The 57671-nt window shown below is 64.8% G+C and carries 46 protein-coding genes and 1 tRNA gene (1 of these 47 running past the window's edge); 23 read left to right on the forward strand and 24 right to left on the reverse strand.

What is annotated here, in order from left to right; genetic code table 11:
- Positions 1-162: 162 nt before the first annotated feature.
- The 8 genes from N5A92_RS20975 to cpdR form a co-directional block, all read right to left on the reverse strand.
- The gene (locus N5A92_RS20975) at positions 163-651 is read right to left on the reverse strand and encodes a MaoC family dehydratase (protein ID WP_260906056.1); all 489 of its coding nucleotides are present in this window, start codon (positions 649-651) and stop codon (positions 163-165) included.
- Positions 652-684: 33 nt separating this feature from the next.
- Positions 685-1500, reverse strand: a complete 816-nt coding sequence (locus tag N5A92_RS20980) for an SDR family oxidoreductase (RefSeq protein ID WP_260906057.1) — start codon at positions 1498-1500, stop codon at positions 685-687.
- Positions 1501-1573: 73 nt separating this feature from the next.
- Positions 1574-4711, reverse strand: a complete 3138-nt coding sequence (locus tag N5A92_RS20985; RefSeq protein WP_260906058.1) for an efflux RND transporter permease subunit — start codon at positions 4709-4711, stop codon at positions 1574-1576.
- A gap of 19 nt (positions 4712-4730) precedes the next feature.
- A complete protein-coding gene (locus N5A92_RS20990) occupies positions 4731-5873 on the reverse strand; it encodes an efflux RND transporter periplasmic adaptor subunit (RefSeq protein ID WP_260906059.1) in 1143 nt (380 codons plus the stop codon).
- Positions 5874-6031: 158 nt separating this feature from the next.
- Complete coding sequence (locus tag N5A92_RS20995) at positions 6032-6334, reverse strand: hypothetical protein (RefSeq protein WP_260906060.1); 303 nt, start codon at positions 6332-6334, stop codon at positions 6032-6034.
- Positions 6331-7473, reverse strand: coding sequence for a mechanosensitive ion channel family protein (locus N5A92_RS21000; protein ID WP_260906061.1), 1143 nt, complete (start codon positions 7471-7473; stop codon positions 6331-6333). Before N5A92_RS21000 ends, N5A92_RS20995 begins: the two co-directional genes overlap by 4 nt.
- 251 nt (positions 7474-7724) lie before the next feature.
- Positions 7725-7799 (reverse strand) — tRNA-Val (locus tag N5A92_RS21005).
- Positions 7800-7851: 52 nt separating this feature from the next.
- Positions 7852-8214, reverse strand: a complete 363-nt coding sequence (gene cpdR, locus N5A92_RS21010; protein ID WP_159588443.1) for a cell cycle two-component system response regulator CpdR — start codon at positions 8212-8214, stop codon at positions 7852-7854.
- A 202-nt stretch (positions 8215-8416) separates the two neighbouring features.
- On the opposite strand from cpdR, the gene N5A92_RS21015 reads away from it, so the two are divergent.
- Positions 8417-9307, forward strand: a complete 891-nt coding sequence (locus tag N5A92_RS21015; protein ID WP_260906063.1) for an N-formylglutamate amidohydrolase — start codon at positions 8417-8419, stop codon at positions 9305-9307.
- 219 nt (positions 9308-9526) lie between these two features.
- Positions 9527-10309, forward strand: a complete 783-nt coding sequence (hisN, locus tag N5A92_RS21020) for a histidinol-phosphatase (protein WP_260906066.1) — start codon at positions 9527-9529, stop codon at positions 10307-10309.
- 4 nt (positions 10310-10313) lie between these two features.
- Here hisN and N5A92_RS21025 read toward each other — a convergent pair whose 3' ends face one another.
- Complete coding sequence (locus N5A92_RS21025) at positions 10314-11294, reverse strand: alpha/beta fold hydrolase (RefSeq protein ID WP_260906067.1); 981 nt, start codon at positions 11292-11294, stop codon at positions 10314-10316.
- A 424-nt stretch (positions 11295-11718) separates the two neighbouring features.
- Here N5A92_RS21025 and N5A92_RS21030 point away from each other — a divergent pair, with 424 nt between their 5' ends.
- A complete protein-coding gene (locus N5A92_RS21030) occupies positions 11719-12186 on the forward strand; it encodes an Hsp20 family protein (RefSeq protein ID WP_260906068.1) in 468 nt (155 codons plus the stop codon).
- Between the two features lie 52 nt (positions 12187-12238).
- Here the strand turns inward: N5A92_RS21030 and N5A92_RS21035 are convergent, their stop codons facing one another.
- The 5 genes from N5A92_RS21035 to N5A92_RS21055 all read right to left on the reverse strand — a co-directional run bounded on the left by N5A92_RS21035 (position 12239) and on the right by N5A92_RS21055 (position 15996).
- The gene (locus N5A92_RS21035) at positions 12239-12736 is read right to left on the reverse strand and encodes a DoxX family protein (protein ID WP_260906069.1); all 498 of its coding nucleotides are present in this window, start codon (positions 12734-12736) and stop codon (positions 12239-12241) included.
- A gap of 5 nt (positions 12737-12741) precedes the next feature.
- Positions 12742-13548, reverse strand: a complete 807-nt coding sequence (locus N5A92_RS21040; protein WP_260906070.1) for an HvfC/BufC N-terminal domain-containing protein — start codon at positions 13546-13548, stop codon at positions 12742-12744.
- Positions 13541-14452 carry an MNIO family bufferin maturase gene (gene bufB / locus N5A92_RS21045; protein WP_260906071.1) on the reverse strand — a complete coding sequence of 304 codons (912 nt, stop codon included), beginning with the start codon at positions 14450-14452 and terminating at the stop codon, positions 13541-13543. Before bufB ends, N5A92_RS21040 begins: the two co-directional genes overlap by 8 nt.
- A 28-nt stretch (positions 14453-14480) precedes the next feature.
- Positions 14481-14804: a BufA1 family periplasmic bufferin-type metallophore gene (locus tag N5A92_RS21050; protein ID WP_260906072.1), complete on the reverse strand. Its 324-nt coding sequence runs from the start codon at positions 14802-14804 to the stop codon at positions 14481-14483.
- Between the two features lie 148 nt (positions 14805-14952).
- Positions 14953-15996 (reverse strand): threonine aldolase family protein, encoded by a 1044-nt coding sequence (locus N5A92_RS21055; RefSeq protein ID WP_260906331.1) that lies wholly within the window; start codon positions 15994-15996, stop codon positions 14953-14955.
- Positions 15997-16483: 487 nt separating this feature from the next.
- Between N5A92_RS21055 and gltB the strand changes: the two genes are divergently transcribed.
- On the forward strand, positions 16484-21211 hold the full coding sequence (gene gltB, locus N5A92_RS21060) for a glutamate synthase large subunit (RefSeq protein ID WP_260906073.1): 4728 nt from the start codon (positions 16484-16486) through the stop codon (positions 21209-21211).
- Positions 21212-21272: 61 nt separating this feature from the next.
- Positions 21273-22727 carry a glutamate synthase subunit beta gene (locus N5A92_RS21065; RefSeq protein ID WP_260906333.1) on the forward strand — a complete coding sequence of 485 codons (1455 nt, stop codon included), beginning with the start codon at positions 21273-21275 and terminating at the stop codon, positions 22725-22727.
- Positions 22728-22740: 13 nt separating this feature from the next.
- Here the strand turns inward: N5A92_RS21065 and N5A92_RS21070 are convergent, their stop codons facing one another.
- Positions 22741-23964 carry an SGNH/GDSL hydrolase family protein gene (locus tag N5A92_RS21070; RefSeq protein ID WP_260906075.1) on the reverse strand — a complete coding sequence of 408 codons (1224 nt, stop codon included), beginning with the start codon at positions 23962-23964 and terminating at the stop codon, positions 22741-22743.
- A gap of 11 nt (positions 23965-23975) precedes the next feature.
- Positions 23976-25199, reverse strand: coding sequence for a lytic murein transglycosylase (locus tag N5A92_RS21075; RefSeq protein WP_425248623.1), 1224 nt, complete (start codon positions 25197-25199; stop codon positions 23976-23978).
- A gap of 186 nt (positions 25200-25385) precedes the next feature.
- Between N5A92_RS21075 and galU the strand changes: the two genes are divergently transcribed.
- Positions 25386-26261, forward strand: a complete 876-nt coding sequence (gene galU, locus N5A92_RS21080; protein ID WP_260906076.1) for a UTP--glucose-1-phosphate uridylyltransferase GalU — start codon at positions 25386-25388, stop codon at positions 26259-26261.
- A 163-nt stretch (positions 26262-26424) separates the two neighbouring features.
- On the opposite strand, the gene N5A92_RS21085 is transcribed toward galU, so the two are convergent.
- Positions 26425-28083 (reverse strand): outer membrane beta-barrel protein, encoded by a 1659-nt coding sequence (locus tag N5A92_RS21085; RefSeq protein WP_260906077.1) that lies wholly within the window; start codon positions 28081-28083, stop codon positions 26425-26427.
- 149 nt (positions 28084-28232) lie between these two features.
- Here N5A92_RS21085 and N5A92_RS21090 point away from each other — a divergent pair, with 149 nt between their 5' ends.
- Positions 28233-29228 (forward strand): KpsF/GutQ family sugar-phosphate isomerase, encoded by a 996-nt coding sequence (locus N5A92_RS21090; RefSeq protein ID WP_260906078.1) that lies wholly within the window; start codon positions 28233-28235, stop codon positions 29226-29228.
- A gap of 99 nt (positions 29229-29327) precedes the next feature.
- On the opposite strand, the gene N5A92_RS21095 is transcribed toward N5A92_RS21090, so the two are convergent.
- The 4 genes from N5A92_RS21095 to N5A92_RS21110 form a co-directional block, all read right to left on the reverse strand.
- Positions 29328-29795, reverse strand: coding sequence for an NfeD family protein (locus N5A92_RS21095; RefSeq protein ID WP_260906079.1), 468 nt, complete (start codon positions 29793-29795; stop codon positions 29328-29330).
- A gap of 13 nt (positions 29796-29808) precedes the next feature.
- A complete protein-coding gene (locus N5A92_RS21100) occupies positions 29809-30759 on the reverse strand; it encodes an SPFH domain-containing protein (protein ID WP_260906080.1) in 951 nt (316 codons plus the stop codon).
- Between the two features lie 263 nt (positions 30760-31022).
- Positions 31023-32087, reverse strand: coding sequence for a ferrochelatase (gene hemH, locus N5A92_RS21105; RefSeq protein WP_260906081.1), 1065 nt, complete (start codon positions 32085-32087; stop codon positions 31023-31025).
- Positions 32088-32212: 125 nt separating this feature from the next.
- Entirely contained in the window at positions 32213-34216 is a 2004-nt protein-coding gene (locus N5A92_RS21110) for a 5'-nucleotidase C-terminal domain-containing protein (protein WP_260906082.1), read from the reverse strand.
- Between the two features lie 420 nt (positions 34217-34636).
- Between N5A92_RS21110 and N5A92_RS21115 the strand changes: the two genes are divergently transcribed.
- Both N5A92_RS21115 and N5A92_RS21120 read left to right on the forward strand, forming a co-directional pair.
- The gene (locus N5A92_RS21115; RefSeq protein WP_260906083.1) at positions 34637-35518 is read left to right on the forward strand and encodes an N-acetylmuramidase domain-containing protein; all 882 of its coding nucleotides are present in this window, start codon (positions 34637-34639) and stop codon (positions 35516-35518) included.
- Between the two features lie 71 nt (positions 35519-35589).
- On the forward strand, positions 35590-36234 hold the full coding sequence (locus tag N5A92_RS21120; protein WP_260906085.1) for a 2-dehydro-3-deoxy-phosphogluconate aldolase: 645 nt from the start codon (positions 35590-35592) through the stop codon (positions 36232-36234).
- Positions 36235-36272: 38 nt separating this feature from the next.
- Here N5A92_RS21120 and N5A92_RS21125 read toward each other — a convergent pair whose 3' ends face one another.
- Both N5A92_RS21125 and N5A92_RS21130 read right to left on the reverse strand, forming a co-directional pair.
- A complete protein-coding gene (locus N5A92_RS21125) occupies positions 36273-37997 on the reverse strand; it encodes a peptidoglycan L,D-endopeptidase MepK (protein WP_260906337.1) in 1725 nt (574 codons plus the stop codon).
- 269 nt (positions 37998-38266) lie between these two features.
- Positions 38267-39760 carry a sigma-54-dependent transcriptional regulator gene (locus N5A92_RS21130; RefSeq protein WP_260906086.1) on the reverse strand — a complete coding sequence of 498 codons (1494 nt, stop codon included), beginning with the start codon at positions 39758-39760 and terminating at the stop codon, positions 38267-38269.
- A gap of 197 nt (positions 39761-39957) precedes the next feature.
- On the opposite strand from N5A92_RS21130, the gene N5A92_RS21135 reads away from it, so the two are divergent.
- From N5A92_RS21135 to N5A92_RS21195, 13 genes are all read left to right on the forward strand, one after another.
- Positions 39958-41820, forward strand: a complete 1863-nt coding sequence (locus N5A92_RS21135) for a M3 family oligoendopeptidase (protein WP_425248624.1) — start codon at positions 39958-39960, stop codon at positions 41818-41820.
- Between the two features lie 12 nt (positions 41821-41832).
- Positions 41833-42984 (forward strand): aminodeoxychorismate synthase component I, encoded by a 1152-nt coding sequence (locus N5A92_RS21140; RefSeq protein WP_260906087.1) that lies wholly within the window; start codon positions 41833-41835, stop codon positions 42982-42984.
- Between the two features lie 90 nt (positions 42985-43074).
- Complete coding sequence (locus tag N5A92_RS21145) at positions 43075-44520, forward strand: homospermidine synthase (protein WP_260906088.1); 1446 nt, start codon at positions 43075-43077, stop codon at positions 44518-44520.
- Between the two features lie 149 nt (positions 44521-44669).
- On the forward strand, positions 44670-44987 hold the full coding sequence (locus tag N5A92_RS21150) for an Omp10 family outer membrane lipoprotein (RefSeq protein ID WP_482155904.1): 318 nt from the start codon (positions 44670-44672) through the stop codon (positions 44985-44987).
- 36 nt (positions 44988-45023) lie between these two features.
- A complete protein-coding gene (locus N5A92_RS21155; RefSeq protein ID WP_260906090.1) occupies positions 45024-45701 on the forward strand; it encodes a zinc metallopeptidase in 678 nt (225 codons plus the stop codon).
- A gap of 21 nt (positions 45702-45722) precedes the next feature.
- Positions 45723-46976 carry a phenylacetate--CoA ligase family protein gene (locus tag N5A92_RS21160; protein WP_260906091.1) on the forward strand — a complete coding sequence of 418 codons (1254 nt, stop codon included), beginning with the start codon at positions 45723-45725 and terminating at the stop codon, positions 46974-46976.
- A gap of 1025 nt (positions 46977-48001) precedes the next feature.
- Positions 48002-48778 (forward strand): molybdate ABC transporter substrate-binding protein, encoded by a 777-nt coding sequence (modA, locus tag N5A92_RS21165; protein ID WP_260906092.1) that lies wholly within the window; start codon positions 48002-48004, stop codon positions 48776-48778.
- Complete coding sequence (gene modB, locus N5A92_RS21170) at positions 48775-49464, forward strand: molybdate ABC transporter permease subunit (protein WP_260906094.1); 690 nt, start codon at positions 48775-48777, stop codon at positions 49462-49464. The genes modA and modB overlap by 4 nt, the downstream gene beginning before the upstream one ends.
- Positions 49451-50536 carry a molybdenum ABC transporter ATP-binding protein gene (gene modC, locus N5A92_RS21175; protein WP_260906096.1) on the forward strand — a complete coding sequence of 362 codons (1086 nt, stop codon included), beginning with the start codon at positions 49451-49453 and terminating at the stop codon, positions 50534-50536. The genes modB and modC overlap by 14 nt, the downstream gene beginning before the upstream one ends.
- Positions 50537-50687: 151 nt before the next feature.
- Positions 50688-51683 (forward strand): DctP family TRAP transporter solute-binding subunit, encoded by a 996-nt coding sequence (locus tag N5A92_RS21180; RefSeq protein ID WP_260906098.1) that lies wholly within the window; start codon positions 50688-50690, stop codon positions 51681-51683.
- Between the two features lie 110 nt (positions 51684-51793).
- On the forward strand, positions 51794-52489 hold the full coding sequence (locus N5A92_RS21185) for a TRAP transporter small permease (RefSeq protein ID WP_260906099.1): 696 nt from the start codon (positions 51794-51796) through the stop codon (positions 52487-52489).
- Between the two features lie 3 nt (positions 52490-52492).
- Entirely contained in the window at positions 52493-54112 is a 1620-nt protein-coding gene (locus N5A92_RS21190; RefSeq protein ID WP_260906100.1) for a TRAP transporter large permease, read from the forward strand.
- 270 nt (positions 54113-54382) lie between these two features.
- Positions 54383-56161 (forward strand): SLC13 family permease, encoded by a 1779-nt coding sequence (locus N5A92_RS21195; RefSeq protein ID WP_260906101.1) that lies wholly within the window; start codon positions 54383-54385, stop codon positions 56159-56161.
- A gap of 10 nt (positions 56162-56171) precedes the next feature.
- On the opposite strand, the gene N5A92_RS21200 is transcribed toward N5A92_RS21195, so the two are convergent.
- On the reverse strand, positions 56172-57341 hold the full coding sequence (locus N5A92_RS21200; protein ID WP_260906102.1) for a pyridoxal phosphate-dependent aminotransferase: 1170 nt from the start codon (positions 57339-57341) through the stop codon (positions 56172-56174).
- Positions 57342-57393: 52 nt separating this feature from the next.
- On the opposite strand from N5A92_RS21200, the gene N5A92_RS21205 reads away from it, so the two are divergent.
- Positions 57394-57671 carry the 5' end (the start) of a GNAT family N-acetyltransferase gene (locus tag N5A92_RS21205; protein WP_260906103.1) on the forward strand. Its footprint extends 433 nt past the window's final position, so only the first 278 of its 711 coding nucleotides appear in the window; the start codon lies at positions 57394-57396; its stop codon lies beyond the right edge, outside the window.

Consider the following 57671-nt stretch of genomic DNA (forward strand, 5'->3'; position numbering starts at 1 on the left):
CAATAGCTATCCTTGCCGCTTTGTCTCCCTCGCGCGGCGAGAATATGATGGATAGTGGTTTAGGCACGAACCTTGCTGCTTTTTCACGGTTTGCGATACTGCCGTCAAGCCAGCGTCGGCGTCCTTTTGCGGAGTGGCGGCAGCAGAGAGAGGACACAGCGCTCACGCGGCGGTCTCACCTGCCCGGTCCGGCATGGCGAGCGTCAGCCAGCGTGCTGTCAGCGCCGGCTTGAGGCTGTTCTCGATTTCGACCGTCACATCGTAATGGCACTCGACGATACCCGACGGACGCACCTTCAGTTGCGCCAGTAGGAAGCGGGCGCGGATGCGTGCGCCGGATTTGACGGGATTGAGAAAACGGACGCGGTCGAATCCGAAATTTACGCCCGCGCTTGTTCCTTCGAGCTGCGGCACGGCCTCGAAAATCATGGTCGAAAGCAGCGACAGCGACAGGAACCCATGGGCGATAGTGCCGCCATAGGGCGTTTCGCGGGCGGCGCGCTCCGGGTCGGTGTGGATGAACTGGTGATCGTCGGTCGCCGCCGCAAACTGGTTGATCATCTCCTGCGAGACGGTGCGCCAGTTGGAGACGCCCACTTCCTCGCCCACAAGCGCTTCGGCTTCGTCGATTGTGATGGTGTCCCTACGCAACAGCCGCAACCCCCGTTTTCTCCGTGGACGGCCTCAGTCCCTGAACAGCTTCATGCCGTGCTGGGCCGATTGGCCGCCGTCGATGGGCAAGATGGCACCCGTGACGTAGCTGCCAGCCCGCCCGCACAGATACAGCGTCGCGCCGGCAATGTCATCCGGCGCGCCAATCCTTCCCAGAGGAACGCGCGCACCTACCTTGGCCGCCTTTTCTTCGGTGCCGGTGGCAAACGCCGTCATGCGGCTCTGGAAGGGGCCGGGGGCCAGTGCGTTGACAGTGACGCGTTTTGCCGCGAACTCGTTTGCCAGCGTGCGCGTCAAGTGATGCACGGCTGCCTTGGAAGCGGTGTAGGAATAGGCGCCGTCGGCGATTGGTTGGCTACCCATGACGGAACCGAGATTGACGACGCGGGCAGGATCTTCCTCGCCCGCCGCCTTCTCAAGAAGCGGCAGCAGCTCGCGCGTGAGATGGAAAAGGCCGGTGACGTTGATGTTCAGTACCCGCGCCCAAGCATGGTAGGGGAAGCTTTCCAATCGCTCGCCCCAGCTCGCGCCGGCATTGTTGAACAGAATGTGGAGCTTGTCCGTGCGCTCGCTTACTGCGGCGGCGAGTTGCGTTACGCCCTCTTCGGAGCCCACATCGCCGGCAAAGCCTTCCGCCGAGCCGGCGGCGTCCAGCGCATTCAGTTCCTTGGCCACGGCGGCGCACTGGTCACCGCGGCGCGAGGCGATCATGACATGAGCACCGGCGCGCACCATCGCGCTCGCCGCCATGCGGCCGATGCCGGAGGCTCCTCCCGTGACCAATGCTGTTTTGCCGGCGAGCGAAAAGAGCTCTTCGAAGATCGTCATCCCACCTTTTCCTTGCCGCAGCACAAAGCCGGCGACAGTCTGTTCATCCGGTCCGTTTTGTAAAGCCCCGTTGCTACCGAGGTTTGGAGGCAGAGGCGGACGCGGCGTGGTTGAGCTCGCGCTCGAGGCGGGCTTCCTCCTCCACCTTGGGCGTGATGAACCGGCCAAGAAGCAGATAGGCCACCGGCGTGAGGTAGAGCGTGGAGAGTGCTGAGAGTCCCAGCCCGCCGACGATCACCCAGCCGAGCGCGACGCGCGCCTCGGCGCCCGCCCCGGTCGCCAGCACCAGCGGCAGGCCGCCGACCACGGTACATATCATGGTCATGGCCACCGGCCGCAGGCGGATGAGGGAAGCCTGCTCGATCGCCTCACGCACGTTCAGCCCGCGGTCGCGCAGCTGGTTGGCGAACTCGACGATGAGGATGCCGTTCTTGGCCATGATGCCGACCAGGAGCACGAGACCGATCTGGCTGTAGACGTTGAGGCTCGTGCCGGTAAGGAGCAGCGCGAAGACCGCGCAGGCGAGCCCCAGCGGCACTGTGGCCATGATGATAATGGCGCTGACGAAGCTCTCGAACTGGGCTGCCAGGACAAGCAGGATGATGACTACGGCGAAGCCGAAGATGGTCAGCATGCTGTTGGCCGTCTCGCCCAGTGTCGCGGCCTCGGCCAGCGGGATGATGCGGGCTCCCGGCGGCAGGTGCGGCTCGGCGATCTCCTTTGCGGTTTCCAGGGCGGTGCCGAGCGGGAAGTTATCGGCGAGCCCGGATGTCACCTGCACGACCCGCATCTGCTCCTCTCGCACGAGCGAGGGCGGAACGGCCTCCTCGCGCAACGAGGTGATGGTTGAGACGGGAACGAAGCGCCCGTCGCCCGTCCTGACGAAAATATTCTCCAGGTCCGTCGGATCGTTGATCGGGTCGGTGGTCGACAAGAGCTTCACGTCGAAGCTCTTATCATCGATGAAGAGGGAGCCGATCTTGCGGCCGTCGAGCAGGGCCTGGATGGCCTCGCCCAGTCCTGCGATCTCGATGCCGAGGTCGGAGGCGCGCTGGCGGTCGATCTCCACCTTTAACTGCGGCTGAGTGGCATCCTGCGACAGACGCGGTCTGTCGAACCGCGGATCCTCTTCCATATCCGCGACGATGGCCATGGCGGCCTCGGTCAGGCGCTCGTAATTGTAGCCCGCCACGGCAAATTGCAGCCCGCTGCCGGAGCCGCGAATACCCAGGCTATTGGGCTGGAAGGCGAAGGCGCGCACGCCAGGTACGCGAGCTGCCAGCGCGTTAACCTCGTCGAGGATTTCCTGCTGGCTGCGTTCGCGTTCTTCCCAGGGCGCCAGGCCGAGCACCAGGAAGCCGCGGTTGGAGCCGCCCATGCCGACGATGGAGAAGGTGCTGCGGATTTCGCCGCGCTCGCGCAGTGGCTCGATCAGCGTTTCGATCTGGCGCATGTTCCCGGTCAGATAGTCAAGGCTCACGCCCTGCGGTGCGGAAACACGCATGAAGGCCACCGAGCGGTCTTCGCTCGGCGTGAGTTCGGACTTGACGGTGCCGAACATCCCATAGGCGGCCGCCGCAAACAGTACGGAGACGAGCAGGATCACGGCCGGCGCGTCGAGGCAGAAGTGCAAGGTTTTCGCGTAAAGCCGGGAGAGACCCTCGCCGAAGCGCGCCATGGGGCTTGGGGGCGCCGTTTCGTGCCCGGAGCTGCGCTCGCCCGAGGCAAGCATGCGCGAGGCGAGCATCGGGCACAGCGACAGCGCGACGATGGACGACAGGAAGACGGCAATAGCCAGCACGAAGCCGAACTCGCGGAACAGGCCGCCGGCCTGGCCGGGCAGGAAGGAGAGCGGCACGAAGACCGCCACCAGCACGGCCGTGGTAGCAACGACGGCGAAGAACACCTCCTGCGTGCCGAGCACGGCGGCCGCGCGGGGGCCCATGCCCTGGTTACGCCGGCGCACGATGTTTTCAAGGACGACGATGGCGTCGTCGACGACAAGGCCGGTTGCAAGCACGAGCGCAAGCAGGGTGAGGATGTTGATGGAGAAGCCCGTCAGGTAGATGGCTGCCACCGTGCCGATCAAGGCCACGGGGATGGCGACGCCGGGGATAATGGTGGCACGCACGTCGCGCAGGAACAGGTAGATCACCAGGAGCACCACCGTCACGGCGATGCCGAGCGCGATCTCCACCTCGTGGATGGCCCCGTTGATGAATATGGCGTCGTCGCTGGTGACGGCAATCTCCATGCCCTCCGGCAGGATCGGCCTGATCTCCTCGACGGCCTCGCGGACACCGGCGGAGATGTCGAGCGTATTCGACTGGGCTTGGCGCACGATCCCCAACCCGATGCCCGCCCTGCCGTTGGAGCGCAGCCGGCTCTCGCCCAGATCGGGACCGAGGGTAACGACAGCGACGTCGCCTAGGTGCACGTTGCGCGAAAGCTGGATGGCCTCCAGATCCTCCGGCGTGGTGATGGACGCCGTCGCCCGCACGATCAGGTCCTGGGTGCCGCTGGTCAGCGAGCCGGCGGGGCTGTCGAAAGCCACCGTCGACAGCGCGTTGCCGATGTCGCCGATGGTCATGCCGAGGCTGGCAAGCCGCGCCTGGTCGATGTCGACGCGGAAGATCTTGTCGCGGTCGCCGTAGACCTGCACGTCGGCGACGCCGGTCACGGTGGCGAGCTTGTCGACGATCTCGTCCTCTACGAAGACTGTCATGTCCTCGACCGACATTTCGTCGGAGGTGACGGCCAACCGCATGACCGCCTGTGCGTCGTCGTCGGCCTTGACGATGGTCGGTGCGTCGGCGTCATCGGGCAGCTGGTTCTGGACGCGGCCCACCGCATCGCGCACGTCCGAAGCGGCGGCATTGATGTCGACGCTCTCGCGGAACTCGATGGTCACCCGGCTCCGGCCGAAGGAGGAAGAGGAAGAGATGGTCGAAACGCCGGCGATACGCGTCACCGCGTTCTCGAGGACGGCGGTTATCTCGCGGTCGATGGTCTCAGCCGCAGCGCCGTCAAAACGCGTCGTGACGGAGATCACCGGGCGGTCGACATCCGGCAGTTCGCGCACCTCGACGCCGTAGAGCGCGGCAAGGCCGGCAACCGCGATCAACGTATTGACGACGAAGGCGAAAACGGGGCGGCGCACGAAGAGCGCGGTAATGCCGCCGCCGGCCTGCTCTATCTTTCCCTCGCTCATGGCGCCGTTCCCTGTCCCCTCACGAGCCGCGCGGCTGGCTTTCGTTGCCGGCGATTGACACGCCCTGGCCCTCGCGCACCGCGTGCACGCCCTCGACGACCGCCTGGTCGCCCTCGGCGAACGCGCCGTCGACGAGCACGCTGTCGGAGTTGCGCTGGATGATGCGCACAGGGGTGCGCCGCGCCACGCCGTCGCGCACCACCCAGACATATGCCCCCTCGGTGCCCCACTGAACGGCAAGCGGATCCACCGCCGGGTAGGTTTCGCCGGCGAACGCCATGCTCACGCGAAAGGCCATGCCAGAGCGCAGCGTGTCGGCTGGATTGTCGATGCGGCCCTGGACGCGCAGCGTCCGGCTTTCCTGGTCGATCTTGTTGTCGATGGCGCGGACGGTGCCGGTGTAGCTCTCGTCGGGGCGGGCGATGGATCGGGCGGTGAGCGGCATGCCGACCGCCAGTGCGCCGGCATAGCGCTCCGGCACCCAGAAATCGACGAGGATCTGCGAGCGGTCGTCGATGGTGGCAATGTCATCCGAGGATGTCACATAATCCCCCTGCGCAACCGGCAGGATGCCGACGAAGCCACCTATTGGCGCCACGATCTCGCGACGTTCCAGCGCCAGGCGTGCTTCGCGCAGGGCAAGTTCGGCATTGCGCACTTCCAGTTGCACCTCGGTCTGCTGGACGGCGGTGACGGTGTTGGAGGAACGCAGGGCGCTGATGCGCTCGAGCCGTGCACGCGCGTCATCGAGCGCCAACTCCGCACGGTCTACGGCGATGCTCTCGGTTTCCGAATCCAGGCGCGCGATGATCTCGCCGGCCTCGACCTCCGCGCCTGGCTCCACGGAAACCTCGGTGAGACGTCCGGACGTGAACGGCCGCACGGCGACCGTGCGCAGCGCGTTGCCGGTACCGATTGCGGTGAGCCGGTCGTTGATGGTGGCGGTGGTTACCGGCGTTGCGACCACCGGGCTCTGCATGCCGCCTCCACGCCGGCCGGGACCGCCGCGCGGCGCCTCATCGGCGGGAGCTGTTGCGGCAGGCGCCTCGCCGATACCCCATTCGGCCGCCACCTCCGCCGCGCCTGGAAAGAAACGATACCAGACGACGGCGGCGGCCCCCAGAAGCAGGAGACACAAAAGGGCCTGTTTCCACCATGTCATCCGTCTCTCCGGAATAGGTACGCGCACAAGGGGTCTTGGTCAGCGCAGTGCGCGCGACCGCATATCCCCGGCTTCTACCGCCCTTGTACGGCAAGAGCGGGCGCGGTTCATCCTTTATACCATTAAATTACTGTAAGGATCAGCCGAAGCTCCAGGCCTCAGGCCGGTGTCCCCCGCCGCGTGCGACCGACATTGGTGGCGATCTCGGTATAGGCGGCGGTGCTGCCGGGAATCCTGCGCCTGTTGGCCTCGCGCAGAAAGCGCAAGGGAAACAGGACCGCCTCTACATTGGACGGCGAGAGCTGATCCGGGCGCAGCCGGTCGGCGGCCAGCGCCGTTTCAGCTTCGGCAAGGGCGGCGTCGATCTCTTCCGCCTCGGCCAGGCCCTTCTCGCGCATCAGCGAGCAAAGGGCCGAGACGGCCATCAGCATGCCTTCCATCTGCAGGTTCGCGGTGTTCATTGTCGGCCTCCCTCGGGGTTTGCCTCATAGTGGAATGCGGGCTGCCTGACCGGTGCTTCGCTGGCGTCCGTCTCGGCACGGAAGCGCGGCAGCGATTGCGGATAGTTCGTGGCCAGGAATGCGATAAGCTGTTCGCGAATGTCGCACTTCAGCGAGAAGACATCGCCGGAATCGGCGCCGCTCGCCAAGACGCGGACCTCCATCGTCGTCTCGCGCAGGTCAGTGACCTGGACGGCAAATGTCTCGCCGTCCCACAAGGGCGATGCTCGCACGATCTCCTCGGCCTTCTTGCGCAGTACGGCGACAGGGACAGAGAAGTCGACATAGAAAAATACAACACCGATAAGTGCCGTCTCGTCCCGCGTCCAGTTCTGGAACGGGCGCTCTATGAAGTAATTGAGCGGGATGATGAGGCGCCGGCGGTCCCACGCGCGCACGACGACGTAGGTCGAGGTGATCTCCTCCACATTGCCGTACTCGCCCTCGACAACCAAAGCGTCGTCGATGCGGATCGGCTGGGTGACGGCGAGCTGGATGCCGGCGAAGAGGTTCTTCAGCATCGGCTGCAGCGCCAGACCCACGACGATGCCGGCCGCGCCCGCGGAGGCGAGCAGGCTGATGCCGTATTGGCGCACGGTGTCGAAGGTCATCAGCATGGCGCCGATGCCGAGGATCAGGATCAGCATTCCGGCGATGCGCTGCAGGATGCGCATCTGGGTGACGTGCTTGCGCGCCAGGAGCTCGTCCTCCGCATCGAGCTTGAAGCGCCTCAGATGCAGCGTGGTGAAGATGTGCATGGCCAGCTGCGCCAGCCGCATGACGATGGCGATGAAGCCGATCAGCAGCACATGATGCAGAATACGGGCGACGGTTTCCGGCAAGGGCGCCAGCGGCGCGGCCAGCGCCAGCCCGCCAACGGCAAAGGCGAGTCGCAAGGCGTTGGTGGTGCGCGCCACCAGCGAGCGCCAGAAAAGATCACGCGGCGCGACGAAGCGGATGAGAAACCGGTGGAGAAGCCAGTGCAGCACGAGGGCGGCGGCCAGCGCCACGGACAGGATGAGGAAGGCGGCCAGAAAATCCGGCGTCACCTCCGTCAGCGCTTCCAACTGCGCCGCCCCTTCGTTCAAAAGTCCATCCATGCTTCCCTCATATCATATCGTGGCGGGTCTTGCCTGCCCACGCCCTTCGGCGCACCTCGATCCTCTGATGAAACCGCTGCGTGCAATAGCTTCTCAAGTTCTTGTATAAGTTGAGGATAGGCGCGTAGCTGTTTGATCTGGAAGGATTGTTGCCGAACCTGAAGAAGGAAATATGTTCTCCTGCGCTGAGGTCACAGGACACTTCTTCGTCCAACGATCTTCGGACGGATTGCTGCTCAAAGCTCGAAGGATGGTGGGCGTGACAGGGATTGAACCTGTGACCCCTTCGATGTCAACGAAGTGCTCTCCCGCTGAGCTACACGCCCATCCGACGCGCGCATACACCACATATTCGCGGGCGGCGTCAATAGGAAGGTTTCAGGCCGCCTGCAACAGTTTCTCCACCTCGTTGACGAGGTCGCGCAGGTGGAAAGGTTTCGAAAGAACCTTGGCGTCGCGCGGGGCGTTGGAATCAGGATTGAGCGCCACTGCCGCGAAGCCGGTGATGAACATGACCTTCAGGTCTGGGTCGATCTCGGTGGCGCGGCGGGCAAGCTCGATACCGTCCATCTCCGGCATGACAATGTCGGTCAGGAGCAGCGAGAAGGGCTCCTCGCGCAGCCGTTCGTATGCGCCGGCGCCATTGTCGAAATCGATTACCTCATAGCCGGCGCGTTCCAGCGCCTTGACGAGGAAACGCCGCATGTCGTCGTCGTCTTCCGCGAGAAGGATTCGTGCCATTAGTTACTTCCGAAACAGACCCCGAGCGCCCTTAGGCCGGCAACCGCCATATATCACGCTATATGATTCTGGCATGGTAAATATCAAGTGAATGGTGGCAGCGGAAGAGCGCTGCGGCAAGCGGGCACTCTGGACAGGGGGCTGTCCGGGTGGCAGGCTTCCAGGGGAGCAAGGGCAAGGTTTCAAAGGGTTCAACACCTAGATGAGCGCACAGGCGGACTTTTCCGACATTCCAGCCTTCCAGGTGCAGACGGCGGGCGAGCAGCGCATCCCATTCGTTTTCAACTCCCCGCATAGCGGACGTCACTATCCATCCCGCTTTCTGGCGATGAGCCGGCTCGACGCCGCCACCATCCGGCGCTCTGAGGATTGTTATGTCGATGAACTGTTCTCCACCGCCGCTTCTCTCGGCGCGCCGCTTCTCAGCGCCAATTTCCCGCGCGCCTATCTCGACGTGAACCGCGAGCCGTGGGAACTCGACCCGCGCATGTTCCGCGAGCCGGTGCCTTCCTTCGCCAATATCCGCTCGCCGCGGGTGGCCGGCGGGCTCGGCACCATTCCGAAGCTGGTGGGCGAGGGGCTCGATATCTATGGTTCGCGCCTGCCGCTCGAGGAGGCGCTGTCGCGCATCGAGCACATTTACCGCCCTTACCACGCCTGCCTCGCGGAGCTTCTGCAGCGGACGCGGGATACTTTCGGATATGCGATCCTGATCGACTGCCACTCGATGCCGGCCAACATCCGCGTAGGCGATGGGTCGCTGCGGCCCGATTTCATCATCGGAGACCGTTTTGGCTCTTCCGCCGCGCCAGGACTGACCGAGCACGCGATTTCGCTGCTCGCCGCCAGGGGCTACGCCGTGGCGCACAACAAACCCTATGCCGGCGGCTTCATAACCGAGCATTACGGCAGGCCGGCCGAGCAAGTCCACGCCCTGCAGATCGAGATTAACCGCGGGCTTTACATGAATGAGCGCACGCTGCAGCGCGTGGAGGGCTTTGGCACGCTTGCCGACGACCTGGCCGAATTCATACGAACGCTGACGATGATCCCCGACCAGTTTTTCCTTACCGTGCCCATGGCTGCGGAATGACAGGTCGCGGCCGCTCTGCCAGCAAGGCGGCGGGGTAAAAAAAGAGACCGTATCGTTTACACGACACGGCCATAAGTCTAGGGAGGAACCGCCCAAGGAGGGCATAGATAGAATCAACTATCCGAATCAAATTTTATGTTGCGCTGCACAATTGTCAAGCCCTAAGTCCGAAATCGCGCAAAAAAGAGCTGGATAATCGTGCCGCAGCGGGGGAATCCAATGCTTGAGACCCACCCCACACCCGAATTCATGCGTCGTCTCGCCGCTGCCGCAGCCGCCGAGACACTGCCGCGATTCCGCAAGGGCGGCGATGTCGGCAACAAACATGCCGCCGGCTTCGACCCTGTGACGGAGGCTGATCGTGCCGCCGAGATGGCCATCCGAGCGCTCATCCGCGAGCATTTCCCCGACCAGGGGATCATCGGTGAGGAATTCGGCACGGAAGGGGCCGGCAACAGCCACATCTGGGTGATCGACCCGATCGACGGCACACGCGCCTTCATCTCGGGCCTGCCGCTGTGGGGCACGCTGGTGGGGCTCACCGTCGACGGCAAGGCGGTTGCCGGCATGATGTCACAGCCCTTTACGGGGGAGCTCTATTATGCCGATGGCGAAGGCGCGCATTACGAGGGACCGGGAGGGGGGCGGCGGCTCGCCACGCGCGGCACCACGCATCTTGCCGACGCGACCCTTTGCACCACCACACCGGCGCTCTTCGACGCGCCGCGCCGCGCGCTCTACGACCGGGTGGAAATGGCCGTACGTCTGCCGCGCTACGGCACCGACTGCTATGCCTATGCCATGGTGGCGGCCGGCCATGTCGACCTGGTGATCGAGTGCGACCTCAATCCATACGACATCGTGGCACTCATTCCCATCATCGAGCAGGCCGGCGGTATCATCACCACGTGGGACGGCGCCCGTGCGGAGGCCGGTGGGGACATCGTCGCCGCCGCCACTCCGGAGCTGCATGAAAGGGCGCTGGCGCTTTTGCGTTCCTGATGTTTCAGCCAGCATCCGCCGTCGGTTGGGGCGCCTGGATACCGCCGCCACGGCTGGGTCGCGCGAAAGCTTCGAAGGCAGCGAGAACCTGTTCCCGGTAGAGGTCTGCTTCCTGGAGAAGTTCATGGCGCGCGCCGTCGATGGTCAGCACATGCGCCGAGCGCAAACCCTTTGCATAGCGTTCGATGGCAGGGGTTGAGACAACCCGATCGGCGCTGGCGGCGAGAAACAGGATGGGCAGACGTATCCCGGCCATGAACTCCCGCTCGCGCACGCGCTCCGCGGCGGTGAAGGCGGCGCGCAGCCATGCTGTGGAGAGGTTGGCGACGGCGAGTTCGGGATGAGCGCTCAACAGCGCCTCGTTGCGTGTATAGCGGGTGGAATCGCTGGTTAGCCGGTTCGCTGCAAATGGTATTTCTGCGCCGCGCCGGCCTGCGCCGGGGACAGGACGGCTTCCAAGGCCGCAGGCGAAATAGGTGCTCGTAAACGCCCTCACCAGGGATAGCGGCAGAGGTGCGATAAAGGTGAAGAGGGGCGCGAGGAGCACCATGCGGCTGACGCGGCTGGCAAGGTGCGGGCTCGCGAGAAGCGCGATGAGCGCGCCGGTGGAGTGGGCAAGCACGGTATAAGGCGGGCGGCAGTCCGGTAATACGATTTCCGTGAAGAACCGATCGAGATCGGCGACATAGTCGTCAAAGGTCTCGATATGCCCGCACCCCGCGTTGGGCAGCAGCCGGTCCGAGCCGCCCTGGCCGCGCCAGTCCAGCGTGGCGGCGGCAAAGCCGCGCTTGGCGAGATCCCCAACTGTCTCGAAATACTTCTCGATGCTCTCGTTGCGTCCTTGCAGTAGCACGACGGTGCCGTTCTCGGCGCGACAGGGGAAGTGGGCATAGCGGATGCGCACCCCGTCGTCCCCCGTCATCATGCCCGCCACGGCGCTCTTCGGCAGGGGATTTTCGGGAATTTCGCGCAGCAGGTCGGACATGGATCGGGTTCGCCGCTTTCGAGCGGGGGCACCTCGACCGTGATAGTGAGGAGGCCCGTCAAAAGCAAAGGATTTCATGAGCGGAGGGCGTTGTCTATCGCAGACCGGGGATGGTGCGAGGACCATCCCCGGCATTCCGGAACACATGGAAGGGACGGTTGCATGTGCCCCGGAAAGTACGATGGGTGAAAGGGTAAAGCCGCGTGTGTGAACGTAAGGCGAAGGGTTCGTTCAGGCTGTGTTCATCTTTCGGTTATCGCGGTTGTCGTGCCCCGCCCTTCTCGATCTTGAACGGCGCGCGAAAAATACCCAAATCTGGCACGCGGCCGCCGTGAATGGGGCCGCTGGCCAGGAAAAGGGAACGCCGAGACGGGTTTCCGGCAGTGGCCAAACGCAAACTTGTTGCTCAACAGGAGGACAGACCATGCGTCATGTCGATTTTTCCCCGCTTTACCGTTCGACGGTCGGCTTCGACCGGCTTTTCACCATGCTGGATTCGCTTGGCCAGCTTGATGGCGGTCAGCAGACCTACCCGCCCTACAACATCGAGCGCACGGGCGAGAACGCTTACCGTATCTCGATGGCAGTCGCCGGCTTCTCCGAAGACGAGATCTCGGTCGAGGCGCACCGCAACGTGCTGACGATCAAGGGCGAGAAGAGCGATGAGCAGAAAGACGAGGGTGCCGAGGTGCTTTACCGCGGTATCGCCGCGCGCACTTTCGAGCGGCGCTTCCAGCTCGCCGATCATGTCGAGGTGCAGGGCGCAACGCTGAAGGATGGCCTCTTGCACATCGATCTCGTCCGCAACATCCCCGAGGAGATGAAGCCGCGCAAGATCGCGATCACCTCCTCGAAGGAGAAGTCGAAGCAGATCGAATCCAAGGCCGCGTAAGGCCTTCAGACTCATCGAAACGGCAGAGCGGCGCCTTGCGGGCGCCGCTTTTCTATCGGGCGAACCGCGCAAGGAGGTGATCGGCCGAAGCCTTCCCCGGCCCCCATGCCATGATGGCGAGCGCCATCGCCGCCCATGTAAGATGCAATGGCCAGCCGCTCGGCACCGTCACCTGTATGACGATGGTCATGGCCAGCAGGCCGAGGGCGGCAAGCCGTGTCGCCAGCCCGACGACGAGCAGCAGTGGAAGCAGGATCTCCGCCGAGCCAACGAGGAAAGCGACGATGCCAGGTGCGGGAAAGCCGTAGGGGCCGCCGGGCAATTGCAGCTTGAATTCCTGGGCGAAGAGAAGCACCGCCACCTCGTTGAGATCCAGGAAGCCGTCCCATTTGTTGATGCCTGAACGCCAGAAGGGGACGGCAAGCGCCAGCCGCAGCGCCAGTTGGGTAAGCGACGGGAACGCGATTGTCCTCACCAGCGCATTTACCCGCTCGACCAGCGTCGAAAGCGCATGCCTGCCTGCGTAACCGGCATCTTGCATATCGGCCATCGTCTTCACCCTTCAGATACCGCCACCGCTGTGAATGCGCCGGCTTCAAGCATGCCGGCGATGTTGGCGGCCGGAACGAACCTCTCGTCGTCTTCCAGTGCCGCGACCACCGCCTCGCCAAGCGGCTTGCCCGCCATCAGCCCTTCCAGGAACGCCGCACCCCCAGGCGGCAGGCGGCGCACAATGACTTCCAGCTCCGGGCGCGTCACCAGGCCATCCTCCGGGTCGGCGGTCTCCAGCCGGCCGACGGGTCCGTCCTGGCGGTTGAGCGCGAATATAGTGACGGCGGGGAAGCGGGAGCGCACGACCCTTGCCGCCGGATGGGCGGTGAAAGTCGCTTGCGAGAGCTTTTCCGGCGGGATCGCGGCCAGCGCATCCGGTTTCAGCGGCCCTGTGTCGGCGGCGTGATAGGCGTCGAGCCAGGCACGCTCGATGCGCGCGACATCGGCGAGATAGGGAAGCGTGCGTGCGTGCTCGAAATTTTCGATGAAATCTGCGAAACCGCGCCCGTATTCGAACAGCAGCGGCGATGTCGGCGGGGTCTGCCGCACGTGGATCCTGGCCATGGCGCGGAAGAAGTCTTCGCCAACGATGCGCCGTGTCGCCGGAAATGTGTCCGCCAGCGCTTTGACGAGGCTCACCGTCACATTGTTGCGGTAGACGTTGTAGCGCTTCTTCGCCGCCTTGCCGTTCGGCCCGGCGATCAGTCCAGGCTCCTCCACCTCGGGGTCGAGCAGCGGCGGCGTGAAGGCGCCCGCATAAGCTAGGCGGCCACGTCCCCGTTTCGCCAGCGATATCACCCGCTCAGGCATTGGCCGCGCCGCGTTCCCGGGACGCCGCGTAGCGGTCGAGAATTTCCTGCGCCGCCGCGGCCTCCGCCTTCAATACAGGCCAGTCGGGAATGTCGCTGTCCCATTCAACGAGCGTGGGAACGGGACCACGGCGGCCGATCACGATCTCGTAGAGCTTCCACACGGCGTCCGCCACCGGCCCGTCGTGGCTGTCGATCAACAGAAGCGCGCCTTCGTCGTCCTCCTGCTCGGCGTGGCCGGCCAAGTGGATTTCGCCAACATGTTCCAGCGGGAAGTCAGCAAGGTACTCCAGCGCCGAATAGCCATGGTTGGTGGCCGAGACGAAGACGTTGTTGACGTCGAGCAGCAGGCCGCAGCCCGTGCGCTGGACAAGCGCGCTCAGGAACTCGGTCTCGCCCATCGTCGATTCCTTGAAGACGACATAGGTCGAAGGGTTTTCAAGCAGGATCGGCCGGCCGATCGCCTCCTGCATCTCCTCGATATGCTCGGCCACACGGGCAAGCGTCGCCTGTGTATAGGGCAGCGGCAGCAGGTCGTTGAAATAGGTCGTCTCGTGGGTCGACCATGCCAAATGCTCCGACACCAGCGCCGGCTCGTAGCGGTCGACCAGGGATTTGAAGCGTTGCAGATGGCCCTTGTCGAGCGGTTGCGCGCCGCCGATGGACATGCACACCCCGTGAAGCGAGACCGGCCACCGCTCGCGGATGGCGGCAAGTGCCGCATGGGGCGGGCCGCCGGCGCCCATATAGTTTTCGGCGTGGACCTCGAAGAAGCCGACGGGGGCAGGGTCGGCATGGATCCCGACGAGGTGCTCGGGCTTCAGGCTCGCCCCGGCGCTCCCATGCACGGGGAATGCCGGAAAGCGGGCCGCCTCGACGCGGTCGACGACAGGCATACCGATCATGGGTGCCTCCCTTTCCGGCAGTTTTCGATCAGGACGGGATGTCGCGGTCGAGCGCCTCGGGCGAGCCCATGCGGTCGCCGGGAAGCTCCATCGTCTCGCAGGTGCCTCCGGCAACGAATTTCCAGGCGTTGCCCTGATAGTCCACCGTCGAGGTGCCCTGGCAGGTGGTGCCGGGTCCCGCGGCACAGTCGTTCTGGCCGGCGAGTGCCACGCCGTAGCACTTCTCCATGCCGGCATCCATCGCCGCCTTGACTTCGGCTTCGCTCAGAGGAGCCGCTGCGGCGCCGGTCGCCAGCGCGGCGGTGACGGCACTCGCCAGATAGGCGGCGCCAACGAAGGTCTTCGTGGACATGTTCTCTCTCCTCTTGGGGTTTCGAAAAACGACCGGTCGGTCGCCGGCCGGTCCGTTCTCCCAAAGGAGGCAGTCACTTGGAAATCAAGGTCGCGCGATCAATCGTCACGGCCTGGTTACAGCGGCGTGAGCGCGGCGTGCGCAGCCTTCAGGCCACGATCTGACCGAACCGGTCCACCTCCTCCTCGGTGGTGGCGAAGCTGGTCACGAACCGGAGGAGCATTTCGCCTTCGCCGAGCAAGCTTGCGTATGGCGCCGGCCAATCGTGGAACGCGACGCCGCCGGCCTTGAGCTCCTCGGCTGTTGCGGTTTCCATGACGGTGAAGACTTCGTTGGCGTCCGGCCGCCAGGCGAGCCTAAGCCTGGCCGACTTTTCCACATGACCGGCGAGCCGCGCGGCCATCGCGTTGGCATGGCGGGCGTTCTTCAGCCACAGGTCGTCGCGGAAATAGGCGTCGAACTGGGCGGCGATGAAGCGCGATTTGGAGAAGAGGTGGGCGGCGCGCTTGCGCAGGAAAGGCATGTCGCGGGCTTGTCCGGGGTCCATCACGACGATTGCCTCGGCGCACCAGCAGCCGTTCTTGGTGGCACCGAAGGAGACGACGTCGACGCCGCGTTTCCAGGTCATCTCCGCCGGCGTGGTGTCGAGGGCCGCGAGCGCGTTGGCGAAGCGGGCGCCGTCCATGTGCAGCGGCAGGCCATGGGCGCGGCAGGTCTCAGAGATGGCAGCGATCTGGTCGAGCGAGTAGACCGTGCCGATCTCCGTCGCCTGGGTGATGGAGACAGCCATGGGCTGGCCCATATGGACAAATTCCGCCGGGAACTGCCGGATAGCCTTTTCCAGCGCTTCGGTTCCCACACGGCCGAGAGCGCCGTCGACGCCGTGCGTCCTGGCGCCGCCGGTCAGATATTCCGGCGCTCCGCCCTCGTCCTCCAGCATGTGTGCATGTGCGTGGCAGAAGATGACGCCGCCCGGCCGGTTCGCAAGCGCCATGGAGAGCGAATTGGCGGCCGTGCCGGTGGCGACGAAGAAGACCGCCACCTCGCGCTCGAAAATCTCGCAGAAACGCTCTTCCACCCTGCGGTCGATGTCGCTCAGGCCGTAGGCCGTGGCAAAGCCGCCCGAGTGCTCGGCCAGCGCTTGCGTGATGGCCGGGTGGGCACCGGCCCAGTTGTCGGAGGCGAAGTTGATCGTCATCGGGTGAACCTCTAAGCTGCGGGGCGCACCCTTGCGTGTTGCCGGCGTGGATTCAAGAATTATGTAACGCGGGTGGCGTGGCAGCCTGTTGATGTTTGCGAACTTGCTGAAGGGACGTAAATGCCGCAACTTTGTTGCTCTCCCGGAGCGGTTTTTTACATTTTCGTCTTGTGTGGCGCTCCGTTTTCTGGCATGTGAGGAAATAGGACAGGAGTACTGTCTTATTTATCCGCTGTTCGCGGGCCGGTTTGCGCTATAATGGCGGCATTAAGGCACCAGAAGAATGCGCGGATATGGCGGGGCCCGGGGTGGGAATCCTGGCGCATCGCCTACTAGAAGAAGCGTACCGTGGGAGACGGTAAAGCGTTCTTCCGGCTTTTCGTAAGATATGCCGACCGACCGACCGAGATGCGCCGTCGATCAGAGGGCCGCTCGAAACAGACCCGACGCCCCGGAGGGGCCGAACGCGGAGGATGAAGCGATGACGGACATGACGCCATCTGTACCGACCGGGCAGGCGCCCGCCGTACGGACCCGGACGGCTGCCGCCAAACGCGCTTCATTTCCTGCTGGCCTGCCTTCCGCACGCGGCCTCTACGACCCGCGCAATGAGCACGATTCGTGCGGCGTCGGCTTCGTCGCGCACATGAAGGGTGCCAAGTCGCACTCCATCATCGAAGATGGCCTGGCGATGCTGGAGAACCTGACGCATCGCGGCGCGGTGGGTGCGGACCCGCTGGTAGGCGACGGCGCCGGCATGCTGGTGCAGATCCCCGACAGCTTCTTCCGCGAGGAAATGGCGAGAGAGGGCATCGAGCTGCCGGAGGCCGGCAGCTACGGTGTCGGCCATCTGTTCATGCCCCAGGATGCCGAACGCAGGGCCCATATCGAAGGGATCATCGCCGAAGTGACGCGCGCCGAGGGGCAGGTGCTGCTCGGCTTCCGCGACGTGCCGGTAGACAATTCCTGCCTTTCCAAGGCGCCTGAGATCGTCGCCTCCGAGCCGGTGCACCGCCAGGTCTTCATCGGGCGCGGCCCGAGCATTGTTGACGAAGAGGATTTCGAGCGGCGGCTCTACATCCTGCGCAAGGTGGTTTCCGGCCGCATCCATGAAGAGACGGACGGGCGCGACAACGGCTTCTACATCGTCTCCTTGTCGGCGCGCACCATCGTCTACAAGGGCATGTTCCTGGCCTACCAGCTTGGCGCCTACTACAAGGATCTGAAAGACGCGCGCTTCGAATCGGCGCTGGCGCTCGTGCACCAGCGCTTTTCGACCAACACCTTCCCCTCCTGGAAGCTGGCGCACCCCTACCGCATGGTCGCCCACAACGGCGAGATCAACACGCTGCGCGGCAATGTCAACTGGATGGCGGCGCGCCAGGCGTCGGTCGATTCAGAGCTGTTCGGGAACGACATCTCCAAGCTCTGGCCAATCTCCTATGAAGGCCAGTCGGATACGGCGTGTTTCGACAACGCACTGGAGTTCCTCAATCAGGGCGGCTACCCGATGGTGCACGCCATGATGATGCTCATCCCGGAAGCCTGGGCCGGCAACAAGCTGATGAGCCCGGAGCGGCAGGCGTTTTACGAATATCACGCAGCCCTGATGGAGCCGTGGGACGGGCCGGCGGCAGTGGCTTTCACCGACGGGCGGCAGATCGGCGCCACGCTCGACCGCAATGGCTTGCGCCCCGCGCGCTACCTCGTCACCGACGATGACCGTGTCATCATGGCATCGGAGGCCGGCGCGCTGACGGTGCCGGAGGAGCACATCGTGGAGAAGTGGCGGCTGCAGCCCGGCCGCATGCTGCTCCTCGACCTCGATGAAGGGCGCATCATCTCCGATGATGAGCTGAAGGCGCAGATCGCCACCAAGCATCCCTTCCGCGAATGGCTGAACAACACGCAGCTCATACTGGAGGAGCTGAAGCCCGTGGCGCCGCGCGAGCTCAGGCAGGATGTCTCGCAGCTCGACCGGCAGCAGGCCTTCGGCTATACGCAGGAAGACGTGCGCATGCTGATGCCGCCCATGGCCACGACCGGCCAGGAGGGCATCGGCTCCATGGGCACCGACACGCCAATCTCGGCAATGTCGGACAAGTCGAAGCTGCTCTACACTTATTTCAAGCAGAACTTCGCCCAGGTCACCAACCCGCCGATCGATCCGATCCGCGAGGAACTGGTGATGAGCCTTGTCTCTTTCATTGGTCCGCGCCCGAACATCTTCGACCTTGTCGGCAGCTCGCGGCGGAAGCGGCTGGAGGTGCGCCAGCCGATCCTGACCAACGGGGATCTGGAGAAGATCCGCTCGATCGGCCACACCGAGGACCGGTTCGACACCAAGACGCTCGACGTCACCTATTCGGCAATCGAAGGCGCGACCGGCATGATCGGCGCGCTCGACCGGCTGTGCGACCGGGCGGAAGCGGCGGTGGCCGGCGGCTACAACATCATCATCCTGTCGGATCGGCAGATTGGGCCGGATCGGGTGGCCATCCCGATATTGCTCGCGACCGCGGCAGTGCACCATCACCTGATCCGCAAGGGTCTCAGGACCTCCGTCGGCCTCGTCGTGGAATCGGGTGAGCCGCGCGAGGTGCATCATTTCTGCTGCCTTGCCGGCTATGGCGCAGAGGCCATCAACCCCTACCTCGCCTTCGACACGCTGCTCGACATGCATGCCAAGGGCGAGTTCCCGCCCGAGGTGGACCCGAACGAGGTGGTGAAGCGCTATATCAAGTCCATCGGCAAGGGCATTCTCAAGGTGATGTCCAAGATGGGCATCTCCACTTACCAGTCCTATTGCGGCGCGCAGATCTTCGACGCGGTCGGGCTGAGGTCGGACTTCGTGGAGCGCTATTTCACCGGTACCGCCACGACGATCGAGGGCGTGGGGCTGGAGGAGATTGCGGCGGAGACGGTCTCCCGCCATGCGGCCGCCTTCAGCGACGACCCGGTGCTTCGCAACTTCCTGGACGTGGGGGGCGAGTACAACTACCGCATCCGCGGCGAGGAGCACGCCTGGTCGCCCGATGCCGTGGCCACGCTGCAGCACGCCGTGCGCAAGAAGTCGTGGGAGAACTATCAGGAGTTCGCTGAACTCATCAATGGCGAGACGGCCAGGGCCAAGACCATTCGCGGCTTGTTCGAGATCAAGACCGCCAAGAACACAGGACGCAAGCCCATATCCGTCGAGGACGTCGAGCCGGCCGTCGAGATCGTCAAGCGTTTCTCCACCGGCGCCATCTCCTTCGGCGCCATCAGCCGCGAGGCGCATGTCACGCTGGCGCGCGCCATGAACGCCATCGGCGGCAAGTCCAACACCGGCGAAGGTGGCGAGGAGGCCGATCGCTTCCTGCCGTTGCCCGACGGCACGATGAATCCGGAGCGCTCGGCCATCAAGCAGGTGGCGAGCGGCCGCTTCGGCGTGACCACCGAGTATCTCGTCAATTCAGACATGATGCAGATCAAGGTGGCCCAGGGTGCCAAGCCCGGTGAGGGCGGCCAGCTGCCCGGTCACAAGGTGGATGCGACCATCGCCAAGGTGCGCCATTCGACGCCCGGCGTGGGGCTCATCTCGCCGCCGCCGCACCACGATATCTATTCCATCGAGGACCTGGCGCAGCTCATCTTCGACCTGAAGAACGTCAACCCGTCGGGCGACGTTTCCGTCAAGCTCGTCTCGGAAGTCGGCGTCGGCACGGTGGCGGCGGGCGTTGCCAAGGCGCGCGCCGACCATATCACCATCGCCGGCTATGACGGCGGCACGGGTGCCTCGCCGCTCACCTCCATCAAGCATGCGGGCAGCCCCTGGGAGATGGGTCTCGCCGAGACGCACCAGACCTTGGTGTTGAACGGCCTGCGCTCGCGCGTTGCGCTGCAGGTCGACGGCGGTCTGCGCACGGGGCGTGACGTGATCGTCGGTGCGCTTCTGGGAGCCGACGAGTTCGGCTTCTCCACTGCGCCGCTCATCGCAGCCGGCTGTATCATGATGCGCAAGTGCCACCTCAACACCTGTCCGGTGGGCGTCGCCACGCAGGATCCGGTGCTCCGCAAGCGCTTCAAGGGCACGCCCGAGCACGTCATCAACTACTTCTTCTACATCGCCGAGGAAGTGCGTGCGCTTCTGGCGGAGATGGGCTTCACCAGGCTCGACGATATCATCGGCCAGTCCGACCGTCTGGAGAAGCGGGCGATGATCGACCATTGGAAGGCTAAGGGGCTCGATTTCTCCCGCGTCTTCTTCAAGCCCGAGGCGCCGCGCGAAGCGACGCGTTGGACCGAACGGCAGAAGCATCCGATCGAGGATGTCCTCGATCGCAAGCTGATCGCGGCAAGCCAACCGGCGCTGGAGCGCAAGGAGAGGATCGAGTTCAAAACCGATATCTGCAATATCGACCGCACCACGGGCGCCATGCTGTCGGGCGAGGTGGCCAAGCGCTACGGCCACAAGGGCCTGAAGGACGACACCATTTCCGTGCGGTTTACCGGCACGGCGGGCCAGTCCTTCGGCGCGTTCCTGGCGCGCGGCATCTCCTTCGAGCTCGAGGGCGATGCCAACGACTATGTCGGCAAGGGGCTGTCGGGCGGACGCATCGTCATTCGGCCTTCCGCCAAATCCGCCATCGTACCGGAGCGCTCCATCATCGTCGGCAACACCGTGCTCTACGGCGCCATCGAGGGCGAGTGCTATTTCCGTGGCGTGGCGGGCGAGCGCTTCGCCGTGCGCAACTCGGGCGCGGTGGCGGTCGTGGAAGGCGTGGGCGACCACGGCTGCGAATACATGACCGGCGGCGCGGTGGTCGTGCTCGGCCAGACGGGGCGCAACTTCGCGGCCGGCATGTCGGGCGGCGTGGCCTATGTGCTCGACGAGGAAGGTGATTTCTCCGAGCGCTGCAACATGGCCATGGTCGAGCTGGAGCCGGTGCCGGAGGAGGACGAGATCCTCGAGAAGCTGCACCACCACGGCGGCGACATCGCCCATATGGGCCGCGTCGACGTGTCGGGCGACATGACCCGTCACGACGAGGAGCGCCTCGCGCACCTGATCTCCAATCACTACCGCTATACGGGTTCGGAGCGGGCGCGGGTGATCCTCGACAACTGGGCGGACTACCGGCCGAAGTTCCGCAAGGTGATGCCCGTCGAGTACCGCCGGGCACTTGAGGAAATGGAGCGCATGCGCATGGGGCTGGCGGCGGAGTAATTCCCCGGCACTTTGAAACTGGCTGCGGGCCTGAACGGGCCGTCAGGAACAAGGAATGAGTATGGGCAAGGTTACAGGCTTTCTTGAGATCGACCGGCAGGAGAACAAGTATCAGCCGGCGTCAGACCGGATTCGGCATTTCCGCGAGTTCACGCTGCCGATGTCGGACAAGGAGGTCGAGAAACAGGCCGCGCGCTGCATGGATTGCGGCATTCCCTTCTGCCATGGGCCGATGGGCTGTCCCGTGCACAACCAGATCCCGGACTGGAACGACCTCGTCTATCGCGGTGATTGGGAGACGGCGATCCGCAATCTCCACTCCACCAACAATTTCCCGGAGTGGACGGGCCGCATCTGCCCGGCACCCTGCGAGGAAGCCTGCACACTGAACCTTGAGGACGTCCCCGTCGCCATCAAGACCGTCGAGCAGGCGATCGGCGATAAGGCGTATGAGTTCGGCTATGTACGCCCGCAGCCGGCGGACAAGAAGACGGGCAAGCGGGTGGCCGTCATCGGCTCGGGGCCTGCCGGCATGGCGGCGGCCCAGCAGCTCGGCCGCGCCGGCCACGACGTGCATGTCTACGAGCGCGAGAGCCGGCCTGGCGGGCTGATGCGCTACGGCATACCCGACTTCAAGATCGAGAAGCACTATATCGATCGCCGCGTAGAGCAGATGCAGGGCGAGGGTGTGACCTTCCATTGCGGCGTCAATGTCGGCGTGGACAAGCCCGTGGCCGAGCTTCTGGCCGAGCATGACGCCGTGCTCTACTGCGGCGGTTCGGAAACGCCGCGCCCGGCGGGTATTCCCGGCGTCGAGCTCGACGGCGTGCACGACGCCATGCCCTATCTGGTGCAGCAGAACCGGCGCATCGGCGGTGAGGACATCCAGTCCGTCGCCTGGCCATCCGAGCCGATTCTTGCTGGCGGCAAGCATGTCGTGGTGGTGGGCGGCGGCGATACGGCGTCGGATTGCGTCGGTACGGCCTTTCGCCAGGGCGCGGTGCGCGTCACCCAGCTCGACATCCGCCCCAAGCCGCCCGAGAAGGAAGACAAGCTCGCCGTGTGGCCCTATTGGGCGACGAAAATGCGCACCTCCTCCAGCCAGGCGGAGGGCGCGCAACGGGAGTTTCAGGTCGCCACGCTTGAATTCGTCGGCGAGGACGGGGAGCTGATCGGTGTCAAGTGCTGCGAGGTGGACGAGCGGCGCAAGCCCATCGCCGGCACGGAGTTCATCATCAAGGCCGACCTCGCCTTCATCGCCATCGGCTTTGCCGGACCGGTCGAAACGGGCGTGCTCGGCGAAATGAGCGACAAGCTGGCGATCGACGTCGATCGACGCAACTCCACCAACGTGGCGGCGGACGATAAGGACTACCGCACCACGATCGACCGTTTCTTCGCCGCCGGCGACGTGCGGCGCGGCCAGTCACTGGTGGTCTGGGCCATCCGTGAGGGCCGCCAGGCGGCGCGCGCCATCGACGAATTCCTGATGGGGAGCACGGTGCTGCCGCGTTAGCGCACTCCGGCATTTAGGGCTCGACAGCCGTCGTCGTCTCCTCGTCGGTCTCTACCACCGGCGCCTCGCGTTGCCGGCGCAGCGAGAAGTTATCGGCGCGGCCGGGCTGGGCCTCCGGTGCCGGGCGATCCGGTGCGGCCGTGGACGTGGCGCCGAGCAGTTCCGTGCCGCTGCCAAGATCGGGGCCGGCGAGCGAGATCGGAGCGGTGCGGCCGCTGTCGGCCGGCTCACCCAGTGCAACCCCCGGTTCGGGCAGGTTCTCGATATCGAGCTGTTCGATGCCGGGTGCGACGGCGCCGCCCAGCAGCTTGCCCAGCGGCTTCTCCACATAGAAGGCGACCTTGCGCTTGGCGGGCCGCGTCAGGTTGATACCGTCGCTGCCGCGCAGGCGCACCGGCTGCCCGTTCATGTCCGGCCCGGTGAAGACGAAGGCGCCATTCTCGTCCACGAAACCTTCCCAGATGTCGACGAAAGTGCCGCCGGCGGCCTCCGCCGCTCGGCTGTGGATGTCGTTGAAGGCCAGCATGTCCGATGACATGGATGAGGATTTGAATGGCGGGAGCCCGGTCCAGATGAGGGGCACATCCGCGGTTTCAACCGCCCCGGCGAAAGCCGTCACCCGGCGTGTATACTCCTCCAGCCACTGTTCACTCTGCGGACTCTCGCGCTGGCCGTTCACGACAAGCTGCTGTCGGTCGTTGGAGCCGATCATGACGACCATCACGTCCGGTTGCACCTCCTCCAGGATCGGAATGATCTCGCTGTTCCAGTCGTAGTAGTCGTCGCGCACGAAGCCGGAGGAGCCGTTGCTGCGATCGATGATGCGTACGCCTGGCGATTCCGCGTAGGCCGCTTCGAGCCCCTCGGCCAGTCCACTGGCGAGGAAATCGCCGACCACAAGAACGACGCGGGCGTTCTGCAGCTTTTCGATCGCCGGCTCAGGGGCTGGCGCAGGCGCCGCGCGAGTGGGCTGTCGCCGTGTGGCGGCGGGTGGTGCCCTTCGTTGGGGGATGGCGCCGGGCGGCTGCGGATATGTGCGCTGTGGTTGGCGCGCCGGAGGCAGTTGCTCCCGCCGTGGCGGGCCGAACAGAAGATCGAAGATCCCGCGCCTGCGGATCACTTCCTGGGCGAATGCGCCATCCTGGAAGGAGGGCAGGGCGGTGAAGAAGACGGCAAGGCAGACAATAACCAGCACCAGCCGCGGGAAGCGGGAAGCCGTGCACGTGCCTGCCGCCATCGAGCTTTCTCCTACCTACCTCGCAGCCTTTTCAGCACTTCCTTGCTCGGATGCCCGTCCTGCGCGAGGCCCATGCGCTCCTGAAACGCCTTGATGGCGCTGCGCGAGCCGGAGCCGATCTTACCGTCGATCGGGCCTTCGTAATAGCCGAGCGCGCCGAGGCGCTTCTGCAACTCCTCCGTCTCCTCGCCGGACAGCCGCTCGAAGGGGCGGTTCCAATCCCGCACCAGGCCGCTGTAGCCGGCGATCTGGTCGGCCAGGAGCCCGACTGCAAGGGCGTATTTGTCGGAGTTGTTGTAGCGCTTGATGACGAAAAAGTTCTTCGTCATCAAAAAGGCGGGGCCGGCACGGCCGTCGGGCACCTTCAGCTCCGCATTGTCGGAGGGGCGCGGGAATGGCTTGCCGTTGGCGCGCACGACGCCGATTCCGGCCCAGCGGCTGAGCGACATCGTGCCGGCCGGGAACTTGCGGCCTCCCGGCAGAACCACCTCATAGCCCCAGGTCTCTCCGCTCTGCCAGCCGTTCTTGCGCAGGAGGTTTGCCGCCGTTGCCAGCGCATCGGGCACCGAGTTCCAGATGTCGCGCCGGCCGTCGCCGTCCATGTCGACCGCATAGGCCTGATAGCTGGTGGGGATGAACTGGGTGTGTCCCATTGCGCCGGCCCAGGAGCTGGTGAGCTGGTTGGCGGAGATGTCGCCGCGCTCGACGATCTGAAGTGCGGCGATGAGCTGGCTTCGGGCGAACTTCGCCCGCCGACTGTCGGCATAGGCGAGGGTGGCAAGCGAGCGCGGCAGGCTGCGCATGACGCGGTCGTTCTTCAGCGCCTCGCCATAGTTGGATTCGATCGACCAGATGGCCAAAAGGATGTGCCGGCTGACGCCGAACTGGCTTTCGATCCGGTCGAGCCAGGGCTTCCACTGGCGGGCAAGCTGCTGGCCGGTCCGGATCGTCCGTTCCTGCAGGCGGTTGTCGAAATATTCCCATGCCTCGGACCGGAACTCGGGCTGATACCGTGCCTTTTCCAGAACCTCCGGATCGGGCGCCGTGATGCCGCTGAAGGCCCTGTCATAGGTGGCACCCGAAATGCCGTTTTGAATGGCGACATTGCGGAATTCAGCGACCCAGCGCTGGAACCCGGCATCGGCAAGCGCCGGCCCGGCGGTGAACGCAACGAGGACGGCGGCCATGAAAAACGTGGCTGCGGTGAGGCCACCGGCGGCTCTCTTTGCAAACATTCCAACCTCCATCGGAACAACCAAGCCGTCTTTATCGCCGATTGCGGTTAGGAAAGGGTTTACCATATAACCGGGCCGAAGCGGGGCGAGGTACATAGAATTCACCTTTTCGACCCAGGAACGATCAACCCCGCTCCAGCATTGTCCGATGGTTGCCGGACGTCAAGATATTGAGGGATTTGCCGGATGAAGAGGATACGCAAAGCTGTATTTCCCGTCGCAGGCCTCGGAACCCGCTTCCTGCCCGCCACCAAGGCGATACCGAAGGAAATGCTTCCGGTGGTGGACAGGCCCGTCATCCAGTACGTGGTGGAGGAGGCGCGCGAGGCCGGCATCGAGCATTTCATCTTCGTGACCGGGCGCAACAAGACGGCCCTCGAAGATCACTTCGATGTGCAGGTAGAACTTTACGACACCCTTTCGCGGCGCGGCAAGACCGATGTCCTGGAGCGCCTGAAGGCGATGCAGCCGCAGCCGGGCGAGATGAGCTATACGCGCCAGCAGGAGCCTCTGGGGCTGGGGCACGCGGTTTGGTGTGCGCGCGAGCTTGTGGGCGAGGAGCCCTTCGCGCTGCTTCTGCCCGACATGATCATGCAGTCGGAGCGGGGCTGCCTCAAGGAGATGGTTGCACTTTACGAAGAGACCGGCGGCAATGTGCTGGCGGTGGAGGAGTGCGATCCGTCAGAGACGCATAAATACGGCATCGTCGGGCGTGGCAAGGAGACTCATACGGGCTTCGAGATCACCGTCATGGTGGAAAAACCGAAGCCGGAAGACGCGCCGTCCAACTTCTTCATCAACGGCCGCTACATCCTGCAGCCGGAGATCTTCTCGCTCCTGGAAAATCAGGAGACCGGCGCCGGCGGCGAGATCCAGATCACCGACGCCATGCTGCGGCTGCACGCGAAACAGCCTTTTTACGCGTATATTTACAAGGGACGTACGTTCGACTGTGGCTCGCCGGAAGGTTTCGTCGAAGCCAACCTCGCCTTCGCCCTGCAACGCGAGGAGATGCGGTCGCGCGTGAAGCGGCTGATGCAGGAGATCTTCGGCGAGGACTAGCTTTCCCTCCCCCTTGAGGGGAGGGTGGGCCCACCGGCTTGCCGGCGGGGTCGGGTGGGGGTGGCCGAGACCGCGCGCCGACGTTTCATGCTAAAGCCAACACGAATTTCCTGACACTGCACTCTGGTGTCTGCGGCCGTCCCCCTATCCAGAGAGGAACACCTCACCGCTGCAGCGTCATGCCCATGAAGATGCTGGTCGCCTCATAGTCGCGGCCGGGCAGGTTGCTTTTCTGGCGTTCATGGCGGGCGCGGCCGGTGAGGCCGGCGTAGCGGTTGAGCCACCAGGTCAGGCTCGCCTCGCCGCTCAGGATCAGGTCGTGGCCGCCGCCGGAGTAGTCGCGCCACGCCGCGCCGAGGGCGACATCGCCGGTAAGATTGGAGCGCATTTGGCGTTCCAGCCGCAGCGTGCCGGAGTAAAGCAGCGAGCCGCTGTCGCCGGCGTCCGTCGAGCCTTCCACGGTAGTCGAGCCGTCCAGCCTCACATTGGTGCCGCGCATGGGCGACCAGTTGAGCGCGGCCGCTAGCGCCAGGCCGGAGACCGTGTCGAGCCGGTCATCCTCGAAGTCCTCGGCCACCCAGCCGGCGGAGACCTCGCCCGAAAGCTTCTCGGATATGTCGAGCGAAAGGCCGGCGCGCGCGCCAAGCCGCGTGGCGGAGCGGGCATAGCCGGCGCTGTCGCGCTCTTCGTCATAGAAGCGGCGGCCAGCCTCTACCTCGAGGAAGGGGATCAGCGCCGGCGAAAGCTCATAGCCGCCGCGCAGCCTGACCAGCGCCAGGGTGGAGTTGCGGTCGCTTTGGGAGAGCGTGTCGCCGTTGTCGAGCCGCGCGTCCCCGTACTGGTTGCGCGAGACTTCGCCCGTGACCCTCAGGCGGAGCTTGCCGACCGCCTTTTCCACGCCAAGGGAACCGTCGATCGTGTGGCGCAAGGGCTGCCGGACAACGCCGGCGATGGCGACCGGCGAGGAGGCCGATTCGCGCCGGGCCGCGTAGGCGAGGGCGGCGCGGGCGGAAAGGTCACCGCGGAGATCAAGTTCGAGTGCCGCGTCCGCCCCGCCTTCGAACTCCGACACATCGTCGCCGGAAACGGATTTGCGGTAGGTCCCGTAGCCGTTCAACACCGCGCGGTGGCGCGACCAGCCCGAGACGGCGTTGAGCCGCAACGTCGTCTCGGAAAGGAGCGCTTCCTCGCCGCCTGGGCTGCTGTCGGCGTTCGTGGTCCAGGTCAGGCCCTGTTCAAGGGTTGGCACCACCGTAAATGTGCCGATGCGCAGGCCGAGCGGCGCGTAGGGATCGTCCTCCGGTGTACGACGCGCGCGGCCCTCGATAGGCTCTACCCGTTCGTTGGTGCGCAACGGCAGGGGACGGATGCCTTCGGTCGCATCGATCGTGCCGACGCGGGCTGTACCGGTCGCTAGGTCGTCCAACTGCTCGGCGGGCTCCGCTTCCTGACTTGGCGCGGCGGCTTCCTCGGCGCGGTTTTCATTTTCAGCCGCTGTGGCGGATCCACGTGTCGAGGCCGGCCGATCGAGAGGCGGGAATGGATCCTCTGCGGTGAGGGAGCCGGTACCGGGAAAGAGCGTGCCGTCCTCGTCGGCGCTGTCGGGCAGTGCGCCGGCACTCGTCGGCCGGTATTGGGTACGAGGCGTCTCAGCCGCCTCCATGCCGCGCCCGGCCCGGAGGGTGGAATCCATGTACGTATCGCCGACCGTGCCGCGCAAGCTCCCCTCCTGGCCGGTGGCCGGAAAGGCAGTCATCAGCGCGCCCGCCGCACAGACGAGGCGCAGTCCTTTGAACTTTCCGTTGAAGCGAATACGCGACATTGCCCACCCGACATCCTGCGGCGCACACCGCGCTAGGGTAACTAAACGGTAAAAGGTGTTGGTTAATGCAAGGTTGAGAGCGGGCGGATGAGCGCTCTTCGTCGCAACAACAATAGACATGGCGCGAGGAAAGCGCTAAGCGCACCCTCATGTTGACCAGAGAGAACGAAAAGGCCGACGCCAAGGGCGCCATCGCCTCGGCCATGCGCACGCTGGCAGCGGACCAGACCGCCCTTGCCGCCCTGGCGGAGGCGCTGGACGACGGGCTTTCAGAGCCTTTTGCCGAAGCTGTCGAGCTGGTGTCGCGGATATCCGGCCGCGTTATCGTCACCGGTGTCGGCAAGAGCGGCCATATCGGCTCCAAGATCGCCGCTACGCTCGCCTCCACTGGCACGCCCGCCTATTTCGTGCATCCAGCGGAGGCGAATCACGGCGACCTTGGCATGATCACGCGCGACGACGCCATCCTCGCCATGTCCTGGTCGGGCGAGACCGCGGAATTGAAGGGCATCGTCGCCTACGCACGGCGCTTCTCGATCCCGCTGATCGCCACCACCTCGCGGCAGAGCTCGGCATTGGCGAGCGAGGCGAGCGTGACGCTCCTCCTGCCGCGCGTGCCCGAGGCCTGCCCGCACGGCCTGGCGCCTACAACCTCGACGCTCATGCAGCTCGTCATCGGCGACGCGCTCGCCTTGGCGCTGCTCGAAGCACGCGGCTTCACCGCCGATCACTTCCGTACCTTCCATCCCGGCGGCCAGCTCGGCGCCAACCTGACCCATGTCGGCGACATCATGCGCCGGGGCGAGGATATCCCCGTCGTTCTGCCGGGCACGAAAATGCAGGACGCGGTGATGACGCTTTCGAACAAGCGGCTCGGCTGTGTGTGCGTCGTCGGGGATGGGGGACGGCTGGCCGGGATTATCACCGACGGCGACCTCGCCCGCAATCTCCACCGCAACATGGCCGGCCTCGTCGTCGACGACATCATGACGACCAAGCCGAAAACCGTGCGGCCGGAGACGCTGGCAAGCCAGGCCATGGCCATCCTCAACGAGCACAACATCAGCGCCCTGGTCGTGACGGAGGACGAGCGCCCGGTCGGCATCGTGCATTTCCACGACCTGCTGCGCCTCGGTGTAGCCTAGCGCATCGGCTCGAAAACCGGAGTCGGTTTTCGGAAGGCACGATGCGTAGATTCAAAATGCTAGAGCGTCCTTGTGTAGCGTCCGAATGGACGCACGGCGCTAAGCCTGAATCGCCTCCACCTGCAGTTCACCGCCCTTCGCAGCCACCACGCGCACCCTCGTGCCGGCCGGCAGGTCGGGGCCTGAGACGCGCCAGAGGGTATCGCCTAAGCGAATGCGGCCGCGGCCTTCGGTGATAGGCTCCTCAAGGGCTGCGGTGCGGCCGACGAGCTGCTTGGCCCGCTGGTTGAGCAGAGGCTGGTCGGTTTCCTCCCCCCGTCTCGCATCCATCAGCCTCTTGCCGGAATAGGCCGAAGCGAGCGACAGGGCGAGGAAGACGAGCACCTGTATCTGCCAGCTCCAGAAAGCCATGCTCCAGAGCTGGAGCGACAGCGCACCGGTGAGGATGGCGGCAATCCCGATCCACAGCAGGAAGACGCCGGGGATCAATATCTCCAGCGCCAGGAGGACGAAGCCCAGGAGCACCCAGTTCCACGGGCCCAGCTCGGTCAGGATACTGATCAGCATGGCCGGCCTCCGTTCAGCCGCGGTCGGGTCCGACGGCGGGCGGACGGGCCGGGGAGGCGGGGCGGACGGTCTTGCCGTCCTCGCCGAAGACATCGCGAGCAATTGCTCCAATGCCTCCCAGCGTACCGATGAGCGAAGAGGCTTCGAAGGGCATCAGCACGATCTTGTTATTGTTCGAGGAACCGATCTTGGCCAGCGCCTCGGTGTATTTCTGAGCGACGAAGTAGTTCACCGCCTGCACATCGCCCTGGGCGATCGCTTCCGAGACCACCTGTGTAGCGCGCGCCTCGGCCTCCGCCGCGCGCTCACGCGCCTCGGCGTCGCGGAAGGCGGCTTCACGCCGGCCCTCGGCCTCCAGGATCTGCGATTGCTTCAGGCCTTCGGCTTCAAGGATTTGCGCGCGCTTGTTGCGCTCGGCCATCATCTGGCGGGCCATGGACTCCACAAGGTTCGCCGGCGGATTGATGTCCTTGATCTCGACGCGGGTCATCTTGATGCCCCAGGGGCTGGCCGCCTCGTCGACTATGTGCAGGAGCTTTTCGTTGATCGTGTCGCGGTTGGACAGGAGCTCGTCCAGGTCCATCGAACCCATGACCGAGCGGACGTTGGTCATGGTGAGGTTGAGGATGGCGTTCTCCAGCCCGGCCACCTGATAGGCCGCCTGCGGCGCGCTCAACACCTGGAAGAAGGCGACACCGTCGACGGCGATGGTGGCGTTGTCGCGGGTGATGATCTCCTGGGTCGGCACATCCAGCACTTGCTCCATCATGTTCATCTTGGCGCCGATGCGGTCGATGAAGGGCACGATGATGTTGAGGCCGGGCGTCAGCGTCCGCGTGTAGCGCCCGAAGCGCTCCACCGTATAGTTATAGCCCTGCGGCACCGTTTTGACGCCGGCGAAAAGCAGAAGCAGGACGAGAATGACAAGAACGGGAATGAGAATATCAAAACCTGAAAAAGACATCTTTGTTTTCCCCAGCGTGAAAATGGTCTGAAAGCCGCAATGCTATCTCACGAATTATGGCAGGAGGCAACAACACGGCTGGCGGAATGCTTTCACTGTGCGCGTCCACGTGCGCCGTCATCCCGGAAGCTGCGGCGAGAGCGGCGACTGTCCGGCCCTTTCCGGAACGTAGACGGGTCACGGAATGGATCCCGGCTCGCGGTCACTTTGCTCCCCTGGCCGGGATGACGAGGTGCGCAAAAGGCACCGAGGAAGGCTTCGCCTCAAACCCAGCCGGAAAGCTCGCGCCGCACCAGCGCCTCGATCACCGCCATGCCCTCCTCGCTGTCGTTGAGGCAGGGGATGTGGGTGAAGTTCCGGCCGCCGGCCTCGTGGAAGATCTCGCCCGCCCCGATGGCAATCTCCTCCAGCGTTTCCAGGCAGTCCGACACGAAGCCGGGGTTGAAGACGGCGATCGACTTCACCCCCTCGCGCGCCAGCCTTTCCACTGTCTTGTCCGTATAAGGTTGCAACCACTCCTCCGGCCCGAAGCGCGACTGAAAGCAGGTGAGAAGCCTGTTGTCGTCCCAGCCTAGGCGCGCGCGCAGGAGGCGCGAGGACTCCTCGCAATGGCGGCCATAAGGGTCGCCGCGCTGCGCATAGCTTTGCGGAATACCGTGATAGGAGGCGATGACCACCTCTGGCTCGAAGTCGAGCGAGGCCAGATGGCGCTCGATGGAACGCGCGAGCGCATCGATATAGACCGGCTCGTCGTAATAGGCGGGCACGGTGCGGACGGCGGGCTGGAAACGCATCTTCATCAGCGCTTCGAAAAACTTGTCGTTCACGGTGGCCGTGGTGGAGGCGGAGTATTGCGGGTAGAGCGGAAACGCCACGATGCGCTTGCACCCGCGCTCCATCAGGCTCTTCGTCACCGTCTCGATGGAAGGACTGCCATACCGCATGGCCCAGTCGACGACGATATGCTTGTGCTCGGCGAGTGCCGCGCCCAGCTTCTCCGCTTGCGCGCGAGTGAAGGTGCGCAGGGGGGACTCGTCGCGCTCCCGGTTCCAGATCTTCGCGTAGGCCGCGCCGGACTTCTTCGGCCGTGTGCTGAGAACGATGCCGTAGAGAACCGGATACCATACAGCGCGCGGCCATTCGATGACGCGCCTGTCCGACAGGAACTCGCGCAGATAGCGGCGCATCGGCCAGTAGTCTGTGCCGTCGGGCGTGCCAAGGTTGACGAGCAGCACGCCGACCTTGCCGGCATGTGCCGGCGGAATGTCAGCAGGCTTCGGGCCTTTGGTCTTGGCGGTTTTCTTGACGGCCTTCGCGACGGTGGTCATGGCGTGCTCCCTCGGGTGAGGTACACCTAACGAAGTTTGCCGCAAGGGCAATGTCACCTGTGGCCGCAGGCAAAGGAATGCCCCACCCGAAGGCGGGGCATCCAAAAGACCGGCTGCGGCGGGTACTATTCGGCCGGCGGCACGATCAGTGTGGCGCCGACGACGAGGCCGCGCTCGCCGAAATCCGGGTTGGCCTCCGCCAGCGTGGACCACTTCTCCGGATCGCCGTAGAATTTCTGCGCGAGGTCCCAATAGGTGTCGCCGCGCATGATGACATAGGTCTCTTCCATGGCGGTCGCTTCCTCGGCAGCGTCCATGGGCTCTTCCGTAGCCGCCATCTCGCCTTCGGTTTCCGTTTCGTCGGCCTTCGGCTCGGCCATCGCCGCTTCGTCGTCCGTCTCTTCCATCGGCTCCTCGGAAGCGGCCATCTCGCCGTCCTCTTCCGTCATGGCGTCGTCCCCGGCCGTCTCAGTGGGTTCGTCCTCCGCCATGGCCTCCGGCTCTTCTGCCTCTTCCGCCATAGCCGCGGCTTCCGTGATGCGGCCGTCGGTGTAGGGCTGGTAGGGCTTGTTCTCTGCCAGATAGTCGGCCACCACCTGTTCCAGCCCCGGCCCGTAGTCATAGGCGTTCTCGGCATTTTCGGCGAACAGGTTATAGCCATCGCCACCGCCGCGCATGAAGTTGTTGGAGGCGATGGTGTAGGTCTCGTTCGGGTCGATGGGCGTCCATTCATTGCCGTCCGCCTGCACCTCGACATCGCTGACGCGGCTGCCGGGCTCGGCCGATGGGTCGAAGGTGAAGCGCAGGCCCGAGACCTGTGGGAAGCGTCCCGCACCCTCCTCGATCTGGCTGACACCGCTTTCGAGCGAGGCGACGACATCCGCCCCCTTCAACTGAAACGTGGCAAGCGTGTTTTGGAAAGGCAGAACCTCCAACACCTCGCCCATGGTCACCTCGCCGGCGTCGATGGAGGCGCGTAGGCCGCCGCCATTGGTGATGGCGAACTGCACGCCCTGGTCCTTGGTCCGCGCCAGCATGGCATCGGTCACCAGGTTGCCCATCTCGCATTCCTGCGCCCGGCAGGTATCGCGGCTGCCATCGATAGGTGCAGCCGTCTCGGAGACGACCGTGGTCTTCAATTCCTCGATGGGCCCGGCAAGTTCCTGAACACGCGCCGCCACCTCTTCATCCGGCTCGACAGACGCGTCGATCAGATGCACGTCGCCGGTGGCTTCCGTCACCGTGCCCGCGTCATCGAAGACGACGTTCAGTTCGCCCAGATACTTGGAATAGGCATTCGCCTGGACCACCGGCACCTGATAGCCGTCCGGGTTGTCCACCATCGTGGGGTAGGGGCCTTCGGCGCCGTCGATGGAGTTGGAAAGAAGCGTGTTGGTGTGGCCGCCCACCACCACGTCGACGCCCGGTATCTTGGCGATGGCCGCGAGGTCGCGCGGGTATCCGACATGGGTGAGCGCGATGATCTTGTTCACGCCTTCAGCCTTAACCGCCTCGACCGCCGCGGTGATCCCCTCGTCATCGTCGATGATGGAGACGTTCTCGCCCGGCGAGGAAAGCTCGGCCGTGTCGTTGGCCACCGCACCGACGATGCCGATCTTCTCCCCACCCACCTCGAGCACGACATATTCGCGCACCCGATCGCCGAGCGCGGAAGCCTCCGTCGCCTTCACGTTGGAGCCCAGCACGGGGAACTTGACCTTCTCCAGAAAAGCGGCCAGTCCGTCTTCGCCGTCGTCGAACTCGTGGTTGCCGACCACCATGGCGTCGGTCTCCATGAGGTTCAGGAACTCGGCCTCCACCTCGCCTTTGTAGGTGGTGTAGAAGAGCGAGCCCTGGAAATTGTCACCGGCATTCAGGAACAGCACATTCTCGCCGTTGAGCGCGGAACGCCGCTCGCCCACTGCCGTTACGAGGCGTGCGGCACCCCCGAAGCACTCGCCGGCGGCATCGTCCTCGGCCGAGCAGGTGGAATCGTATTTATTGATGGGCTCGATGCGGCTGTGCCAGTCGTTGATGTGCAGGATATTGAGCGTGTAGTCGGCTAATGACGGCGCCGCGGACAGCGCCAGAGCCGACGTGCTCAAAGCCAGGACTGCAAATTTTCTCATGATCATGCTCCCGAGTGGTTCCCTGATTATCCCGCTCTACCGCCGCACCATGTCGGTTTCGTAACGCATTGGGAACATGTTCCCACTGGCTTTCGGGGGATGCAAGAAAAACGTTGCCGCCTCGCTTTCTCGGCCGGGATGAAGCGCGCTTGGAAGTGCGGCCCTTTCGGCCAAGGGAGGTCGGAGGGTTCAACGGTCAGACGGTGAAAACCGGGCGTGACGACGATGACGCCCATCCTCACGGTCGGCGGGCGGGGGATAAAATAGGCCAAACCAAGTTACCGCACCATCCAGATTTGCAAGCAATAACAAATGGTTGAAAGATGCGCGGAAAATTCCGGAAGCAAAACACACCCGCGTTTGTCCCCGCGGGTGCGCAGCGGCGGAAAATAGGACCAAGACAGAAACGGAGGTCCCTTCATGTTTTCCGCCGATACGATAGAACGCATCATCGACACCGCCCGCCGCGCCGACCTGGACCCCGCGCTCCTTCTCGCCTTGGTCGAGGTGGAGACCGGCGGCAGGACGCATGCTGTCGTCAACGGCAGGCGCGAGCCGTTGATCCGCTTCGAAGGCCATTATTTCGACCGCCGCCTTTCGCCGCCAGATCGGGAGCTGGCCCGTCGCGAGGGTCTTGCGGCACCCACCGCCGGCGCCGTGCACAACCCGCCAGGGCAGGCTGCGCGCTGGCGGATGCTCGAGCGCGCGATCGAGATCGACCGCCGCGGGGCCTACGAATCCACCTCCTGGGGCATGGGGCAGGTGATGGGCGCCCACTGGGCTTGGCTCGGCTACAAGAACGTGGATGCGTTGGTGGACAAAGCGCGCAGCGGACCGGAAGGCGAGCTCGATCTCATGCTGCGCTATATCGACAAGGCCGGGCTGATGGAGCCGCTCAGGAATCGCGACTGGGCCGCCTTCGCCCGTGGCTATAACGGCCCCGCCTTCGCTGGGCACAGCTACCACATAAAGCTCTCCCTCGCCTATCGCCGCCATGCGCGTCGGCTGGCGGTGGCGCCCGGTACGCCCGGCCTTCTGCGCAAGGGCGACCACGGCACGGCGGTGCGGCACCTGCAGAACCTGCTTCGCGCGCTCGGCCATCCGGTGGCGAGCGACGGCATTTTCGGTCCCCGTACCGAGGCGGCGGTTGCGCTGTTCCAGCGCCGCCAGGGGCTGATGGCTGACGGCATTGCCGGCCCGGCGACCATGGAGGCGATGGAAAAGGCATTGCCGTTGGCCGGCATGGACCGGACACTGCGGGACGGCATTGCCGAGCTATGGCGGCGTATCGTCAAAGCCTGAACCGCCCGCGGCATTTGAATTCGCATTGAATCGGTCTATGAGATGCACCGAAACCCACGCTGGAGCCGGTGATGAAGAAGAGGAAGACGGAAAAGCTTCTGGAGATCCTGTCCGGGCAGCCGGTCATCCCGGTGCTCAGGATCGACCGTATAGCCGATGCCGTTCCGCTGACCCGCGCGCTCGCCAAGGGCGGGCTGCCGGCGGTCGAGATCACGCTGCGCACGCCCGATGCGCTGGATGCCATCCGCCTGGTGGTCGACGAGGTGCCGGAAGCCATCGTTGGCGCCGGCACCATTCTGACGGGGAAGGATTTCGCCGGCGCGGCGGTAGCCGGGGCGCAATTCATCGTTTCACCCGGAACGACACAGGAGCTCCTGGACGCGGCCACCCGGTCGGAGGTGCCCTTCCTCCCCGGCGCGGTCACGCCAAGCGAGGTCATGGCCATGCGCGACGAGGGCTATGAGATCCTGAAGTTCTTTCCCGCCGAGCAGGCGGGCGGCGCGGCTTTCCTGAAGTCGCTCGCCTCACCGCTCCCAAGCGTGCGCTTCTGCCCCACCGGAGGCATCTCGCCGAAGAACGCGGCCGATTATCTGTCGTTGCCCAACGTGGTGTGCATCGGCGGCTCATGGGTCGCGCCCGACGCCGAGCTTGCGGCCGGCAACTGGCAGGCGGTGGAAGAACTGGCGCGCGAAGCGGCGAAGCTTGCCCGCCGATAGTCTGCCGCGCGTCCATTTGGACGCGCAGGGGACGTTCCCTACTCGAACTTCGCCACAGACAAGAAGGTGATGGCCCTGCCGCTGAAGCTGCGGACATCCGCCACTTCGACGCCTCGCTCGAAGCCGCCCGTATAGACGGTCTTGGGCGCGGCGGCGATCTCGGCGCTGAAGGCAGGCACGTCGGCATGCGGCGCCCTGTCGAGCACCGATTCCCGGCTGAGCATGTGCTGCGCCGTTGCCACCGTGGCAGGCAGCACCATCGGCTTTGGCACGTCACGCGTGTCCACGGCGGTTGGCTTCGGGCCTTTGGGCGTCGTCTTTACGCCGCCCGAAAGGAGCGCTTCCGGCGACACGCCGCCGTTCGCCTTCAAAAGTGCCACGCGTGGCGACGCATCGCTCCGCTCCGGCTCGACCGCCGGTTCCGAGTGTACGGCGGCCAGCCTCGCTTGGCGCTCTTGCTCGGTGAGTTGCGGTTCTTTCGGCAGAGCGGCGAGGGTATATTCCGGCCTCGTAAGGCCTGTCGTGGCGGCCGGTACCGGCACGGCAGCCGCCAGCACCTCCTCGACATCCCTCTTGGGCGCATCATCCTTCTGCGCGGCCAGGATCTCGGCGATCGCATCCGAAGAACGCGGCGGCTCCGGCCGGCGCGTGGGCGTGACGAAGGCAGATGCCATCTGCATCGTCCCTTCGCTTTCACTCTCCGCCGTTTTTGTCGCGGGCGTGTAGTCTGGCCGCCGGGTTGGCCGCGGCACGTTGAGCGCCACCTGCGTGGCCTCCTCCTGAGGTGCCGCCTCCTCGGCGGTAGCGGGCGTCTCCTCGGGTGCCGGCGTCTCGGCCTGCTGCGGAGTTCCGACATCGGCGCTCGGACGCGGCGCGATACGCGGCACGGGGAGCGAGCGCTCCGGAAGTGCTGCGAGGATAGTGGCTGGCGTCCCGGGCTCCGGCTGAGCCTGCGGCTGCTGAGCCACCTGCGGCTGCGCCTGCTGCACGGCCTGCGCCGGGCGCGGCGCGGCGGCGACTTGCGTGTCGGCGTTGTCCTCTTCCTCGTCGGCACCGCCGCCCCTGCCGAAGAGCGCGGCCAGAAGTCCGCGCCCGCGGTTGCGGCCGCCGCTGTCGTTGGCCACCTGGATGGAGCCGCCGTTGCGCTGACGCGCTTCATAGGCGGCAAGCGCCTGCTGGTAGCCGGGCATAGCCTTGCCGTCCGAAGGCACGTGCACCGTCTTACCGTCAGGGAAGACCGAAGCCAGCTCCTGGCGGCTCATGCGCGGCCAATGGCGCACATTGCCCACGTCAAGGTGGACGAAAGGCGAGCCCGAACGCGGATAGTAGCCCACACCGCCAACCTCCATCTTCAGGCCGAGATTGCGCAGCGTGGAAAGCTTCACGTCCGGCAGATAGAAGTCGATCGCCTTGCCCAGCATATGCTGGCTCTTCTCGGCAACGCCGCTGGAGCGTTTGCGCAGCATGGCGTTCGTCGCCGGCGAGCGGTAGGCGGAGACGACATGGATATAGTCGCGCGAGCCCGAGGCGCGGTAGACCTCCCACAAAAGGTCGAGCAGGCGCGGGTCCATCTTGGTGGGCTCGTTGCGGCGCCAGTCACGCAGGATGTGGTTGACCTGGTTGAGGCCGCTCTGCAGATAGCGGCCGTTGCGCTTGTAGGCGATCTCGGCCCGCTCTTTCGTATGCAGGAAATAGAGCCTCAGTGTGCGTGTCTCGGCGGTGGCCGCCGGGACGGCAGTAAGCAGGACGGTCACGGCAAGCATCAGCCCGGCCAGAACCTTCACCGGCCCGAACCCTCCCTTGCGCAATCGGCGATGCGAAACGTCGTCGTTTTTCAAACCTTGGCCTTCGGCAGCAATTGTCCCCGAAACGAGAGCCGAACAGCGCCCCCGAACGTACGCGCAGTCTCCATGACAATGGTTAACCGAGACTTATTGAAACGGCAATGCGCTAGGAGCGTGGCAACAACGTGGCGCAGCAGCATTTGGACCGGGCTTGGTGAACGAACGCTGAAGCCGCTGGCCGATGGGCCTCAGTCCGACCTGCCGCGCTCCTCGGCCGGGTCGATGCCCATTTCCTTGAGCTTGCGGTAAAGCGTGGAGCGGCCGATGCCGAGCCGGCGGGCAACCTCGCTCATCTGCCCGTCATAATGCTCGATGGCAAGACGAATCATTTCCCGCTCGGTCGCTTCGAGCGTCCGTATATGGCCGTCCTCGCCGAAAACGCGCAGGAGCGCAGGGTGAGGCGGTTGGCGCAGCAGCGGTGCTTCCCCACCGCCCCCGGCGGCACTCTCGTGTGCCGCTTCCTGTTCCGGCGGAGCGAGCAACGCCTCGTCGATGCCATCTACCTGCGCACGGATCTGCGGGAACTCGGCCACCGTCAGCATCTCTCCCTCGCTCAGCACCAGCCCGCGGAAGACGGCATTCTCCAATTGCCGGATATTGCCCGGCCAATCATAGGCCGACAGCATGTCGAGCGCCTCGGCGGTGATGCCGGAGACATGTGCTCCGGGAACCGCATCGGCAAAGCGGGCGATGAAATGCTGTACCAGGAGCGGGATATCCTCCTTGCGCTCACGCAACGGCGGCATCATGATCGGGAACACGTTGAGCCGGTAGAACAAATCCTCCCGAAAACGCCCCTCCTTCACGCGTTCGAGCAAATTCTGGTTGCTGGCCGAAATCAGCCTGATATCAACCTTCACCGTGCCGCGCGCGCCCACCGGGTCCACCTCGCCCTCCTGCACCGCACGCAGGAGCTTGACCTGGACGTCGGCCGGCAGGTCGCCGATCTCGTCGAGGAAGAGCGTGCCGGTGTTTGCTTCGATGAACTTGCCCGTGTGCTTCTCCGTGGCGCCGGTGAAGGAGCCTTTCTCGTGGCCGAACAAGATGCTTTCCACGAGATTCTCGGGAATGGCCCCGCAGTTGACGGTGACAAATGGCTTCGTCCGCCGCGCACTCTCACCGCGGATGGCGCGGGCGATCAGCTCTTTGCCCACTCCCGATTCGCCTTCGATAAGGATGGGGATGTCCGAGGCGGCCGCCTTGCGAGCAAGCCGGGTGACGCGCTCCATGGTTGGGCTGCCGGTAACGATATCGCTGAAGGAAAAGCCCTTTTCCCTGCGGCGTTTGCGCCGCACCGTGCCTTCCAGCGCCTCCACCTTCAGTGCATTGTGGATCGCCTTGCCGAGCCGCTCCGGTGAGACCGGCTTCACGACGAAATCGAAGGCACCGGCCCGCATGGCTGCCACCGCCGTCTCAACGCCGCCTTTGGCTGTCTGCACGATGACGGGCACGTCGACGCCTGCCTGGCGCATACGCCGCATCACATCGATGCCATCCATCCCAGGCATCATTAAGTCCATGACGACGGCACGCGGCTCCGCCGGGCGCGCGCCGTTCACGGCTTCGAGCGCCTCTTCGCCGCCCTCAGCAAGCACCGGCGCATATCCCAGCTTCCGGACCATCGCGTCGAGAAGGCGGCGCTGCACCGGGTCGTCGTCAACTATCAAGATCGTGTCGGGCATGAATGCAACAGCTTCGAAGGAATCGCGCACATACGCTCGTTGGAAGACTGGAACAATATGGCACAGGCTTCTAAACAGGCCTTCAAGAAACCCGGTGAATGAATCCTTGATATCGAGAACGCAGATTGTTTTCAGGACACTATGGGTTCGTTCCGCAGTTACAACGGGCTTTGAGCCCGCAGACAGGAGTACCCCTCATGGTTCTATCTCCAGATCGGTCCGGCACCATCGCCCGCGCGGCGGAACCCGCGATGGCAGGCGCCCGCAAGACAGCCGATCTCGGCAGCCTGCCCGAGTGGAACCTTGCCGATCTCTACCCAGCGATGGACAGCCGCGAGGTAAAGGACGACATGGCACGCGCCGAGCGGGAGGCACGTGCCTTCGAGGAGGCGTGGAAGGGCCGTCTGGCGGACGAGGCGGCGAAGGGAAGCGAAGGACGACTGGGTGAGGCAGTGCGCGCCTATGAAGGGCTCGACGAGCTTTTCGGTCGCATCGGCTCCTATGCCGGCCTCGTCTATGCCTCGGACACGTCGGATCCGAAGCGTGCGAAATTCTATGGCGACGTCCAGGAGAAACTTACCGACGCCAGCACACACCTGCTCTTCTTCACGCTCGAACTGAACAAGATCGACGACGCACTGATCGACACCGCGCTCGAGCAGGACGCGCTTTTCAGCCACTACCACCCGTGGGTGCTGGACATCCGCAAGGACAAGCCGCACCAACTCGAAGACCGCATCGAGCAGCTTTTCCATGAAAGCTCGATGGTCGGGCGCGGTGCCTGGAACCGCCTCTTCGACGAGACCATGACGAGCCTGCGCTTTACCGTCGACGGCGAGGAATTGACGCTCGAGCCGACGCTGAACCTTTTGCAGGACGCCGACGGCGAGAAGCGGCGCAAGGCGTCCGAGGCGCTCTCGGCGACGCTTGGCGAGCACATACGCCTCTTCACGCTCGTCACCAACACGCTTGCCAAGGACAAGGAAATCTCCGACCGCTGGCGCAGCTTCGCTGACGTCGCAGACTCGCGTCATCTCGCCAACCGGGTGGAGCGCGAGGTGGTGGACGCGCTCGCCGCCGCCGTGCACGAGGCCTTCCCGCGTCTCTCGCACCGCTATTACGCGATGAAGGCCAAGTGGCTCGGCATGGATGCACTCAACCACTGGGACCGCAATGCCCCGCTGCCTGAGGCACCGCAAACCGTTATCGGCTGGGACGAGGCCAGGGAAACGGTGCTCTCTGCGTATCGTTCCTTCGCTCCGGAGATGGCGGAGATCGCCGGCCGCTTCTTCGAACGCAACTGGATCGACGCGCCGGTGCGGCCCGGCAAGGCGCCTGGCGCTTTCGCCCACCCCACCGTGCCCTCCGTGCACCCCTATGTGCTCTTAAACTACATGGGCAAGCCGCGCGACGTCATGACGCTCGCCCACGAGCTCGGTCATGGTGTGCACCAAGTGCTGGCCGGCGAACAGGGGGCGCTCATGTCGGCGACGCCGCTGACTTTGGCCGAGACGGCCTCCGTCTTTGGCGAAATGCTGACCTTCCGCTCGCTCATCGACCGCACCACCGATCGGCGCGAGCGCAAGGCCATGCTGGCGCAGAAGGTGGAGGACATGATCAACACCGTGGTGCGCCAGATCGCCTTCTACGAATTCGAGCGCAAGGTACACACCGAGCGCCGCAAGGGTGAGCTGACGTCGGATCGGCTCGGCGAACTGTGGCTGGAAGTGCAGGCGGAAAGCCTGGGGCCGGCGGTGAAGCTGCGCGAGGGATATGAGACCTTCTGGGCCTATATCCCGCACTTCATTCACTCGCCCTTCTACGTCTATGCCTATGCCTTTGGCGACTGCCTGGTGAACTCTCTCTTCGCCGTCTACAGCCAAGCGGAGAAGGGCTTCCAGGAGAAGTATTTCGAGCTGCTGAAGGCCGGCGGCACGAAGCATCATTCGGAGCTTCTGGCCCCCTTCGGCCTCGACGCCTCCGATCCCGCTTTCTGGGGCAAAGGGCTTGCGGTCATCGAAGGGCTGATTGACGAGCTGCAAGAGCTGGACGAGGGGTGATATCTTCCCGGTATGCCGGACCCACGCCGCCAAGTCGCGCTCTTTCGCAACGACCTGCAAGGCGAGGCGCTGAGCTTTGCCGTGCCGGAAGAAATCCTGCTTGTCAGCAAGCCTGCGGAACTCCTCCCCGCGCTCGAGCGTGCGGAAGCGGCGCGCGGCGCGGGCAAGTGGCTTGCCGGCTACATCTCCTACGAAGCGGGCTACGTTCTGGAGCCCGCGCTGACATCCTACCTACCGGAAGAGCGCCGCGCGCCTCTGTTGTGCCTCGGCGTCTTCGACGCGCCGGCGAACATCGAGTCGCCGCAGTCCTCCACGGACACGCACCCTGGCCTCTTCGCCCCGCGTGCCACCTGGAGCTTTTCCGACTACGAGTCCCGCTTTACCCGCCTCCATAACCATTTGCGCCGCGGCGATTGCTACCAGGGCAATCTCACCTTTCCCGTAACCGCGCGCTGGCAGGGGGATCCGCTGGCGCTCTTCGACACACTGACGGCGCGTCAGCCCGTTCGCTACGCCGCATTTGTCGATCTCGGCGGGCCGGCGGTGCTTTCGCGTTCGCCGGAGCTCTTCTTCGAAGTCTCGGCGGATGGCTGGATCGAAACCTTGCCCATGAAGGGCACGATGGCGCGCGGCAAGACGGTCGAGGAGGACGCCACCCTCAAGGAAACGCTGCGCAACGACCCAAAGAACCAGGCGGAAAACCGCATGATCGTCGACCTGCTGCGCAATGACATCTCGCGTATCTCGGAGGTTGGCACGCTGGACGTGCCGGAGCTCTTCCACGTCGAGACCTACCCGACCGTGCACCAGATGATCAGCCGCGTGCGCGCCAAGCTCAGCCGAGGCGTGACCTTCGCCGACATCCTTTCCGCCCTCTTTCCGTGCGGCTCCGTCACCGGGGCGCCGAAGATCAGCGCCATGAAGATACTGCGGGAACTGGAAACCGCGCCGCGCGACGTCTATTGCGGTGCCGTCGGCTGGGCAGCGCCCGACGGGCGCATGCGCTTCAACGTCGCCATCCGCACGATCTCGCTTTATCCGGGTGGCGAGGCAGTCTTCAACGTGGGCGGCGGCGTGGTTTTCGATTCCACCGCCCGTGAGGAGTACGAGGAATGCCTTCTGAAAGCCGGTTTCGCAACGGGGGAGGTGCCGGCCTCCACCTGAGCCGCTGGCGCTTTCTCCCTTTATTGTGACGCCGTTCTGTGTTTTGACCGTTACGCCTTCACGCACGTCCAACGAGGAGAACCCCCTGAAATGGCTAACAAAGACTGGCCCATTCACGGCGAGATCACCGGCCCTGTCGTCATGATCGGTTTTGGCTCGATCGGCCGTGGAACACTGCCCCTCATCGAGCGCCATTTCAACTTCGACAAGTCGCGCATGGTGGTTATCGATCCGGTCGACACCGACCGGAAGGTGCTCGACGAGCGGGGGATCGGGTTCGTGCAGGCCGCCGTGACCAAGGAGAACTACAAGGACCTGCTCACCCCGCTTTTGACGGAGGGCGAGGGCCAAGGCTTCTGCGTCAACCTTTCCGTCGACACCTCTTCGCTCGACCTCATGAAGCTCTGCCGCGAGCTCGGCGTGCTTTATATCGACACCGTGGTGGAGCCGTGGCTGGGTTTCTACTTCGATACCACTGCCGACAACGCCTCGCGCACCAACTATGCCCTGCGCGAGACCGTCCGCCAGGAAAAGCTGAGGAATCCCGGCGGCACTACCGCCGTCTCCTGCTGCGGCGCCAATCCGGGCATGGTCTCGTGGTTCGTCAAGCAGGGGCTTGTCAACCTGGCCCAGGATATGAAGCTCGCCTTCGAGGAGCCGGGGCCGGACGATCGTGAAGGCTGGGCCAAGTTCATGCAGAGGCTTGGCGTGAAGGGTATACACATCGCCGAGCGCGACACCCAGCGTACCAAGAAGCCCAAGCCCATGGATGTGTTCTGGAACACCTGGTCCGTCGAGGGCTTCATCTCGGAAGGCATGCAGCCGGCTGAACTCGGCTGGGGCACGCACGAGAAGTGGAAGCCCGAGAACGCGCGCGAGCAGAAGGAGGGTTCTAAGGCGGCGATCTTCCTGGAGCAGCCGGGCGCCAACACCCGAGTGCGCACCTGGTGCCCGACGCCAGGTGCCCAATATGGCTTCCTCGTCACCCACAACGAGTCCGTCTCGATCGCCGATTACTTCACTCTGCGCGGCGGTAACGGCGAGGTCACCTACCGCCCCACCTGCCACTACGCCTACCATCCCTGCAACGACGCGGTGCTGTCTCTGCACGAGATGTTCGGCGCCGCCGGCAAGCCGCAGCCGGTCCATCACGTGCTGGATGAGAACGAGCTGGTGGACGGCATAGACGAGCTGGGTGTGCTCATCTACGGCCATGAGAAGAACGCCTACTGGTATGGCTCACAGCTTTCCCTGGAGGAGACGCGCGAACTCGCCCCCTACCAGAATGCCACCGGCCTCCAGGTCACCTCCGCCGTGCTTGCGGGCATGGTCTGGGCGCTGGAGAATCCGGAAGCCGGCATTGTCGAGACCGATGAGATGGACTACCGCCGCTGCCTCGAAATCCAGCTTCCGTATCTCGGGCCGGTGAAAGGCTATTACACTGATTGGACGCCGATCGATCAACGGCCGGGCCTTTTCCCCGAGGACATCGACAAGGAGGACCCATGGCAATTCCGCAACATCTTGGTGCGTTAGCGCACTGCACGGACGACTTTTGCTTGCCTTTTCACTGAAAGACCGGCGAAAAAGCCACTTTCCACATATGGGAGGCCGTCATGGTCACATTTCGAAAATCTGTTTCCTGCGCGGCTCTCGCTTCCATGCTGGCCGTTTCCGGTTGTGCGATGGTCGCTCCCAGAGGAGGGCCTGTGCCGGTGCAGCAGAGCGGCGTAGAGGGAAATTGGATCGGCGCGGAAGGGATCATGTCCAGCTTTAGAGGGGGCGCCTTCGAGACCCGCGCGGCCGACACCGGCGAAGTGCTTGCCACCGGGAGCTATCAGGAGCAACCGGGAGGGATGGTGAGCATCTCCGTGCAATCGCGCGTCCGCGAGCCGCAGACGGTCAACTGCCTGAAGGTGGGTGCAGCCTCCGGCGGTCGTTTCAACCAGATGAATTGCACAAGCTCGGCAGGACAGAATTTCGTTCTGACCCGGGCGAGCTGACTTCTTCCGTGAGGCCGCTGCGGCGGAGGTGGCCGGATGATAGGCATTGTAGCTCTTGCCGTCCTCGCCATCGTCGTTCTGCCGCAGCTCTGGGTGCGTCACACGCTTTCCCGCCACGCCGCCGACCGGCCGGATCTGCCCGGCACCGGCGGCGAGCTGGCCCGCCATCTACTCGACCGTTTCGGCCTGGCGCATGTGACTGTCGCGACCACCGACACCGGCGACCACTATGATCCTCAAGGCAAGGCCGTCCGCCTTCTGCCGCAGCACCATTCGGGGCGCTCGCTGGCGGCGGTGGCGATCGCCGCGCACGAGGTCTCGCACGCAATCCAGGATGCGCGCGGCGAGAGACTGCTGGCGATGCGGCAGACGCTGGCGCGCGTGGCGCAAGCCACGGACCGGCTGGCCGGCATCTTCTTCGTCGCCGCGCCCGTGCTGGCGATCCTGGCGCGCACGCCGGTTGCCATGTTGGCGTTGATTGCGGTCGGCATCGGGCTCCTGTCGTTCCGCGTCATCGTCAATCTCGTAACCCTGCCGGTCGAGTTCGACGCCAGCTTCGCCAAGGCGCTGCCGATCCTCGATGACGGGCAGTATGTCGCGGCCGCCGATATGCCGGCCGTGCGCTCCGTCCTGCGCGCCGCCGCCTTCACCTATCTCGCCGGCGCATTGATTTCGCTCATCAACCTTGCACGCTGGATCAGGCTCCTGCGATAAGGGGCGCAAAGGGAGGAGTTCATGGGCGCGCATTTCGACAGCCTCGAGACCCGCGATCCACAACAGCGCGAGGCGGATCTCTTCGCCCGGCTGCCGGCGTTCCTGGCAGCCGCCATGGAAAAGGCGCCGGGGCTTGGCCGCTGGCTCGGCGGGATCGCGCCGGAAGATGTCCGCTCGCGCCGCGACCTTGCACGGCTGCCGGTCCTGCGCAAGGCGGAACTCCTGAAGCGCCAGCGCGAGGAGCCGCCCTTCGGCGGCTTTGCCGTAGCGGAGGCGTTGAAGGGCACGCGCGTCTTCATGTCTCCCGGTCCCATCTGGGAGCCGCAGGCGCCGGGCGCCGACCCGTGGCAGGCCGCGCGCGCCTTCTTCGCCGCCGGCGTGCATCCCGGCGACATCGTCCACAACGCCTTCGCCTATCACATGACGCCGGGCGGCTTCGTGCTCGACGAGGGCGCGCGAGCCTTCGGCTGCACCGTCTTTCCCGCCGGCACCGGTAATACGGACGGCCAAGTGGAGGCGGCGAGCGCGCTGAGGCCCCAGGTTTATTGCGGCACGCCGGATTTCCTGAAGGTCATGCTCGACCGGGCGGCGGACGCGGACAAGGACCTTTCCTCCTTCCGCCTCGGCCTCGTCTCCGGCGGCGCGCTCTTCCCCTCGCTGCGGGCGGAATATGCGGAGCGCGGCGTCCGCGTCTTCCAATGCTACGCCACGGCGGAGTTCGGCGTCATCGCCTACGAGACGGCGGGTACAGAAGGCAACCCGCTGCCCGGCATGGTGGTGAACGAGAACCTGATCGTCGAGATCGTCCGTCCCGGCAGCGGTGAGCCGGTGGAGGACGGCGAAGTGGGCGAAGTGGTCGTCACAAACTTCAACCCTGCCTATCCGCTGGTGCGGCTCGGCACCGGCGACCTCTCCGCCGTTCTGCCGGGGGTGAGCCCTTGCGGGCGCACCAACATGCGGATTGCGGGCTGGATGGGCCGCGCCGACCAGCGCACCAAGGTCAAGGGCATGTTCGTCGACCCCGAGCAGGTGGCCGAGCTGATGAAGCGCCACCGCGAGCTTTCGCGGGCGCGCCTGGTGGTGACACGAAAGGGCTCGGCTGACGTCATGGCCTTGCACGTGGAACCGGCCGGCGGGGCATCGGTCGACACCGAGGCCGTGGCCGCTTCCCTGCGCGAGATCACCAAGCTCGGCGGCACCATCGAAGTCGCCCCTCCGGGCTCGCTTCCCAACGATGGCAAGGTGATCGCCGATGAGCGCGACTACGCCGGCTAACGGTCGTGATGCGCCACGCTTCCCCACCCTTCGACGAGCTTAGTCTAGGAGGGAAGGGTGTCGGATATGTCGCGCCTTCCCTGGCGAGGACGTGCTTATCCGTTACCGCGCTTCTGCCGAAGCCGGGCTATGTCAAAGAACGTGGGAAGCGGGGCGCGTTGTCCGAGCCACTCAATTTGTTTTTTAAGGCGCGTCCAACGCGCCCCGCCGGAGTCTGTCCCGACGGTCGGCCGGTCACCCGGCCCCCGCCCTTCCCGGCTGCACCCGATTGGGGCTTTGCCGGGCCGGACGGGAAGCTTGGCGGCTTCTCCGCAATGCCGGCAACGCAGGCTGTCACCCAGCGCTCCCGGCACCGCCGGCCTGTCGCGGGCCCTCAGGCCTCCGGGCACCGAGCCCGAAGGGGGAGGTTTCCGCCGCCCTCCCTGATCCCCGGTCCGGACCCGGTTCCCGCGAGGGCGATGGGGCTATGATAGGGGCGGCTTGGGCAGGGGGGCGGATTTTCCTGCGAGAAAAGTTTGCAGGTTGTGGGGGATCAATGGGTTGGCGGGAACGAGGGGCGAAATTTATCCCCGCTTTGGATCACATCGTTGGTCCAGTTGGTGCCCGTGATCGCTGTTCAGGCATGGATCCTCGGCTCAAGCCCGAGGATGACGAGTTGTGTTGAGGTTGCGGCTAATCGCAAACCTCGGCGATTTACGCCGCCCTTCCTACCATCGTCATCCCCGGGCTTGACCCGAGGAACCATGCCGTGACTTTTCCGCGTTCCGGAACGGGTATCGGCACCAACTTATCCAGCAGCCAAATCCGCAGCCGGAAGGGCTGCGCAGCTCTTCCCCACGCGCCCTTCCTTGCCAAATGGCGGGGTGCGCGGCATAAGCTTGGGGTGCCGAGAGGGTGTGGGCGGCGGTGATTGGCTGCCTGTGTGTGAAGGATATGGCGGCATCCGGGGCGCGGATGCCGGGTCTGTCCACCATCACGTCCTGCTTGTGGGGCGCAGAGCGCGCCGCCGGCCCTGGAGGATGTGTTTGATCAAGATTGTTGCCGCCGTTCTTGTGGCGCTTGCCGGCTTTCTTCCGTATGCGGTGGGGGCTTCGGAGCGTCTTACCATTTTTGCTGCCGCCAGCATGAAGGACGCGATGGACCGCGTGGTCCCCGCTTTTACGGCGGAAAGCGGTGTGGAGGCTGTCGTTTCGCTTGCCGCGAGCTCCGTGCTGGCGCGGCAGATCGAGGCGGGGGCGCCGGCGGATGTCTATGTCTCGGCCGATGTCGAGTGGATGGACTGGCTCGCCGAGCGCGGGCTTGTGCGGGAGGCGAGTGTAAAGACGGTGGCGGGGAACGCGCTTGTTATCGTTTCGTCCGCGGCGGCGGATGGCGGGGTGGCTGATATTCTTGCTCATGGGCGCGTTGCCATGGGCGATCCGAGCCACGTGCCGGCGGGGCGCTATGCGCGGGCCGCGCTGTCGCATCTCGGCCTGTGGGAGACGGTGCGGGAGAGGGCGGTGTTTGCCGAGAACGTGCGCGTGGCGCTGGAGCTTGCCCGGCGCGGCGAGGCGGCGGCGGCGATCGTCTACGTATCGGATGCGCAGGCGGTTGGGCTTTCCCCCCGCTATACCTTCCCGCCCGAGAGCCATCCGCCCATTCTCTATCCCGCCGCCGCGACGGCGAAGGCGAAGCCGGGGGCAGAAGCCTTTCTCGATTTCCTGGCGGGCGATACGGGGCAGGCCATCTTTCGCGACTTGGGGTTTGCGCGCCCGGCCACGATGGGGGCGGACGGTCCTGAAAACCGGACGGGTGGGCGATGACGGAGACGGAAGCGGCAATCATCCTGTTGTCGGCCAAGGTGGCGCTGGCGGCCACCTTGTTCGCGCTTCCACTGGCCTTTGCCGTGGCGTGGCTGCTGGCGCGCCGGTGCTTCGTGGGAAAGGGGCTTTTGCAGGCGATCGTCACCCTGCCGCTTGTGCTGCCGCCTGTCGCCACCGGTTACGGGCTGCTTCTTCTCTTCGGCACGCAAGGTCCGCTCGGCCGGCTGATGGAGGCCGTCTTCGGCCTCACCTTCGCCTTCCGCTGGACAGGGGCCGCGCTTGCCGCCGGCGTCATGGCCTTTCCGCTGCTCGTGCGGCCTATCCGCTTGTCGCTGGAGGCGGTGGATCGGGGGCTCGAGGAGGCGGCGGCGACGCTGGGGGCTCGGCGCATCATCGTCTTCCTGACGGTGACTTTGCCGCTGGCTTTGCCGGGGCTGCTGGCCGGCGCCGTCCTGGGCTTTGCCAAGGCGCTGGGCGAGTTCGGCGCCACCATCACCTTCGTCTCCAACATTCCCGGCCAGACGCAGACGCTCTCGCTGGCGATCTACTCCCTGCTGCAGAGCCCCACCGGAGATGCCGCGGCGCTGCGTCTCATCGTCGTCTCCATCCTGTTGGCGCTCGGCGCGGTGCTTTTGTCGGAGTGGGCGGGGCGGCTCATCCGGAGGGGTGGCGATGGGCGGGCTTGAGGTCGATATCGCCGGCAAGGCCGGCAGCTTCGCGGTTTCGGCGCGTTTTACCGCCGCACCGGGCGTGACCGCGCTGTTCGGCCGCTCGGGGGCGGGCAAGAGCACGATCCTGAAGATGATCGCCGGCACGGCGCGGCCCGATGAGGGGCGCATCGTGTCGGACGGGCGCGTGCTCTTCGACGCGGCGGCCGGCATAGACCTGCCGGTGCGTGCACGGGGCATCGGCTTCGTCTTCCAGGAAGATCGGCTGTTTCCGCATCTTTCGGTGCGGCGGAACCTTACCTATGCACGCTGGGCTGGCCGGCGGGCGGTGGGAAGGCCCTTGCCAGAGGTGGTGGCGCTGCTGGGGCTCGAAGACCATCTCGACCGCCTGCCCGGCACGCTTTCGGGCGGCGAGCGGCAGCGCGTTGCCATCGGCCGCGCGCTTCTCGCCGATCCGCGCATCCTCCTGATGGACGAGCCGCTTTCCTCGCTCGACCGGCAGAGGAGGGCGGAAATCCTGCCCTATCTGGAGGCGGTCGCCAACGAGACGTGCATCCCCGTGCTCTATGTCAGCCATGAGACGGAAGAGGTGGCACGGCTTGCCGACAAGGTGGTGGCGGTGGAGGCGGGGCGCGTGCGCGCGGTGGGCTCGCCTGCCGAAATCCTCGGCGGAGAAGAGGGCGGGGAGACTGCCGTGCTCCTGGAGGGGCGGGTGACGGGCGTCGACCCGCATTACGAGACGGCGACGGTGGATATCGGCGGCGCCACGGTGGAACTGTCGGCGCCCGGCCTGCCGATGGGCGCCCGCGTGCGGCTCAGAGTGCGGGCCTCGGATGTCGCCATCGCAACCAGGCCGCATGAGGGGCTTTCCATCCGCAATCAGCTTTCGTGCACCATCGAGCGCGTGACGGTGAAGGGCTCTGCCGCTGAAATCCTCCTCGCACTTGGCGAAAAGAGGCTCGTTTCGCGCATTACCGCAAAGTCCGCCGAAGCGCTCGGCCTTGCCGTCGGGCAGCGGGTCGTGGCGCTGGTCAAGGCGGTCTCGGTGGAGCGGGCCCGCCTGATGCGGCCGGATGAAGCGGTGGAGTAGGTCAATCGGGCTGTGGGTGGAGCCGCGCTGGAATATGGTAGCGCTTGTGAAAGGCGCCTCGTTTAACTATGCATTCTCCGACCTATGGGGTATTCCTTGGCTGCATGCTCAGGGAACAACGACGAAAAGACGATTGAGGAGGAGTAGAGCCATGAAAATGCTTATCGGAGCGCTATCCGCTCTTGCGCTGACGACGCTGGCATCCAACGCCTATGCCCAGTGCGACGATGGCGAGATGGTCATCAAGTTCAGCCACGTGGTTGCCGCGAAGGGCCACCCGAAGGGTGACGCCGCCACATTGCTGGCCGAGCGCGTGAACGAGGAGATGAACGGCACGGCCTGCATGGAGGTCTACCCGAACTCGACGCTCTACGACGACGACAAGGTGATGGAGGCGCTGCTTCTTGGCGATGTGCAGCTTGCCGCGCCCTCGCTCGCCAAGTTCGAGGCCTACACGCTCAAGTACCGGCTGTTCGATCTGCCTTTCCTGTTCCCCACGCTCGACGCGGTGAACGATTTCACCACTTCCGACGCGGGCAAGGAACTGCTCAAGGCGACCGAGGACGAGGGCTACACCGGCCTTGGCTACTGGTCGTCGGGCCTCAAGCAGTTCTCGGCGGGCAAGCCGCTCGTCGAGCCGAACGACGCCAGCGGCCTGAAATTCCGCGTGCAGACCTCCGACGTGGCGGTGGCCATGATCGAGGCGATGGGCGCGTCGGCCCAGAAGCTGGCCTTCAACGAGGTCTACGGCGCGCTGCAGACCGGTGTCGTGGACGGCCAGGAAAACTCCTGGTGCAACATCTACACCCAGAAATTCTTCGAAGTGCAGGACGGCATCACCGAGACCAACCACCAGCTTCTGGCCTACCTGCTGGTGACTTCGACGGAATGGCTCGAAGGCCTTGAGCCGGAAGTGCGCGACCAGTTCCTGTCGATCACCGACGCGGTGACGCAGGAGGCCAACGCGGACGTCGCCGACAAGGAAGCCGCCTGCCGCCAGAACATCCTCGACGCCGGCGGGGAAATCCGCGAGCTTACCCCCGAGCAGCGCGAGGAATGGGTGTCGACGATGAAACCCGTCTGGGAGCAGTTCGAGGGCGACATCGGCGCCGACCTCATCAATGCCGCCGCTTCGAACGGTTCCTGATCAAGTCAACGGCGCACCCGCTCCGGCGGGTGCGCATCAAGCATCCGCGCAAAAAACGATAAGGCATGAGCCTGGGGAACAGCGCGGCGATTTCCGCTCGGGAGGCTCCGATGACATTGCTATGGCCTTCGCTCGCGCTTGTCGTACTGGTGGGCGTTCTGTTCTTCACTGAAAGGCGTTATCCGGCCGCGGTCGGGCGTCTTGAGGAAAACGTCCTTTCCGTTCTTCTTGCCCTCATCACCTTCGTTTCCTTTACGCAGGTGGTTGCCCGCTACGGCTTCAACCGGGGCTGGGGCGGGGCGCTGGAGTTCACGCGCATCCTCTTTGCCTGGATGATCCTGTTCGGCATGAGCTACGGCGTGAAGCGCGGCATCCATCTTGGCGTCGACGCCTTCGTACGGCTGATGCCGAAGCCGCTGTTCCGGGCAGCCGCCATTTTCGGTGCCGTCTGCACGTTCCTCTATGCCTTCATCCTGCTTTACGCGGGCTGGCTTGCCTTGGTGGGGGCGGACGTTTCGACCAACTGGCGCCAGACGGGCGCCATCGGCTACTGGACCTTCATGTTCGATCGGGGCACGGGGCTCGACGACCTGCGCTATCCCCTATGGATGCAGGAGACGTTCGGCTTGCAGGAGCGGGTGCAGCGGTGGGTGGCCTATCTCATGCTGCCGGTGGGGCTGGCGCTGCTCGCGTTTCGGGCGCTGGAGGGTGTCGTCGCCATTGCCACTGGCGAGCGCGACCTCATCATTGCCGGACACGAGGCCGAGGAACTGGTCAGCGAAAACCGCGGCGTGGTGAGGGACTGAGCGATGGAACCGCTGATCCTCTTCATCCTCGTCCTGACGCTGCTTTTCCTCGGTGTACCCGTGGCGGTGTCGCTCGGGCTGTCGTCGCTGATCGTCATCGCATTCTTCTCGAGCGATTCCGTTTCGTCGGTGGCGCTGCAGCTTTTCACTGCCTCGCAGAACTACACGCTGCTTGCCATTCCCTTCTTCATTCTTGCCTCCGCCTTCATGTCGACCGGCGGCGTGGCGCGGCGCATTATCCGCTTCGCTATCGCCTCGGTCGGCCATTTCCGGGGTGGGCTGGCGATGGCGTCGGTGCTTGCCTGCATGATGTTTGCGGCGCTTTCCGGCTCCTCGCCGGCGACGGTGGTCGCCATCGGCACCATCGCCATCGCCGGTATGCGGCAGGTCGGCTACACGAAGGATTTCGCGGCCGGCATCGTCGCCAATGCCGGCACGCTGGGCATACTCATCCCGCCGTCGATCGTCATGGTGGTCTATTCGGCGGCGACGGACGTTTCCGTGGGCCGCATGTTCCTTGCCGGCGTCGTGCCGGGCCTGGTGGCCGGGCTCATGCTGATGATCGCCATCTATATCATGGCCCGGGTCAAGAACCTGCCGGCGGAAAAGTGGAAGGGCATCCACGAGATCGTCGAGGGCGGCAAGCAGGCGGGGTGGGGGCTGTTCCTCATCATCATCATCCTGGGCGGCATCTATGGCGGCGTCTTCACGCCGACGGAAGCCGCCGCCGTGGCTGCGGTCTACGCCTTTGCGGTGGCGCTTTTCGTCTACCGCGACATGGGGCCGATGAAGGGTGTTCCGTGGGTGAGGGACGACGATCACAAGCGCGCGCGCACCGGCTTCTCGGCGACCGTCTATGCCGTCGCTTTCTTCTTCGTGTGGATGATCCTCACCTTCTTTCTGACGGCCGATTGGGAATGGGTGAGCCTGCGCGGCCGGACGCTGGTGGGACTTGTGCTTTCGCTCTGCGTCATGGTGGCATACACGGTGTGGCGCGACGAGGAATCCAACCCGCGCAACATCCCCACCTTCATCGCCGCCAGCCTGCCCGTCTGGCGGCGCAACCTCGCGCTGATGGGCCGCAACTTCTTCCGCGCGTTCTTCAACGACGACACGCACAAGGTGATGGTGGACGCCTCGCGCACCACGGTGATGCTGATGTTCATCATCGTCAACGCGCTCCTGTTCGCCCACGTGCTGACGGCCGAACGCATCCCGCAGGCGATCACCAGCGTGATGGTGGATGCCGGCTTCACCTGGTTCACCTTCCTCATCGCCATCAACCTGCTCCTCCTGCTTGGCGGGCAGTTCATGGAGCCCTCGGGGTTGCTCCTGATCGTCGCGCCGGTGGTCTTCCCCATCGCCATGGAGCTGGGCGTGGATCCGGTGCATCTGGGCATCATCATGGTGGTGAACATGGAGATCGGCATGATCACGCCGCCGATCGGGCTCAACCTGTTCGTCACGTCCGGCATAACCGGGATGAGCCTGATCCAGGTGGTGCGGGCGGCACTTCCCTTCGTGGCGGTGCTGTTCCTGTTCCTGATCCTGGTCACCTACACGCCGGGGCTTTCCACCTGGCTGCCCTATAGTCTTATGGGGCCGGAGATCGTGTCGCGGTGAGGTGGCGGGCGTTAAGATTTAGTTAACCATTTCTTAACGTTCGGGGCGCAAGCTGAAGTCTTCGGATCGGCTTTCCTCCTCCCAAGCACGGTTCGAACAGGGGCGGCGCTCCTGGTGCCGCCCCTTCCGTTGTTACACCTACCCCGACCTTCGCTGCTTTCTGCCGGAACCTTTCGGTTCTGTCCAAGGTTCATTGTGGCTGGTACGATGCAGGCGGCGCAAGACGGCACCTGTTGACTGCCAGCGCCAGACACGCAAGCGGACGACCGCATGGACGCTCTCCTCTCCGGTTACGAGGCCTATGTGGCGCTTGCACTGCTGGCGCTACTCTTCATCTCCTTCGTACTCGAGCTCTATCCGCCGGAGGTGACGGCGATGGGCGGGGCGGCGGGGTTCATTCTGTTCGGCTTCGTGCCCATGGATCGGGTGATGTCCGTCTTCTCCAACCCGGCGCCCATCACCATCGCCGCCATGTTCGTGCTGACGGGAGCCCTCGTGAGGACCGGCGTGCTCGGCGCGATGTCGGAGGCAATCGTTGCCCGTGCGCAGAAGAGCCCGGTGCCGGCTGCACTCGCCTTCATTGTCGCCACGCTCGTCGCCTCCGCCTTCATGAACAACACGCCCGTAGTGCTGATCCTGATCCCGATCGTCACGAGGCTGGCGGCGGCACTCAACGTCGCGCCGACGCGTCTCCTTATTCCGCTTTCCTATGCCTCGATCCTCGGTGGGACCTGCACGCTCATCGGCACGTCCACCAATCTTCTGGTGGACGGCGTGGCACGGCGCGACGGGCTGGAGCCCTTCTCGATTTTCGAGATAACGCCCATCGGCATCGCCGCCGCGGCGGCCGGCACGGCGACGATGCTGCTGCTCGGCCGCTTCCTGCTACCGGATCGTGGTACAGCGGGTGACAAGACGACAGACGAGACTGAATTCTTCAGCGAAGTCACCGTGCGGGTGGAGGGGCGCTTCACGCGCCGCCTGATCGGCGAGATCGCGGCTTTCCAGCGCCCTGGTCTGCGTATCATCGGGCTCAGGAGCGGTAACGAGGTGATCCGGTCAGACATCAAGGAACGCGCGCTGAAGAAGGGCGATTCACTCATCGTCATGGCCTCCACGTCCGAGCTTCTGACACTGAATGAGCAAGAAGGGCTGCGCGTCGGGCTCAGGCGCGGGCCCGACGTGGACACCGAGACGGTGGTTGTAGAGGCGGTTGTGGTGCCGCACCGGACCAGCGCCGGCAGCCGCATCGCCGATCTGACGCTTGGCCGGCGTTTCGGCGTGCGCGTGCTCGGCGCTAGCCGTCACCGTCACATCCCCGGCCCGGACCTTGAGAACGTGCGCCTGAGGCCGGCGGACAAGCTGCTGCTCGAAGGGCCGGCCACCGGCTTCGACGCGCTGGCGGAGGAGGCCGATCTCGTCTCCGTTTCCCGTTCCTCGGGTCGAGCCTTCCGACGCGGCAAGGCGCCGATCGCGGTGCTCGCACTTTTCGCCGTGGTGCTTCTGGCGGCTTACAATGTCGCCGATATAGGCATTCTCGCCCTGCTGGCGGTTTCGGCAATCCTGCTTCTGCGGTGCATCGATGCCGACGAGGCCTGGGGGTCCATCGAGGCTTCCATCCTCATCCTCATCTTTGCGATGCTGATCGTCGGCGAGGGGCTGCAACAGGCCGGCGCCGTCGAAATCGTCGTAACAGCTGTTGCGCCCGTGCTTTCGGACCTGTCACCCTTGGTAGCGCTGTTTGCGGTCTATCTGCTTACCTCGATTCTGACGGAGATCGTCACGAACAATGCGGTGGCGGTGCTGCTTACGCCGATCGTCATCAGCCTAGCCACACAAATGGGTGCAGACCCACGCCCATTTGTGGTGGCCGTGATGTTCGGCGCCAGCGCAAGCTTCGCAACTCCCATCGGCTATCAGACAAACACGCTGGTCTACGGCGCCGGCGACTACCGCTTTTCCGATTTCCTGAAGATCGGCGTGCCGATGAATATCATCGTCGGGATCGTCAGCGTGCTGGCGATACGGGTCTTCTTTCCGCTGGAATAACAGCGCTTACTCACCTTGCCAGAAATTCCCTCATGCGTTCGATGGCGCGCAGGATGTTTTCTTCCGAGTTGGCGTAGGAAAGCCGGATGTAGCCCTCGCCGAGAATGCCGAAATCGGGGCCGCCGATGAGCGCCACGCCAGCTTCCTCCAGGAGGGCGGAGGCCAGCGCTTTGGCCTTCCAACCCGTCGCACCGATGTTGGGGAAGGCGTAGAAGGCGCCCTTCGGCGTCAGGCAGGTGATGCCTTCGAGGCTGTTCAGCCCCTCGACGACGATCTGCCGCCGCGCGTCGAAGGCGCGCATCATCTTGTCCACGTCGTCCTGCGGACCGTCGATGGCGGCGATGCCGGCATATTGCGCCGGCGCGTTGACGCAGGACCAGCAGTTGACGGCGAGCTTGCGCACCTTGTCGTAAAGATCGTCCGGCCAGATGGACCAGCCAAGGCGCCAGCCGGTCATCGCCCACGTCTTCGACCAGCCGTTGAGGACGATGAGGCGGTCGCGGATTTCCGGGAAGGTGAGGAGCGAGGTGGCGGCTTCGGCGTCGTAGGTCATGACGTCGTAGATCTCGTCGGAGAGGATGGCGACGTGTGGATGCGCCTCGAGCCCCTTCGCCAGCTTTGCGATCTCTTCGCGCGGGGTCACGCCGCCGGTCGGGTTGGCGGGCGAATTGAGGATGAGGAGGCGGGTCTTCGGCGTAATGAGCGACAAGGTCTCCTCGGCGGAGAAGGCGAAGCCGTTCTCCTCGCGGATCGGCACCGGCACGGGTGTGGCGCCGGTGAACTCGATCATCGAGCGGTAGATGGGGAAGCCCGGATCGGGATAGAGGATTTCCGCACCCGGCTCGCCGAACATGACGATGGCGGCGTACATTGTGGGCTTGCCGCCGGGCAGAATCATCACATTGTCGGGCGAGACCTCTATGCCGGTGGTCGCCAGGGTGCGGCGCACCACCGCCTCGCGGGCGGGGAGGATGCCCGTGGCCGGCGTGTAGCCGTGGTAGCCGTCGCGCAGGGCCTTCACCGCTGCCTCAACGATGTGCTCCGGCGTGTGGAAATCAGGCTGGCCGATGCCGAGATTGACGATGTCTCGGCCCTGGTGGGCGAGTTCGGTCGCCCGCGCGAGAACGGCGAAGGCGTTCTCCTCGCCGATGCGGTCGAAGGCGGGCACTGTTTGGAGCATATCGGGAGTTCCGTCTGGTTCTGTCGCGCTGGAAGCGCTTTTGTGAAATTTTATGATCGAAACGTCAATCGAGGCAATTCCCGTGCAGAACCTCTCCCATTGGACATCGCGGCCGGTCCCCGGCCGCGCACCGCTCGCCGGCCGTTATGTGCGGCTGGAGCCGCTTGATCCCGCCGTCCATGGTGACGGCCTGTTTGCTGCCTCCAGTGTTCCCGATTCGGAGGAGCGCTTCCGCTGGTTGGGCGATTATCCGCCGGAGAAACGTGAAGCCTTCCAGCCGTGGCTGGAGAAGGCGGCGGCCAGCCATGATCCGCTGTTCTTTGCCGTCAT

It is taken from the genome of Chelativorans salis (assembly GCF_025336525.1).
Lineage (GTDB): Bacteria > Pseudomonadota > Alphaproteobacteria > Rhizobiales > Rhizobiaceae > Chelativorans > Chelativorans salis.

Excerpts from the sequence above, each read along its gene's own strand:
- N5A92_RS21155 (WP_260906090.1), top strand. The coding sequence starts at position 45,024 with ATGATAGGCATTGTAGCTCTTGCCGTCCTCGCCATCGTCGTTCTGCCG.
- N5A92_RS21085 (WP_260906077.1), bottom strand. The coding sequence starts at position 28,083 with ATGTCGCGTATTCGCTTCAACGGAAAGTTCAAAGGACTGCGCCTCGTC.
- N5A92_RS21095 (WP_260906079.1), bottom strand. The coding sequence starts at position 29,795 with ATGCTGATCAGTATCCTGACCGAGCTGGGCCCGTGGAACTGGGTGCTC.
- N5A92_RS21160 (WP_260906091.1), top strand. The coding sequence starts at position 45,723 with ATGGGCGCGCATTTCGACAGCCTCGAGACCCGCGATCCACAACAGCGC.
- N5A92_RS21050 (WP_260906072.1), bottom strand. The coding sequence starts at position 14,804 with ATGTCCACGAAGACCTTCGTTGGCGCCGCCTATCTGGCGAGTGCCGTC.
- N5A92_RS20995 (WP_260906060.1), bottom strand. The coding sequence starts at position 6,334 with ATGAACACCGCGAACCTGCAGATGGAAGGCATGCTGATGGCCGTCTCG.
- N5A92_RS21145 (WP_260906088.1), top strand. The coding sequence starts at position 43,075 with ATGGCTAACAAAGACTGGCCCATTCACGGCGAGATCACCGGCCCTGTC.
- bufB (WP_260906071.1), bottom strand. The coding sequence starts at position 14,452 with ATGATCGGTATGCCTGTCGTCGACCGCGTCGAGGCGGCCCGCTTTCCG.
- N5A92_RS21150 (WP_482155904.1), top strand. The coding sequence starts at position 44,670 with ATGGTCGCTCCCAGAGGAGGGCCTGTGCCGGTGCAGCAGAGCGGCGTA.
- N5A92_RS21190 (WP_260906100.1), top strand. The coding sequence starts at position 52,493 with ATGGAACCGCTGATCCTCTTCATCCTCGTCCTGACGCTGCTTTTCCTC.
- modB (WP_260906094.1), top strand. The coding sequence starts at position 48,775 with ATGACGGAGACGGAAGCGGCAATCATCCTGTTGTCGGCCAAGGTGGCG.
- N5A92_RS21075 (WP_425248623.1), bottom strand. The coding sequence starts at position 25,199 with ATGTTTGCAAAGAGAGCCGCCGGTGGCCTCACCGCAGCCACGTTTTTC.
- cpdR (WP_159588443.1), bottom strand. The coding sequence starts at position 8,214 with ATGGCACGAATCCTTCTCGCGGAAGACGACGACGACATGCGGCGTTTC.
- N5A92_RS21130 (WP_260906086.1), bottom strand. The coding sequence starts at position 39,760 with ATGCCCGACACGATCTTGATAGTTGACGACGACCCGGTGCAGCGCCGC.
- N5A92_RS21185 (WP_260906099.1), top strand. The coding sequence starts at position 51,794 with ATGACATTGCTATGGCCTTCGCTCGCGCTTGTCGTACTGGTGGGCGTT.
- N5A92_RS21000 (WP_260906061.1), bottom strand. The coding sequence starts at position 7,473 with ATGGATGGACTTTTGAACGAAGGGGCGGCGCAGTTGGAAGCGCTGACG.
- N5A92_RS21125 (WP_260906337.1), bottom strand. The coding sequence starts at position 37,997 with ATGCTTGCCGTGACCGTCCTGCTTACTGCCGTCCCGGCGGCCACCGCC.
- N5A92_RS21195 (WP_260906101.1), top strand. The coding sequence starts at position 54,383 with ATGGACGCTCTCCTCTCCGGTTACGAGGCCTATGTGGCGCTTGCACTG.
- modC (WP_260906096.1), top strand. The coding sequence starts at position 49,451 with ATGGGCGGGCTTGAGGTCGATATCGCCGGCAAGGCCGGCAGCTTCGCG.
- N5A92_RS21100 (WP_260906080.1), bottom strand. The coding sequence starts at position 30,759 with ATGTCTTTTTCAGGTTTTGATATTCTCATTCCCGTTCTTGTCATTCTC.
- N5A92_RS21040 (WP_260906070.1), bottom strand. The coding sequence starts at position 13,548 with ATGCCTGAGCGGGTGATATCGCTGGCGAAACGGGGACGTGGCCGCCTA.
- galU (WP_260906076.1), top strand. The coding sequence starts at position 25,386 with ATGAAGAGGATACGCAAAGCTGTATTTCCCGTCGCAGGCCTCGGAACC.
- N5A92_RS21035 (WP_260906069.1), bottom strand. The coding sequence starts at position 12,736 with ATGGCCGATATGCAAGATGCCGGTTACGCAGGCAGGCATGCGCTTTCG.
- N5A92_RS21120 (WP_260906085.1), top strand. The coding sequence starts at position 35,590 with ATGAAGAAGAGGAAGACGGAAAAGCTTCTGGAGATCCTGTCCGGGCAG.
- N5A92_RS21180 (WP_260906098.1), top strand. The coding sequence starts at position 50,688 with ATGAAAATGCTTATCGGAGCGCTATCCGCTCTTGCGCTGACGACGCTG.
- hisN (WP_260906066.1), top strand. The coding sequence starts at position 9,527 with ATGCTTGAGACCCACCCCACACCCGAATTCATGCGTCGTCTCGCCGCT.
- N5A92_RS21110 (WP_260906082.1), bottom strand. The coding sequence starts at position 34,216 with ATGAGAAAATTTGCAGTCCTGGCTTTGAGCACGTCGGCTCTGGCGCTG.
- N5A92_RS21015 (WP_260906063.1), top strand. The coding sequence starts at position 8,417 with ATGAGCGCACAGGCGGACTTTTCCGACATTCCAGCCTTCCAGGTGCAG.
- N5A92_RS21065 (WP_260906333.1), top strand. The coding sequence starts at position 21,273 with ATGGGCAAGGTTACAGGCTTTCTTGAGATCGACCGGCAGGAGAACAAG.
- N5A92_RS20985 (WP_260906058.1), bottom strand. The coding sequence starts at position 4,711 with ATGAGCGAGGGAAAGATAGAGCAGGCCGGCGGCGGCATTACCGCGCTC.
- N5A92_RS21135 (WP_425248624.1), top strand. The coding sequence starts at position 39,958 with ATGGTTCTATCTCCAGATCGGTCCGGCACCATCGCCCGCGCGGCGGAA.
- N5A92_RS21200 (WP_260906102.1), bottom strand. The coding sequence starts at position 57,341 with ATGCTCCAAACAGTGCCCGCCTTCGACCGCATCGGCGAGGAGAACGCC.
- N5A92_RS21140 (WP_260906087.1), top strand. The coding sequence starts at position 41,833 with ATGCCGGACCCACGCCGCCAAGTCGCGCTCTTTCGCAACGACCTGCAA.
- N5A92_RS20980 (WP_260906057.1), bottom strand. The coding sequence starts at position 1,500 with ATGACGATCTTCGAAGAGCTCTTTTCGCTCGCCGGCAAAACAGCATTG.
- N5A92_RS21030 (WP_260906068.1), top strand. The coding sequence starts at position 11,719 with ATGCGTCATGTCGATTTTTCCCCGCTTTACCGTTCGACGGTCGGCTTC.
- gltB (WP_260906073.1), top strand. The coding sequence starts at position 16,484 with ATGACGGACATGACGCCATCTGTACCGACCGGGCAGGCGCCCGCCGTA.
- N5A92_RS21115 (WP_260906083.1), top strand. The coding sequence starts at position 34,637 with ATGTTTTCCGCCGATACGATAGAACGCATCATCGACACCGCCCGCCGC.
- N5A92_RS21090 (WP_260906078.1), top strand. The coding sequence starts at position 28,233 with ATGTTGACCAGAGAGAACGAAAAGGCCGACGCCAAGGGCGCCATCGCC.
- N5A92_RS21070 (WP_260906075.1), bottom strand. The coding sequence starts at position 23,964 with ATGGCGGCAGGCACGTGCACGGCTTCCCGCTTCCCGCGGCTGGTGCTG.
- hemH (WP_260906081.1), bottom strand. The coding sequence starts at position 32,087 with ATGACCACCGTCGCGAAGGCCGTCAAGAAAACCGCCAAGACCAAAGGC.
- N5A92_RS20990 (WP_260906059.1), bottom strand. The coding sequence starts at position 5,873 with ATGACATGGTGGAAACAGGCCCTTTTGTGTCTCCTGCTTCTGGGGGCC.
- N5A92_RS21025 (WP_260906067.1), bottom strand. The coding sequence starts at position 11,294 with ATGTCCGACCTGCTGCGCGAAATTCCCGAAAATCCCCTGCCGAAGAGC.